General features: G+C 37.3%; 48 protein-coding genes and 1 pseudogene (2 of these 49 running past the window's edge). 32 read left to right on the forward strand and 17 right to left on the reverse strand.

The window, feature by feature from the left end; genetic code table 11:
- Positions 1–1,985 carry the 3' portion of a preprotein translocase subunit SecA gene (gene secA, locus ANA_RS03930; RefSeq protein ID WP_015078760.1) on the forward strand. The gene continues 796 nt to the left of window position 1, outside the view, so 1,985 of the gene's 2,781 nt are visible here — the last part of the coding sequence; the start codon falls outside the window, past its left edge; it ends in the stop codon at positions 1,983–1,985.
- Positions 1,986–2,106: 121 nt separating this feature from the next.
- Here secA and ANA_RS03935 read toward each other — a convergent pair whose 3' ends face one another.
- Positions 2,107–2,304 (reverse strand): type II toxin-antitoxin system PemK/MazF family toxin, encoded by a 198-nt coding sequence (locus tag ANA_RS03935; RefSeq protein WP_083881423.1) that lies wholly within the window; start codon positions 2,302–2,304, stop codon positions 2,107–2,109.
- Between the two features lie 40 nt (positions 2,305–2,344).
- Here ANA_RS03935 and ANA_RS03940 point away from each other — a divergent pair, with 40 nt between their 5' ends.
- The 3 genes from ANA_RS03940 (at position 2,345) to ANA_RS03950 (ending at position 4,572) form a co-directional block, all read left to right on the forward strand.
- Positions 2,345–3,469: an AAA family ATPase gene (locus tag ANA_RS03940; RefSeq protein WP_015078761.1), complete on the forward strand. Its 1,125-nt coding sequence runs from the start codon at positions 2,345–2,347 to the stop codon at positions 3,467–3,469.
- 11 nt (positions 3,470–3,480) lie between these two features.
- A complete protein-coding gene (locus ANA_RS03945; RefSeq protein WP_015078762.1) occupies positions 3,481–4,116 on the forward strand; it encodes a DUF3226 domain-containing protein in 636 nt (211 codons plus the stop codon).
- A 138-nt stretch (positions 4,117–4,254) separates the two neighbouring features.
- Positions 4,255–4,572: a helix-turn-helix domain-containing protein gene (locus ANA_RS03950; protein ID WP_015078763.1), complete on the forward strand. Its 318-nt coding sequence runs from the start codon at positions 4,255–4,257 to the stop codon at positions 4,570–4,572.
- A 124-nt stretch (positions 4,573–4,696) separates the two neighbouring features.
- Here ANA_RS03950 and ANA_RS03955 read toward each other — a convergent pair whose 3' ends face one another.
- The 4 genes from ANA_RS03955 to ANA_RS03970 form a co-directional block, all read right to left on the reverse strand.
- Positions 4,697–5,785 carry a hypothetical protein gene (locus ANA_RS03955; RefSeq protein WP_015078764.1) on the reverse strand — a complete coding sequence of 363 codons (1,089 nt, stop codon included), beginning with the start codon at positions 5,783–5,785 and terminating at the stop codon, positions 4,697–4,699.
- Positions 5,786–5,852: 67 nt separating this feature from the next.
- Positions 5,853–9,266 (reverse strand): virulence factor SrfB, encoded by a 3,414-nt coding sequence (locus ANA_RS03960; protein ID WP_015078765.1) that lies wholly within the window; start codon positions 9,264–9,266, stop codon positions 5,853–5,855.
- A gap of 183 nt (positions 9,267–9,449) precedes the next feature.
- Positions 9,450–12,008, reverse strand: a complete 2,559-nt coding sequence (locus ANA_RS03965) for a dynamin family protein (protein WP_015078766.1) — start codon at positions 12,006–12,008, stop codon at positions 9,450–9,452.
- 257 nt (positions 12,009–12,265) lie between these two features.
- The gene (locus tag ANA_RS03970) at positions 12,266–13,198 is read right to left on the reverse strand and encodes an NAD-dependent epimerase/dehydratase family protein (protein WP_015078767.1); all 933 of its coding nucleotides are present in this window, start codon (positions 13,196–13,198) and stop codon (positions 12,266–12,268) included.
- Positions 13,199–13,390: 192 nt separating this feature from the next.
- On the opposite strand from ANA_RS03970, the gene ANA_RS03975 reads away from it, so the two are divergent.
- The 5 genes from ANA_RS03975 to ANA_RS03995 all read left to right on the forward strand — a co-directional run bounded on the left by ANA_RS03975 (position 13,391) and on the right by ANA_RS03995 (position 18,495).
- Entirely contained in the window at positions 13,391–14,533 is a 1,143-nt protein-coding gene (locus ANA_RS03975; protein WP_015078768.1) for a glycosyltransferase, read from the forward strand.
- A gap of 112 nt (positions 14,534–14,645) precedes the next feature.
- Entirely contained in the window at positions 14,646–15,404 is a 759-nt protein-coding gene (locus ANA_RS03980; protein ID WP_015078769.1) for a sugar transferase, read from the forward strand.
- Positions 15,405–15,735: 331 nt separating this feature from the next.
- Entirely contained in the window at positions 15,736–16,815 is a 1,080-nt protein-coding gene (gene gmd, locus ANA_RS03985) for a GDP-mannose 4,6-dehydratase (RefSeq protein WP_015078770.1), read from the forward strand.
- A gap of 19 nt (positions 16,816–16,834) precedes the next feature.
- A complete protein-coding gene (locus tag ANA_RS03990) occupies positions 16,835–17,779 on the forward strand; it encodes a GDP-L-fucose synthase family protein (RefSeq protein WP_015078771.1) in 945 nt (314 codons plus the stop codon).
- Between the two features lie 146 nt (positions 17,780–17,925).
- The gene (locus ANA_RS03995; RefSeq protein ID WP_015078772.1) at positions 17,926–18,495 is read left to right on the forward strand and encodes a 5-formyltetrahydrofolate cyclo-ligase; all 570 of its coding nucleotides are present in this window, start codon (positions 17,926–17,928) and stop codon (positions 18,493–18,495) included.
- 274 nt (positions 18,496–18,769) lie between these two features.
- Here the strand turns inward: ANA_RS03995 and ANA_RS04000 are convergent, their stop codons facing one another.
- Positions 18,770–18,958 (reverse strand): hypothetical protein, encoded by a 189-nt coding sequence (locus ANA_RS04000; RefSeq protein WP_041457659.1) that lies wholly within the window; start codon positions 18,956–18,958, stop codon positions 18,770–18,772.
- Here ANA_RS04000 and ANA_RS04005 point away from each other — a divergent pair.
- The 7 genes from ANA_RS04005 (at position 18,941) to ANA_RS04035 (ending at position 27,682) form a co-directional block, all read left to right on the forward strand.
- Positions 18,941–19,879 carry a hypothetical protein gene (locus ANA_RS04005; protein WP_015078773.1) on the forward strand — a complete coding sequence of 313 codons (939 nt, stop codon included), beginning with the start codon at positions 18,941–18,943 and terminating at the stop codon, positions 19,877–19,879. The two genes, ANA_RS04000 and ANA_RS04005, sit on opposite strands and share 18 nt — an antisense overlap.
- A 101-nt stretch (positions 19,880–19,980) precedes the next feature.
- Positions 19,981–22,728: a DNA methyltransferase gene (locus ANA_RS04010; protein WP_015078774.1), complete on the forward strand. Its 2,748-nt coding sequence runs from the start codon at positions 19,981–19,983 to the stop codon at positions 22,726–22,728.
- Positions 22,729–23,107: 379 nt separating this feature from the next.
- Positions 23,108–23,842 (forward strand): carbonic anhydrase, encoded by a 735-nt coding sequence (locus ANA_RS04015; protein WP_015078775.1) that lies wholly within the window; start codon positions 23,108–23,110, stop codon positions 23,840–23,842.
- Positions 23,843–23,884: 42 nt separating this feature from the next.
- Positions 23,885–24,355, forward strand: coding sequence for a Mov34/MPN/PAD-1 family protein (locus ANA_RS04020; RefSeq protein ID WP_015078776.1), 471 nt, complete (start codon positions 23,885–23,887; stop codon positions 24,353–24,355).
- 33 nt (positions 24,356–24,388) lie between these two features.
- Positions 24,389–25,561 carry a molybdopterin-synthase adenylyltransferase MoeB gene (gene moeB, locus ANA_RS04025; protein ID WP_015078777.1) on the forward strand — a complete coding sequence of 391 codons (1,173 nt, stop codon included), beginning with the start codon at positions 24,389–24,391 and terminating at the stop codon, positions 25,559–25,561.
- A gap of 376 nt (positions 25,562–25,937) precedes the next feature.
- Positions 25,938–26,654 (forward strand): response regulator transcription factor, encoded by a 717-nt coding sequence (locus ANA_RS04030; protein ID WP_015078778.1) that lies wholly within the window; start codon positions 25,938–25,940, stop codon positions 26,652–26,654.
- Positions 26,655–26,806: 152 nt separating this feature from the next.
- Positions 26,807–27,682 (forward strand): endonuclease/exonuclease/phosphatase family protein, encoded by an 876-nt coding sequence (locus ANA_RS04035; RefSeq protein ID WP_015078779.1) that lies wholly within the window; start codon positions 26,807–26,809, stop codon positions 27,680–27,682.
- A gap of 10 nt (positions 27,683–27,692) precedes the next feature.
- On the opposite strand, the gene ANA_RS04040 is transcribed toward ANA_RS04035, so the two are convergent.
- Both ANA_RS04040 and pdxA read right to left on the reverse strand, forming a co-directional pair.
- Entirely contained in the window at positions 27,693–27,989 is a 297-nt protein-coding gene (locus ANA_RS04040) for a helix-turn-helix domain-containing transcriptional regulator (protein ID WP_015078780.1), read from the reverse strand.
- Positions 27,990–27,997: 8 nt separating this feature from the next.
- Positions 27,998–29,041: a 4-hydroxythreonine-4-phosphate dehydrogenase PdxA gene (gene pdxA, locus ANA_RS04045; protein ID WP_015078781.1), complete on the reverse strand. Its 1,044-nt coding sequence runs from the start codon at positions 29,039–29,041 to the stop codon at positions 27,998–28,000.
- A 210-nt stretch (positions 29,042–29,251) separates the two neighbouring features.
- Between pdxA and ANA_RS24085 the strand changes: the two genes are divergently transcribed.
- The 4 genes from ANA_RS24085 to ANA_RS04060 all read left to right on the forward strand — a co-directional run bounded on the left by ANA_RS24085 (position 29,252) and on the right by ANA_RS04060 (position 31,840).
- Positions 29,252–29,356, forward strand: a complete 105-nt coding sequence (locus ANA_RS24085; RefSeq protein ID WP_015078782.1) for a cytochrome b6-f complex subunit PetM — start codon at positions 29,252–29,254, stop codon at positions 29,354–29,356.
- Positions 29,316–29,627, forward strand: coding sequence for a hypothetical protein (locus ANA_RS04050; protein WP_051155167.1), 312 nt, complete (start codon positions 29,316–29,318; stop codon positions 29,625–29,627). Before ANA_RS24085 ends, ANA_RS04050 begins: the two co-directional genes overlap by 41 nt.
- A 210-nt stretch (positions 29,628–29,837) precedes the next feature.
- On the forward strand, positions 29,838–30,839 hold the full coding sequence (locus ANA_RS04055; protein ID WP_015078783.1) for an SDR family oxidoreductase: 1,002 nt from the start codon (positions 29,838–29,840) through the stop codon (positions 30,837–30,839).
- Between the two features lie 83 nt (positions 30,840–30,922).
- A complete protein-coding gene (locus ANA_RS04060) occupies positions 30,923–31,840 on the forward strand; it encodes an NAD(+) kinase (RefSeq protein ID WP_015078784.1) in 918 nt (305 codons plus the stop codon).
- A 952-nt stretch (positions 31,841–32,792) separates the two neighbouring features.
- On the opposite strand, the gene ANA_RS04065 is transcribed toward ANA_RS04060, so the two are convergent.
- A complete protein-coding gene (locus ANA_RS04065; protein WP_015078786.1) occupies positions 32,793–35,999 on the reverse strand; it encodes a glycoside hydrolase family 15 protein in 3,207 nt (1,068 codons plus the stop codon).
- Positions 36,000–36,136: 137 nt separating this feature from the next.
- On the opposite strand from ANA_RS04065, the gene ANA_RS04070 reads away from it, so the two are divergent.
- The 3 genes from ANA_RS04070 (at position 36,137) to ANA_RS27340 (ending at position 39,562) form a co-directional block, all read left to right on the forward strand.
- Positions 36,137–36,922: a DUF2887 domain-containing protein gene (locus tag ANA_RS04070; protein ID WP_015078787.1), complete on the forward strand. Its 786-nt coding sequence runs from the start codon at positions 36,137–36,139 to the stop codon at positions 36,920–36,922.
- A 407-nt stretch (positions 36,923–37,329) separates the two neighbouring features.
- Positions 37,330–38,280, forward strand: coding sequence for a S1 family peptidase (locus ANA_RS04075; protein WP_015078788.1), 951 nt, complete (start codon positions 37,330–37,332; stop codon positions 38,278–38,280).
- 247 nt (positions 38,281–38,527) lie between these two features.
- A complete protein-coding gene (locus tag ANA_RS27340; protein WP_015078789.1) occupies positions 38,528–39,562 on the forward strand; it encodes a trypsin-like peptidase domain-containing protein in 1,035 nt (344 codons plus the stop codon).
- A gap of 170 nt (positions 39,563–39,732) precedes the next feature.
- Here ANA_RS27340 and ANA_RS23420 read toward each other — a convergent pair whose 3' ends face one another.
- On the reverse strand, positions 39,733–41,514 hold the full coding sequence (locus ANA_RS23420) for a serine/threonine-protein kinase (RefSeq protein ID WP_015078790.1): 1,782 nt from the start codon (positions 41,512–41,514) through the stop codon (positions 39,733–39,735).
- 607 nt (positions 41,515–42,121) lie between these two features.
- Between ANA_RS23420 and ppc the strand changes: the two genes are divergently transcribed.
- Both ppc and ANA_RS04095 read left to right on the forward strand, forming a co-directional pair.
- Positions 42,122–45,163 (forward strand): phosphoenolpyruvate carboxylase, encoded by a 3,042-nt coding sequence (gene ppc / locus ANA_RS04090; RefSeq protein WP_015078791.1) that lies wholly within the window; start codon positions 42,122–42,124, stop codon positions 45,161–45,163.
- A 76-nt stretch (positions 45,164–45,239) separates the two neighbouring features.
- Positions 45,240–45,497 carry a hypothetical protein gene (locus tag ANA_RS04095; protein ID WP_015078792.1) on the forward strand — a complete coding sequence of 86 codons (258 nt, stop codon included), beginning with the start codon at positions 45,240–45,242 and terminating at the stop codon, positions 45,495–45,497.
- An 18-nt stretch (positions 45,498–45,515) separates the two neighbouring features.
- On the opposite strand, the gene ANA_RS04100 is transcribed toward ANA_RS04095, so the two are convergent.
- Positions 45,516–46,259: a Uma2 family endonuclease gene (locus ANA_RS04100; protein ID WP_015078793.1), complete on the reverse strand. Its 744-nt coding sequence runs from the start codon at positions 46,257–46,259 to the stop codon at positions 45,516–45,518.
- Positions 46,260–46,482: 223 nt separating this feature from the next.
- Between ANA_RS04100 and ANA_RS04105 the strand changes: the two genes are divergently transcribed.
- Both ANA_RS04105 and ANA_RS04110 read left to right on the forward strand, forming a co-directional pair.
- Positions 46,483–47,274 carry a hypothetical protein gene (locus ANA_RS04105; RefSeq protein WP_015078794.1) on the forward strand — a complete coding sequence of 264 codons (792 nt, stop codon included), beginning with the start codon at positions 46,483–46,485 and terminating at the stop codon, positions 47,272–47,274.
- A 159-nt stretch (positions 47,275–47,433) separates the two neighbouring features.
- Positions 47,434–48,498, forward strand: a complete 1,065-nt coding sequence (locus ANA_RS04110) for a DUF1350 family protein (protein ID WP_015078795.1) — start codon at positions 47,434–47,436, stop codon at positions 48,496–48,498.
- A 19-nt stretch (positions 48,499–48,517) separates the two neighbouring features.
- Here ANA_RS04110 and ANA_RS04115 read toward each other — a convergent pair whose 3' ends face one another.
- Positions 48,518–49,846 carry an AAA-like domain-containing protein gene (locus tag ANA_RS04115; RefSeq protein ID WP_015078796.1) on the reverse strand — a complete coding sequence of 443 codons (1,329 nt, stop codon included), beginning with the start codon at positions 49,844–49,846 and terminating at the stop codon, positions 48,518–48,520.
- Between the two features lie 576 nt (positions 49,847–50,422).
- Here ANA_RS04115 and ANA_RS04120 point away from each other — a divergent pair.
- Positions 50,423–50,839 (forward strand): XisH family protein, encoded by a 417-nt coding sequence (locus ANA_RS04120; protein ID WP_015078797.1) that lies wholly within the window; start codon positions 50,423–50,425, stop codon positions 50,837–50,839.
- Positions 50,827–51,156, forward strand: a complete 330-nt coding sequence (locus ANA_RS04125; RefSeq protein WP_015078798.1) for a XisI protein — start codon at positions 50,827–50,829, stop codon at positions 51,154–51,156. The genes ANA_RS04120 and ANA_RS04125 overlap by 13 nt, the downstream gene beginning before the upstream one ends.
- A gap of 251 nt (positions 51,157–51,407) precedes the next feature.
- Here the strand turns inward: ANA_RS04125 and ANA_RS04130 are convergent, their stop codons facing one another.
- The gene (locus ANA_RS04130) at positions 51,408–51,620 is read right to left on the reverse strand and encodes a hypothetical protein (RefSeq protein ID WP_015078799.1); all 213 of its coding nucleotides are present in this window, start codon (positions 51,618–51,620) and stop codon (positions 51,408–51,410) included.
- Positions 51,621–51,841: 221 nt separating this feature from the next.
- Here ANA_RS04130 and ANA_RS04135 point away from each other — a divergent pair, with 221 nt between their 5' ends.
- The gene (locus tag ANA_RS04135) at positions 51,842–54,001 is read left to right on the forward strand and encodes a Tex family protein (protein ID WP_015078800.1); all 2,160 of its coding nucleotides are present in this window, start codon (positions 51,842–51,844) and stop codon (positions 53,999–54,001) included.
- A gap of 463 nt (positions 54,002–54,464) precedes the next feature.
- On the opposite strand, the pseudogene ANA_RS04140 reads toward ANA_RS04135, so the two are convergent.
- The 3 genes and pseudogenes from ANA_RS04140 to ANA_RS26415 all read right to left on the reverse strand — a co-directional run.
- A pseudogene (locus ANA_RS04140) lies at positions 54,465–54,764 on the reverse strand (Rpn family recombination-promoting nuclease/putative transposase); the annotation flags it as partial.
- The gene (locus tag ANA_RS04145; protein ID WP_015078803.1) at positions 54,703–55,554 is read right to left on the reverse strand and encodes a UvrD-helicase domain-containing protein; all 852 of its coding nucleotides are present in this window, start codon (positions 55,552–55,554) and stop codon (positions 54,703–54,705) included. The gene ANA_RS04145 and the pseudogene ANA_RS04140, both read right to left, overlap by 62 nt.
- A gap of 207 nt (positions 55,555–55,761) precedes the next feature.
- On the reverse strand, positions 55,762–55,929 hold the full coding sequence (locus tag ANA_RS26415; RefSeq protein ID WP_015078804.1) for a hypothetical protein: 168 nt from the start codon (positions 55,927–55,929) through the stop codon (positions 55,762–55,764).
- 586 nt (positions 55,930–56,515) lie between these two features.
- Here ANA_RS26415 and ANA_RS04150 point away from each other — a divergent pair.
- Positions 56,516–56,884 (forward strand): phage holin family protein, encoded by a 369-nt coding sequence (locus tag ANA_RS04150; protein ID WP_015078805.1) that lies wholly within the window; start codon positions 56,516–56,518, stop codon positions 56,882–56,884.
- A 31-nt stretch (positions 56,885–56,915) separates the two neighbouring features.
- Positions 56,916–57,107 carry a YqaE/Pmp3 family membrane protein gene (locus tag ANA_RS04155; protein WP_015078806.1) on the forward strand — a complete coding sequence of 64 codons (192 nt, stop codon included), beginning with the start codon at positions 56,916–56,918 and terminating at the stop codon, positions 57,105–57,107.
- A 65-nt stretch (positions 57,108–57,172) separates the two neighbouring features.
- Here the strand turns inward: ANA_RS04155 and ANA_RS04160 are convergent, their stop codons facing one another.
- Positions 57,173–57,671 carry the 3' portion of a hypothetical protein gene (locus ANA_RS04160; RefSeq protein WP_041458236.1) on the reverse strand. 278 nt of this gene lie beyond the right edge of the window, so 499 of the gene's 777 nt are visible here — the last part of the coding sequence; its start codon lies off the right edge, out of view; the stop codon is at positions 57,173–57,175.

Raw genomic sequence — 57,671 nt, forward strand, 5'->3', positions numbered from 1 at the left:
AATCGGAAAATCAGTTGGGTGTGACAGATTTGTTTGACCCAGAAGACCCTTGGGCGCATTTTATGTTTAATGCGATTAAGGCTAAGGAATTATTTCTCAAAGATGTGAATTATATTGTCCGCAATGACGAAATTGTGATTGTAGATGAATTTACAGGTCGGGTACTGCCGGGACGGCGTTGGAGTGATGGTTTACACCAAGCTATTGAAGCCAAGGAACACGTAGAAATTCAGCCAGAAACCCAAACTTTGGCGACAATTACCTATCAAAATCTGTTTTTGCTCTATCCCAAGTTGGGGGGAATGACGGGAACGGCAAAAACTGAGGAAGTGGAATTTGAAAAGATATACAAACGGGAAGTGACGATTATTCCCACCAATCGGATTAGAAGACGGGAAGACCTGTCTGATATGGTGTTTAAGACTGAACCAGGGAAGTGGGGAGCGATCGCTAAAGAATGTGCCGAAATGCACGAAAATGGTAGACCTGTGTTAGTGGGGACAACCAGCGTCGAAAAGTCCGAACTTCTCAGCCGACTCCTCAAGGAAATGGAAATTCCCCACGAGTTACTTAACGCTAGACCAGAAAACGTGGAACGAGAAGCGGAAATTATTGCCCAAGCTGGACGCAGTGGGGCTGTAACTATCGCTACCAACATGGCAGGACGGGGTACAGACATTATCCTGGGTGGTAACTCTGAGTATATGGCGCGGTTGAAACTGCGGGAATACTTTATGCCTCGCATTGTTAGCCCTGAAGATGATGAATTTGGCGTACAAAGGGCTTCGGGTCTACCTATGGGTGGTAGCGGTGGTGGACAAGGCTTTGTTCCTGGTAAAAAGGTGAAAACTTGGCGGGCTTCTCCAGAAATTTTCCCCACCCAATTAAGAAAAGAAACAGAACAGCTTTTAAAAGCGGCTGTAGAGGTGGCTGTGAAGGCTTATGGTGAGCGCAGTTTACCGGAATTGGAAGCAGAAGAGAAGGTAGCTGTGGCGGCGGAAAAAGCCCCGACAGATGACCTGGTAATTCAGAAATTGCGGGAAGCTTACCAGCAGATTAAGCATGAGTATGAAGAATTTACTGTCCGCGAACATGATGACGTTGTCAACAGAGGTGGTTTGCACGTAATTGGAACGGAACGTCATGAGTCACGACGAATTGATAACCAGTTACGCGGACGAGCGGGAAGACAAGGCGACCCTGGAACGACAAGATTTTTCCTCAGTTTAGAGGATAACCTATTGCGCATCTTTGGGGGCGATCGCGTTGCCGGCTTGATGAATGCTTTCCAAGTGGAAGAAGATATGCCGATAGAATCAGGTATGTTAACTCGCAGCTTAGAAGGCGCACAGAAAAAGGTGGAAACCTATTACTACGACATCCGCAAACAGGTGTTTGAGTATGACGAGGTAATGAATAACCAAAGGCGGGCTATCTATGCGGAACGTCGCCGGGTGTTGGAAGGTCAGGATTTGAAGGAACAGGTGATAAAATACGCAGAAAAAACGATGGACGACATCGTTGATTATTACATCAACCCTGATTTACCTTCGGAAGAATGGGAGTTAGAAAAGTTAGTAGATAAGGTGAAGGAGTTTGTTTACCTGTTGGCTGATATGCAGTCTGGACAGTTGGAGGATATGGGGATGATGGAAATTAAAGCTTTTCTCCATGAACAAGCGCGGATTGCCTATGATATGAAGGAAGCGCAAATTGACCAAATTCAACCGGGTTTAATGCGCCAAGCAGAACGGTTCTTTATTCTCCAACGCATAGATACTTTGTGGCGGGAGCATCTGCAACAAATGGATGCTTTGCGTGAGTCTGTTGGTTTGCGTGGTTATGGGCAAAAAGACCCGCTCATTGAGTATAAGAGTGAGGGTTATGAGTTGTTCTTGGATATGATGGTGAATATCCGCCGTGATGTGGTTTATTCTCTGTTTATGTTCCAGCCTCAAGCGCAACAAACTGCTGAGATGGTTTAAGGGTTTTTTTCTCGCAACAGACGCACAAGGCACGGAGGGTGTTTTCTGCGTCTTTGTTTTATTTTTGTTTCGCGCAAAGTCGCTAAGGAGCAAAGGCGCAAAGGAAGAGGAGGAAGAAGAGTTATTCGGCGAACATTTCAGCTAGGATATCCAGAACTGTTTTTTGTTCTTCTGTAGTAATTTGACCCAGAAGTTTGACTAATCGAGTTTTATCTATTGTGCGAATTTGGTCTAGGACAATTTGTCCATTTTGTCCTTGAAATTGACAGGTTACTCTTGTGGGGTATGTTTGCCCTTTTAAGGATGCTGTATGCTCCAATTTCTTGTAAACTAATGAAAAAGGATTAGGTCAATTTTCTATGCTGAAGTCTTTTGAAATACGCAACTTCAGAATCTTTGATCAAATAGAGGTTAAAAAATTAAGTAATATTAACCTTATTGTCGGTATGAATAATGCTGGTAAGAGTACATTTCTCGAAGCAGTAGAACTCTATGCCAGTAATGCTTCCCCTATGACTATACTTGAGCTTGTAGAATCAAGGCAAGGATCTTGGATTAGTGAAGCACAACAGCATCCTCCAAATTTTCTTAGTAATCCCATACGTCATCTATTTTTTAGTCATAAATTACCCGATATAGGAGAACAAGGTATCATTATTGGAGAAATTTCTTCAACCTCAAAAATTCACATCGGCATTGCTGTATATCAGATTAAATCTGATGATGAAGGGACAATGAAAAGAATTCGCATTTCTGGTGAGCAACTATATGAAGACTTATCAAATATTGAAGTTATTCTAGTAGCAGAAGAAGGCGAAAAAACTCGAAGAATCTTGAGATTAGATAAGGATTTTAGAGAAATTAGACGTGGTTCTAGAGTTGTTTATGAACGACAAGATTCTGAATTAAAATACAAATGGCAATTTGTCTCGACAGAGAATATGCCCAACCGAAAATTAGCTGCTCTATGGGATTTGACAAGTTTAACCAGTTTGGAATCAGAGGTGATTTCTGCTCTTAAACTTATTGAACCTAAGATATCAGGAGTTGCTTTTGTAGAAGACATTAGTAAAGGCCGTAGTAGCGACAATCGTATTCCTCTAGTAAAAGTTGAAGGTATAGATGAACCATTAGCTCTTAAAAGTATGGGTGATGGTTTAAATCGTTTATTTCATATCATGGTAGCTCTGGTGAATGCGAAAGATGGAATTTTGTTAATTGATGAATTTGAAAATGGCTTGCATTGGACAGTACAACCTAAAGTTTGGGAGATTCTTTTTCATTTTTCCGAAAAGCTCAATGTTCAAGTATTTGCAACCACACATAGTCGTGATTGTGTAAATGGTTTTGATAGTGCATGGAATAAGTATCCTTTACTTGGTGCTTTCTTTAGACTAGAAGTTAAAAATAATCTGATTAAAGTAAAAGAATATTCTGCTGAAACATTGGCAGATTCTATTGAAATGGACGTTGAAACAAGATAAAGAGAAATAGTATGAAAGATATTTGTAAACAAGATACCGATAAAGTGTTACTTTTGGAAGGTAAAAATGATTGTCATGTTGTTATGGCTTTGTGTGCTGCTCACCAAGTTCCTGAAACTTTTGGAATATATGAATGCGGTGCAGATACAGAAGTTTTGAAGCGTCTGAATGCTTTGATATCCCGTTCTAATGCTCCTCAAGTAATCGGAGTAATGCTTGATGCTGATAGCCCTTCTCTAGAAGGAAGATGGGCAAGCATTAAAGGCAAATTAACTCATTATAGCTATAACTTACCTAAGATTCCTGATAAGCATGGAACAATAATTAAGGGTATTGAAGATGAACCTAAACTTGGATTTTGGTTGATGCCGAATAATCAAGATTCGGGTAAATTAGAGGATTTTTGTGCAGAATTAGCAAAACCTAAATCTTTAGAATTTGCGAAAGAATGTATTACTAAAGCACAAATTAATAAATTAACAACTTTTAAATCATTGGATCTTAGTAAAGCAATTATTCACACATATCTAGCTTGGCAAGATGAACCAGGATATCCTATGGGACAGGCAATTACTAAACAATCTCTTCGTCCTCATACAGATATTGCTATAAAGTTTACTGACTGGTTAACACGGTTATTTAATTAAAAATTTTTCCTCATCTTCCTGAACAATAGTATATGGTATCGCTACACCTAAGCAAGACATTGACTTAATTGAAGCAAGACTTGAAAGGGCAAAACAGCATTATAACCAAGTTTATCGGTAAGAGAAAAATAAATAATCATGACAGAAAATATTGAAATAACAACTAGTAGCGGTAATGTATTTGCTGATTTAGGTTTACCCAACCCAGATGAAATGCTAGTAAAAGCAGAACTAGCACGCAAAATCAGTAATGCTATCACCGCACGTCATATCACCCAAGCTGAAGCGGCTGAATTATTAGGAATTGATCAACCAAAAGTTTCTGCTTTAATGAGAGGAAGACTCACAGGTTTTTCTCTAGAAAGAATGTTTAGATTTCTCAATGCTTTTGAAATTGATGTAGAAATTAGAGTAAAACCTAAATCTAGCCATAATGCCCGAATAACTGTAGTTTAATTCGAGCTATTTCCAAGTCAAAATTCATAGCAAAATTACAAGATAGAAAATAACACACTTTGGAAAAACACATTAGAACTGAATGAATTACGAAGGAGGGTTGTCATGATTTTCAATTATTCTCTTACCTTAAAGTCCGAAATATCACCCTTCCCGGATACTCTTGCTGATTAATTTTGGTATAGACTCGCAAACAAGTTAATACTTCACCTGGATTACCACCACAGTCTAATTGCAAGTCATCTTTAGAAAATTCACAAACATCACCATACAGTCCTGATAACTGTTTGAGTCGGACTTCATTACCTGCTTTCATAGCTTTATCAACGGCTTTTCTGAGAAGACGACGAGATTCTTTTTGTAATTTTCCCCACCAAGAATAACGTTCAGCCGGGGGAATAAATACTAAGGAATGAATGGCTTCATCCATGTCAATCCAGGCACATAAATTTAAAATAGTATCAGTATTTTCCTCGGATTTTTGCAGGCGGTGAAAGCGATCGCTTAATGTGTCAATATATTGATGACGTTGTTCTAATTTAGAATGTAAAGAAACTACGTCAAAGCTAAAAACACTTTTTAAAGCATGATGTAAGTCTGGATCTATTTCAATAAACTTAATATATAAAAGTAAAAATCCGGCGATTAAATATAAATTTTCAGAAAGATGAGTTTGGGCAATTCCTGAATTTACCAAAGCTGTTTGAGATAAACATAATCCTTTGGCCTTAACTGTACCACTTAACCCTGGATAAATAATTTCATCACGGACAAATGGTAATTCCTCCAGATTTATATGATCTACAACTGCACCTACTTCTTGCGCTAATTCTAAGGCCTTATGTCGCCAAAATGTAGCTACATCTTCAGGAACTCGCAACAGTTTTCTATGAATTTCGTTCCATATTTCCGCATCAATTTGGCTTTGAATACAAGAATTACCAAGATAAGATTTTAATTCTGAATCATCATTAAAAGCATCTTTTAATTTTATTAACTGAGGTTGTTTTAGATCCCCAACTTCTTGAAGAAGTCGGGGATCTAATAATTGATGAAGTTCTTGGAGAATTTCTTCTGATAGCTGAAATCCGGTATCAAGCGGATATTCTTGATTTGCTTTTGTTAAAGTTGCGGCTAATCCATATAAATTAAACCGTAATATTTTGGCTAATTCTGAGTTTTTTGTATTTAGTAGTTTATGTAAATTCTGCATAATTTTGTTAGGATGAAAATAGAAGATTTTATATCCCCGACTTCTTAAAGAAGTCGGGGATATAAGATTAATGAATACCGCAAAAAGGATCACGTTCTTTATCAACTTCGTTAGGTTGTAATTCCAATTCTGCGCGATAAACACATCCTTCTTGTTCCAGACATTCTTGATTATTAGATGTCCAATAAGGAACTGCCCCAGCGTGCATTCTTAATATGCCTGTATTATCAATAGTTACATGATATTGACAAGGATAATCTGTGATAATATCTGGTCTGCTGAGTGTGCCAATCCGTAGCCATTTCTTAGTATTTGTATCACTATCAGTCTGATAAATATAGAAGGTGTGTTGACCACTTTGGGGAAATGATGGCAAAGGTTTACTGATTAATCCTGTTCCTGGTTGTTTGACACCATCTTGTAAATAATGAAATGTTTCCATTGATTTACTTTCATTATTATCAACTGCAAATACTAAATGATAAGCATGAGGTTGATCAACTGTGGCAGATTCTAAAACATTAACAGCAATATCACCATCATTTAAGTTGTGTTGATGGTTTTCTATGGCGATATTCCATTTTAAATTACCATCAGTAAATAAGGTATTTTCAGTAGATTTAGATATGACTGAATTAATATCAATGCCAACCACATCTATTAAATAATGAGGATTACCTCGGCATAGTAAAACGCTAAATTGTAAAGCTTGGTCAATCTCAAATTGGATTTTAATTTTTTTGAGAAATTCCTGTTCTTCCATACCCAATTTATCCATCAATATTTTACCGTCGAAACTACCCCACAGGCGAAAAGTGCCATTTTCATAATCTTGACGATGGATAATATTTGTTAATTGGATGCCCTGCCAAGGTGTCCGCACTTTAGCAACAGTGTCCCAAGGTGCAAGTTGATATAGTTCTTGTCCAGCATTAAAAATGGCTAATGGTTCGTTACTTTGGGTTTTGCGTTTGAAGTTACAAGGAAGATAATAAAACAGGTTTTTGACATCAATTTCTAGTTGATTTGCACCTTTACGTAACAGATTTTTAGATTCTTCTGGATCAAATCGAAAGCGACGCAATTTTTCGGCATAACAAGCACCTGCGGAAGTGGCAATTTTGGTAAATTCTAAAACAAAAGTAATTCGTTCGGGATTCCAAACAAAATAAGGCGATTTACTAAATTCTTCGTAAATTTGTTGTTGAACAAGATTAAAATTGCAAGTTTTTCCAGACAGAATTAACCAATCTACTTTTTGATTTGTTTCTGAATTAAGACGGCTTTCCATTAAGCCTTTTGCAATACCAATGGCTTCTTTAATTGAAGAAGTTGCTGCCCGTTCAAATTGCTGATGATCTAAAGTTAGAGAAATAGATTCAGAACTTCTAACTTGAAATTTAATCGCACTTTGGGCAAGAAGTTCACCAATTTGTTGTTCATTTAAAGTGAAGGTTAATAAAGAACCATCTGCGGGTGGTTTTTGCCCTAATTTGAGTTTAGCAGCTTCAGCATGATCCCACAATGTGTAAAAGGTTTGTAGGCGTTGGGTTGCTTGTTGCCAACGAGTTGGTAAGACTTTTTCCGCTGTATCTAGGGCATCTTTAAAAGCAACGTCACCTTCGGGATTTTCTTTATCTATACATTTTAATAAACTACCAGTTTTAAATTTTCCATCTTCTAAAAAACGGTCATTTAATTCAGAGTTAATTAAGTCTTCTAATTTATCGCTTTCAATGTCACCTGTGGTAACTGCGGTCAGCAGAAAATCAGAAATTGCAACTTTTAACAAACGGAAAATTCGTAAAGTAATTAATTCACCACCTAATTGTAAATGTCCCGAAGAACCTAATAATTTGGGAGTAAGTTTATAGTAACGTCCTCCTAAACCTCTATCTTCATGATCTGCAAAGAAGGGAGTTTTATCTTCTAGAGTAAGTTCAATTAAAGCTAAGTCTGTTGTACCCCCACCAATATCTAAAACCAGGACATTTTGTGACCATTTATTCCCATTTTGACGACAACGAGTTTTAAAAGATTCAATCCCAATATTCAGATTTCCGCCAAATTCTCGCCACAGGAAAAAGATAGCTACAGAAACAGCTTCGTCATAGGCTGTTTGCACATCATCAATGCCTAATTCCTGGACTAATTGCTTAATTTCTTTGCGAACTACGGGAGGGGCAACGGTGGGATAGGTAACAACTGCTGTTAAAAAATCGCCTTCTGAAAATCTCCGTCTAGCCCGTTGCCGATAATCTTCTGTTAGTTCAATTAATTGCGCCCAAGCTGCTTGAATGAGGCGATTAACTTGAATGTTTTCTTCATCTTCTTCTAAGATAATTGGGAAAGATCGATCTTGTCCAAAATAGCGTTTGGGTGAATGATGAAATCTGCTAATAATTTCTTTAACTGAAACAGTTGTTCCTTGGGCTATGGCTTTTTTTCTATTATCTCTTGCGTCTCTACCCATGCGTAGTTTTAAGGGAATTAATTGCGATACTTCCATTTCACTGGGAATTTCTGTACTGCGTCTATCAATATCTAAAATTACGGGAATTAAATTTTGTGATTCTAATGTGGGAACGCGGAAAACTTCGTGATATATAGCATAAAGTTTCTTGCTAACAGCCCGCCGAAATCTATCACTTGTTCCTAAACATAATTCAATTTGGCGAATTGCTTCTAAAAATAATTCTTTGTTATCACTTTCAAAAATTTCACTTAATTGATCTGATTCTATTGCTAAGTTTTTGCTAATATCAACTAGAAATTTTTCCCACTCACTACTACTAACATCTGGTAAGGCTAAATCTGGGGAGGAATTGAACCATTCCGCCATCCGTTCTCTTAATCTCAGTTCTTGTTCTCTGGGTAAAACTTCGGCAATGGGGACTTCTATGGGGTCAAAAAGTGTCACTGTGGAGTTGGAAGTACCAAAATCTAACGCTAACCAACCAGGAAATCTTTTTCTTTGTTTTTCGTTGAGTTTTTCACTGAGTTGTTGACTTAAATTATTCAAATAGTGATCAAATTGTGAAGTATTCATGGGTAGATGATTTTTTGTAGATGAACTTGATGATTTTTGTAAATTGGGTATAAACCAAAGATCACATTCAGCACATACATGATTAGATATGGACAAATTTGGTTTTCCCCCAGCGTCAGAATCAAAATATTCGACAATCACCTTTAAGGTACAATCAACTATTGTGATTAAAGGTGCATCTAACTGACAGGGATCTTGTCCTAATTGAGAAATATTATAAATTTGTTTGGGTGTGGCTGTGTGAAGTTGTCTATAACTTTTTTGAATTTGTGCTGCTAATTCATTTGGTGTACCTCTAACTATGCAGGTAATTCGAGAAATGTACGGTATGTTGCTTTTAATAGGGACAATTTGGATGGTGGGTAGATGCAACTGTGTGTTTTCTTTCACACCTAATTTAAAGCTAGGTAGAAGCTGAATTTCCACAGGCATTTTTGATGTTCCTTTTTTGTTTGTTAATATTTCATTGATAGTGCATTTCCCTAAATTTATTTGATAACTAAAGGTTTACTCTTTTCTTAATAAAAGAATATGGATTAAATGAACCACGAAGGGACGAAGAACACGAAGGAAGAAGGAAGAAGGAAGAAGAATGAAGAATAAAAGTAGTACCAATTAAATGCAGGTAAATAATTCTTCTTCATTAATTGTGGCAATATCGGTTAAGATTTCTAACCAAGCTGGAATGGCTAATTCGGTTTGTGAATCTCTTGCAGCAATATATCTTAGTAGTGCTTCTTTTTTGGCCAGGTTTTGCAAGCTGGGAATAATTTGATCTAAAATTCCGTTGATTTCTATATTTACTTGCTGATTACTTTCACTCACATATTGCACGAGGTGAAGACTAGCACTAGCGGTAATTTCATCTCGCAGTCGTAAAACGAAAAGTTGATGATTTGCGCTTCTTGATGTGTTTTGATTTCTCTCTGGTGACCAATCAAAAATTTGTCCTACACTGTGTTTTTCATCTTGTCTGGCTAGGGGAAAAATACTTTCTGGTTTGATACTTTGATCATGGTTATTGATTTCGGTAATAATGGCTTCTTTCCATTGACGAGGATCAGATCCTAGTAAGAGTTTATAAAATAAATCTGCTTCTTCAAGTCCAAATTTTGATTCAATTTCTTGTTCCATTTCTGGGATAAGAATGGTTTGCAGTTTTTCCCGTTCTAAGGTAATTTGATGTGCCAATGAGCTTAATAAGTCTACCACAGCTTGATGAATGCGATCGCTCGCAAAGTTCTCCAGTTCTTTAACGGTTTTCTCGAAAGCCGGATAAAAGTCATCACTCTTGGTTGCTATGGAGGTATTGACTCGATTTCCTCTATCAAATAATTTCCCCGCTGCACCTTTAAATTCCGCTAAGGTAATTGTGCCATTTTGAATTTTATTAAATAATAATGTCCACTGACTCCAATTCAAAATTTTCAAAGTTAGTTCATCTTTAATGACATCACTAACTACAATTCCTCTTCTATCTTTCAGTTGTTCTTTACCTAAATCTTTCTGAAAGTTTCTGTAGGTTCTATCTAAACTTTCTATGGCTGATCTTAATTCTAGTAAAGCTGGAGTATCAACTGTGGGTATGCCTTGTTCATGGATTTCGGCAATAATTTCTTTGAGATATTCTTGTTGTTGACGAATCACATCAGCAGCCCGACGAGTATCTTCATACAATTGCTTTAAGCCATGATTAGCAACATGAGTTTGAATCAATTCTCTTAATTTACTAATCCCACCATCTTGAGCAAAATAACCTAATTGTCTTCCTAATTGATTCCTCCCATCTGCTGCTAATAAAGCTTCACTTAAATCACCCCATTTCTGTTGTAATTTTTTCGGTCTTTCCAGATAATCAGGATAATCTAAATTGGCAAGAAATTCCTCAGAACCTGCTTTAATTTGACTAGAACGTTTGGCAAATTCAGACAATCCTAACAGTGGCGATAATAAAACAATTCTATCTTTTTGAGAAGTAAATGCTTCCGCCCCATCAATAATGGTTTTGAGAACTTTCAATTTTTGAAAAACTGCATTTGTTTGTAACGGTTGAGAATCAGATTGATTATTAATTAATAAATCTAGTTCCCTTTCTCCTCCTTCACTTTCTAAAGGCAGTTGATCAAAACGTCCCACACCGACAAGAATTAAATCCTTGAGGTCTTGTCCTGGACGCTGTTGCTGCATCATTGTGAAGATTTTATTGGCGCGATCGCTCCCCGGTGATTTACCATTAAGTAAGACTAAAATTGTCTGTACCTGTGCCAATTCTCGCAAGGATAAAAATGTATCTCTAGTTCCAGAATTAGCTGCACCCAAGCCGGGAAAATCTAAAAGGACAAATTCTTCTGCACCTGTAACATCCCAAATTTCTCGTGATATTTTCACATCAATATCAACACGACGAATTAAGGGAAAACTGGTTTGTAATAATTGCGTTCCTAACCTTTGTGGCGCATTTGGTAAGCGAACATTCGCTGCTGGTAAATCCTCAAATTTGAGAGATTGAATCGCCATAGGCATTTCTGCCAGTTGTAAACCTTCACGGGCTGTAATCCCATCAATTGGGTAAAGACGACCGCATAAAGCCTCACCATAAGCCTGATAAGCCCGCAAAAATAACACTAACTCCCGCACCAAATAACGCAACTCTAAATTATTGGAACTTTTCCAAACTTCCTCACACCAAATACTGATATCCTTACCGGTTTTAATTTTAGCTACCTGTAAAGGTGTCACCCCAGCGGACGCAGCGCGACGGTTTGCTTCTTTGAGCATGAAGTGTAAGCACTCATTTACCCCTTCATGGGATAAATATTCTACCGTATAATTATTTGCTTGGGTAGTTGCAAAACCATCCTGGGGTTTAATATGAATAGCTGTGACATTACCGGTTGTCGGATTTTCGCTCACGGGTAAAGCGTCTGCGTAACCAATGAGACTTCCTAGCAGCAAACTTTTACCGCTGCTAAATTCCCCCATGATGCCAATTTTTACCGGTGAGTTGGCCAGTTCCACAGTTTTCTCTGCTGCCTCTCGCAGCCGCAGCAGACAATCATCAAGGCTAGTGGGAACCCAATCTTCCTCCTGGGAAGGGCGCTGGGGAACTGAGTCAATTTTGCGGAGGATAAATTCACCGTACTCTTTCAATCGTGCCAGCTTATCTGGTTCCATAGAGTAGTCTTTCGTTTGAGTTCATTTTCACAACTGGGTTATAACACAAAACCTTAAAACTATTCCTATGTGGTGCCACGAAAACAGGCAAGACGCAAGACGGAAGCGGGAATTTCTTTGTTCTTTGTTTTTCTAATCTTCATCTAAGTAGGTGAACACAATAAAACCAATCTGTGTAAAGAAAAGTAAAATCGCCCAAACCCTCTTGCCTCTTGCCTCACCAATGAGCAATGCTAAACCCCGGCAATTGCCAGAAATTACCCAGCTTTCAAAATCTCATCATCTACAGAAAAATCAACTTCTAATTTATCTTGTCCATTGATTAAATAATCATTTACTAAAGAATTTTGCAAACCAGAAATCAAATCATATTTAGGTTGCCAATTTAATTCTATTTGTGCTTTATTCACTGATGCAAAGAAATGCTGTACCCGCATCGGAAAAGCTTTCCGTTTACCGAAATCAAACTTTTTCGGATCATAATGGACGATTTTCACATCATCGGCAGATTTACCAGCAGCTACAGCACAAGCACGCGCTAACCCATCGAAAGTGACAAAGCGATCGCCCGAAATATTATAAATCTGCCCAATTGCTTGATCATTCCCAATTATCTGGGTCATCGCTTGAGCTAAATCCCAGACATGGCCAAGTTGAGTGATGTGCATACCATTTCCGGGAATACAAATCGGGCGATCGCGTACAATTCTATCAAAAAACCAACTTTCCAAAGGATTATAATTTTGCGGCCCGTAGATATAAGTAGGACGAATAGAAGTAAAGGGGATTCCCAACTGCTTGAGGTAAGCTTCCGTTTCATGTTTACCCTGGTGACGACTCTTAGGATCAACAGCATCCCCTTCTAAATGGGGCATTTGGTCAGATTTGAGGTAAACACCCGCAGAACTCATATAAACAAAATGTTTGACCCGTCCTTGAAAAATTTCTGCCAGAGGTTGTGTATCCGTGAGTTCCCTACCATTATTGTCAAAAACGACATCAAAACTTTCTGGTGCTAACTTTTCTTGAAGTTGAGTTGAGTTAGTGCGATCGCCTATAATTTGTCCTACCCCCGCAGGTGCAGCATGATTACCACGATTGAACAAAACCACCTCATGTCCATCCTTAATCAGCAGTTGAGTCAAATACACCCCAATAAACCGAGTTCCACCGATAACCAGAATCCGCATAACTTTCTAATTCCTGAATAAAAATTACCGCTATCTGTAGAGGTTATCAGGTTGTAGTATCACTAGAGGAACATCTTTTGGTAGGATTATATCTTCTATTCAATCTAGAGAGATCAAACTCTTTCCCCCTGCCTTCTCCGAACGACAATTTTTAATGCTCACCTACTTACCTTCCACCCATTCAACTTAAACGTGTCCTTAGAATATGCCTTAGTTCATGAGTGGTTAACCCCTCAAGCCACAGGAGGTTCAGAACTCGTAGTCCAGGAAATATTAAATCACATTGACGCTGATTTATACGCCCTGATTGATTTTGAATCCAGCAATCCAGAAAGTTACCTGTATAAACGTCAAATTGGCACAACGTTTTTACAGAAATTTCCCCAAGCCCGTCAAGGAGTCCAAAAATATTTACCCCTATTACCCTTGGCCATTGAGCAATTGGATTTGCGACAATATGAAGTTATTTTATCTTCATCTCATGCTGTAGCTAAAGGAGTCTTAACCACCCCTAATCAATTGCATATCTGCTATAGCCATAGCCCCATGCGCTACGCGTGGGATTTAACCTTTGATTATCTCAACCAAAGCAAACTAGGGCAAGGAGCAATCGGCTGGATCACCCGCCAAATCCTCCATAATTTGCGGCAATGGGACGTAATTAGTGCCAACCGGGTGGATTACTTCATTGCCAATTCACAACACACAGCCAGACGGATTTGGCGTTGCTATCGTCGGGAAGCAACCGTTATCTATCCACCGGTTAACCTAGATGAATGTTTATTTTCTCCAGAAAAAGAAGATTTTTACTTGATAGTTTCCCGATTAGTAAGTTATAAACAAGTTTCCTTAATTGTTCAGGCTTTTAATAGCCTCAAAAAACCCTTGGTTATTATTGGCACTGGTCCTCAAATGAACAAATTACGGGAAATAGCTCAACCACATATTCAAATCTTAGGATGGCAACCCGATCGTATCGTCAAAAATTATATGTCCCGTGCCAAAGCCTTTGTTTATGCAGCTTGCGAAGACTTTGGCATTGCCCTAGTTGAAGCCCAAGCTTGTGGAACTCCCGTAATTGCATACCGTGCAGGTGGTGCATTAGAAACAGTGAGAGATATTCAGACACATCCTGATACAGGAACTGGTATATTATTTAAAATCCAAACAGTAGGAGCTATAGTAGATGCCGTAGAAAAATTTGTAGATCATGAGCATTTATACAATTACGAGTATATACAAACACACGCTAATCAATTTTCTCGCCAGGTTTTTGCAGAACGTTATCTAGGTTTTGTGAATGAATGTCGTGAAAAAGGAGTTTACCAAAAGTAAACATCGGCCTTTTGTATTTATTTTCTCAGAAGAGTGCAAATTTTTCCTCAAAATTACTGCCTTTTAGCTTTAAGATTGGGACTATGTGTGGTGTGGATTATAAAGGAGTATGATGACTGCCCAGAGTTCACTCCTCTCCGGCAAGCGATACCCGCGGAAGGATAACAGTACATCTGTGACTGTTTTATCAAAACGTGGTCAAAAAGTTAAACAGCCAAAGGTGAAATCCAGAAGTTTATCTTTTCAGGGTTTATACGGAGAGTTTTTTAAACGACTGTTTGATATAGTTTTTTCATTGTCGGTCTTGATTTTGTTTTCTCCCATTTACATGATATTGGCTTTATTGATAGCCATAAGCTCAAAGGGTCCGATCTTTTATGTTCAAGAACGGGTGGGCAAAAACTACCGCAGCTTCAATTGCATTAAGTTTCGCACCATGGTCAACAATGCTGACGAAATTCTTGTCGAAATGATGGCTACATCACCTAACCTCCGAGCAGAATTTGAAGACAATTTTAAGCTGAAAACAGACCCAAGAATCACTAAAATTGGTCACTTTTTGCGAATTACCAGCTTAGATGAATTTCCCCAATTTTGGAATGTTCTCAAAGGAGATATGAGTGTAGTTGGTCCAAGACCTTTAGTCGCGGAAGAATTAATCAAATATGGTGATTATATCAATCATGTTTTAACGATTCGTCCTGGAATTACTGGTTTGTGGCAAGTATCCGGGCGTAATGATATTCCATATCCTCGCCGGGTGCAAATAGACCTCCATTATGTCAATTTTAGGAATTTTTGGCTTGATTTGTGGATCATCCTGAAAACAGTTAATGTTGTCATTATGCCCAAAAATAAAGGAGCTTACTAAGTAAGTACGCAAATTCCATCTTATGGGGCAACATTATGCCCCAAAAACTATTTTCGATAGCAAAGGTATAAAATTTATTCTTACGCATATATACGGCTCAAGGAATTTCTAGTGCTGACAATAATTGATACACTTGAAATCAAGAATATTAATTGAACTAAACCTATAATTATTTGTTAAAGTGTTTTTTAGCAAAAATATTTGTTGACCTTTAACTTGTAATAGCAACTAATATTTGTAGCCTAACTATTGGGCAGTTATATCAATTAACTGCTAGTTTATATCAGAATGTTTGTAATCTTCAACTAAAAACAACAAGGCATCACCAACCATGACACAAAGAAAACGGGCTTTAATTACTGGTATTACTGGTCAAGATGGTTCTTATTTAACTGAACTTTTACTAGAACAAGGTTATGAAGTCCACGGGATTATTCGCCGTACTTCCACCTTTAACACAGACAGAATTGATCATATGTATGAAGATCCTCATAACGAGGGCGCAAGGCTGTTTCTTCACTATGGTGATTTGACAGACGGAACAACACTGCGGCGGATTTTAGAAGAAGTTAAACCTACAGAAATTTATAATTTAGGCGCTCAATCCCACGTCCGGGTGAGCTTTGATTCACCTGAATATACAGTAGATGCTGTAGGTATGGGGACATTACGTTTATTGGAAGCAATCCGCGATTATCAACACCGCACTGGGATTGAAGTCCGTTTCTATCAAGCTGGTTCTTCGGAAATGTATGGTTTGGTGCAAGCAGTTCCCCAAAGTGAAACCACACCTTTTTATCCCCGCAGTCCCTACGCTTGTGCTAAGGTGTACGCTCACTGGCAAACCATAAATTACCGCGAATCTTACAATTTATTTGCTTGTAACGGTATTCTTTTTAATCATGAATCTCCCAGAAGGGGCGAAACATTTGTTACCCGCAAAATTACTAGAGCCATAGCCCGCATAGTTGCTGGTAAACAAAAAAATATCTTCATGGGTAATTTGGATTCCAAGAGAGATTGGGGTTATGCCAAAGATTACGTAAAAGCAATGTGGTTGATGTTGCAACAAGAGCAGCCAGATGATTATGTGGTGGCAACTGGTGAAACCCATTCAGTGAAGGAGTTTCTGGAGTTAGCATTTAGTTATGTTAATCTCGATTGGCAGAAATACGTAGAGTTTGATCAACGTTATCTGCGTCCTGCAGAAGTAGATTTATTAATTGGTGATCCGACTAAGGCACAGCAAAAATTAGGCTGGAAACCATCAGTAACATTTAAAGAACTGGTTGCGCTCATGGTAGAAGCTGATTTACAAGCTGTGGGTTGTACTTCCCCTAATGGTAATGGTGCAAAATACCCTCAAGATATTGCTACTACCCGTCAAGAATTAGGATCTCTGCACTTTTAATCAGATCAAGGATAATAATATGACAGCCTTAGATTTAGCAAATAAACGGATTCTTGTCACTGGTGGGGCGGGTTTTCTCGGCCGTCAGGTGATAGATCAATTATGTCAGCATGGCGCTAACAGTGAGAAAATTACTGTAACGCGATCGCACGACTGTGATCTACGAGTATGGGAAAATTGCCAACGGGCAGCAGACCAACAGGATATTATCATTCACTTAGCCGCTCATGTTGGTGGCATTGGTCTAAATCGAGAAAAACCCGGCGAGTTATTTTACGATAACTTGATCATGGGAACTCAGTTAATCCATGCAGCTTATCAACAAGGGATAGAAAAGTTTGTCTGTGTAGGAACTATTTGCGCCTATCCTAAGTTTACCCCTGTACCATTTAAAGAAGATGACATCTGGAATGGTTATCCAGAAGAGACTAACGCCCCCTATGGAGTGGCAAAAAAAGCTCTCTTAGTCCAACTGCAATCTTATCGTCAGCAGTATGGGTTTAATGGTATTTACCTGTTACCAGTGAATTTGTATGGACCTGAAGACAACTTCAACCCTAGCAGTTCTCATGTAATTCCCGCTTTAATTCGCAAAGTGGAAGAAGCCCAAACCAGGGGAGAAAAACAACTTCCTGTGTGGGGTGATGGTTCTCCTACCCGTGAATTTTTGTATTCTACAGACGCAGCACGGGGAATAGTCATGGGAACTCAGTTTTATAATGATGCTGAACCCGTGAATTTAGGAACTGGTTACGAAATCTCTATCAAAGATCTAATTACTTTAATTTGCGAATTGATGGAGTATGAGGGTGAACTTGTGTGGGAAACCGACAAACCCAATGGCCAACCCCGACGTTGTTTGGACACGGAAAGGGCAAAACAGGCTTTTGGCTTCACTGCTGAAGTAGAATTTAGACAAGGTTTGAAAAATACTATTGATTGGTGGCGTAAAAACGCTGCATAGATGATCTCCTCATCTCGTTCCCAGTCTCCGACTGGGAATGCCTTCATAGAGTTTCTGACTCTAGCATACACACAAGGCAGAGCCTTCTTAATTCATTCCCATACAGAGTATGGGAACGAGGGAAATCTAAAATCTAAAATCCAAAATTGTCACAACTAACTAAAAAGGAATTGCGACGGGTTTTACTCCAAAAACGTCAGTCTATGACATTATTAGAATGGCGGGGGAAAAGCGATCGCCTCACCACCAATATCCAAAACTCGGTTATATTTAATCAAGCAAATACAATTCTGGCTTTTTTTAGCTTTCGTCAAGAACCTGATATTAGCTCGCTATATACTAACACTAATAAACGTTGGGGTTTTCCCCGTTGTGTTGATAAATCTCTAGTTTGGCATTCTTGGCAACCTGATGACATCATTAATACTGGTGCTTATGGGATTACAGAACCTCACCACGAAGCACCGATAATTGAGATTGAAGAAGTAGATTTAATTATTGTTCCCTGTGTGGGTTGTGATGTCCAAGGATACCGCTTAGGTTATGGTGGGGGATATTATGACCGTTTGTTAAATTCTCCTGGTTGGCAGACAAAAGCGACTATAGGAGTGGTGTTTGATTTTGCTTATTTATCTCAATTACCGGTTGATAGTTGGGACAAACCTTTAGAAAGGGTAATTACAGAAAACTTGATGACAACCACCAGTTTACAGTAGAAAAAATTGAAGTTAACTAAGATCCAAGAATAAGATTTTCTAAAAAACCTATTTCTAATTCTGATGCAGGTTTACCACCGCCACCTTCTATTAATTTTAAATATTTTCGCAACAGTTGCTGCATATTAGAAGTCCGATATTGGGGACTAATTTGTAATAACGCATTTTCCCAATGAATCTTTGTTGGTAAGTGTCCATATTCAGCTAAATAAATAGCTTCTCTGACTAATTTATCTAATTCTGCACCTGAATAACCGGCGGTTTTCTCTACTCATTAAAAATCAGCTTTATTAGTATCAGTCCGAATATCTGTAACTGGTTTTTGTATTTTTTCTGTGTTATTATTAGGAGAATTTTCAACTTTATTGGTAGAGATATTTGCAGTTTTTATTTCGGAAGTTGGAGTTACTGCTGGACGGAGAGGTTTTTTAGCAATGGATTTTGTATGACGAGAGAAGCCCATGACCAATTTGCGAAAGAATATCTAGAGGAATTATTAAAACCTTTAGGTCAAGTAGATATTGGTAAAGACGTAAAAAGCGAAGTTAGGGAAATAGATATTTGGTTTGTTCCCAATCAATCAAAATCTGTAACTTCCGATTTAGGATTATTAGCAAAAATGGCAGTTACAAGCTGTCTATTTGAACCTTTTCGTAATCCTCCCAATGAAATGACAATTAGAAGTTGTATGTCAAAATTATCCAGCCTTCATGAAGAATTGTTTCGACAAGCAAAAAGAGAAAATCGGCGGCTAATGGAAACCGAGTTCCCTGTTTTATGGATTTTAACACCAACCTGCTCAAAAAATAAACTAGATGGATTTAGAGCTACACTCGAAGATGATTGGGAAACAGGAGTTTATTTTCTAGGAGAATCGCATAAAACCGCAATTGTAGCAATTAACCAATTACCCAAAAATCAGGATACACTATGGTTAAGGGTGTTAGGTAATGGGGAAACCCAAAAACAAGCAGTACAAGAACTGATCACAGTTTCCACAGAAAACCAGTGTAATTATCTACTGGAAATTTTAGCATCTTGGCGTAAAAATATAGAGATTAACACTAATATCAACGATGAAGATAGGGAGTTGATTATGACTTTATCACCAGCATATCTCAAACAACGCGAGGAATGGCGACAAGAGGGACTGCAAACGGGACTGCAAACGGGACTACAAACGGGATTGCAAACGGGAAGACAAGAAGAATTGCGGTTAATAGTAGGAAGTTTACTAACAGCACGTTTTGGTAATTTAGATGAGAAATTATCTGCTGTTGTTACTCCTATTATGGAACTTTCTCTCACAGAAAGAACTGATTTATTACTCAATTTATCTCAGTTGTCTCGTGAGGAATTATTAGCTAAATTCCCCATTAAATAACCCATTTTTGTAGGTTGTTCACATCCTTCAGATCCCCGACTTTTCTAAGAAGTCGGGGTGATTATTTAAAACCACTGTTTCTTATCCAAAAATTATCAGCTATGCCTTTAAGTTGGAACGAAATCAAAAGTCGAGCGATCGCATTTTCTCAAGAATGGGAACATGAAACCTCAGAAGATGCAGAAGCTAAATCATTTTGGGATGGGTTTTTTCATGTTTTTGGTATTTCTCGTCGTCGGGTGGCAACATTTGAACAATCTGTCAAAAAAGCCGATAATAAACAAGGTTTTATTGATTTACTCTGGAAAGGTGTAATTTTAGTAGAACATAAATCTAGGGGGAAAAGTCTAGATAAAGCTATGCAGCAAGCCAAAGATTATTTCCCTGGTTTAAAAGAACATGAATTACCAAAATATATTTTAGTTTCTGATTTTCAAAAGTTTAAACTCTACGATTTAGATACTAATATTACCACAGAATTTGTCCTCAAAGATTTTATTAATCAGGTTCATTTATTCGGTTTTATTGCTGGTTATGAAAAACGCACCTATAAAGATGAAGATCCGGTCAATATCCAAGCCGCTGAATTAATGGGTAAACTACATGATAAACTAGAAGCAGTTGGTTATCGAGGTCATGATTTAGAAGTCTATTTAGTCCGGTTACTCTTCTGTTTATTTGCTGATGATACAGGCATTTTTGATAAAGGTATTTTTTGGGAATATATTGATTTACATACTAAATCAGATGGTAGTGATTTAGCAATGCACATTGCTTCTATTTTTCATACATTAAATACACCACCAGAAAAAAGATTAACAAATTTAGATACTAATTTGGCTCAGTTTCCCTATGTGAATGGTAAGTTATTTGAGGAGGTTTTACAACCCGCTGCTTTTGATAGCAAAATGCGGGAAATGTTTTTAGAAGCTTGTGGTTTTGACTGGGGTAAAATCTCACCGGCTATTTTTGGTTCGATGTTTCAAGCGGTCATGAATCCCACAGAAAGACGAAATTTAGGCGCTCATTATACCTCAGAAAAAAATATTCAAAAGTTGATTAAACCTCTATTTTTAGATGATTTATATTTAGAGTTAGAAAAAGTCAAAAGTAATCGAGGTAAACTCCAAGAATTACATCAAAAAATCGCTAATCTTTATTTTCTTGATCCTGCTTGTGGTTGTGGTAATTTCCTAATTATCACCTATCGGGAATTGCGAAATCTAGAAATTAAAATTTTGCAAGCATTGAATAAAAATGGACAGCAATTTATTAATATTCAAGATATTATTAAGGTTAATGTAGATCAATTTACGGGTATTGAATATGATGAATTTGCGGTGCGTGTTGCGGAGGTGGCAATGTGGTTAATTGATCATCAAATGAATATTCAGGTTAGTCATGAATTTGGTCAATATTTTTTTAGAGTTCCTTTAACTAAATCTGCGAAAATTGTTCATGGTAATTCATTAAGAATTGATTGGGAAACCGTTGTCGACAAGGAAAAGTTAAGTTTCATCTTAGGAAATCCCCCATTTGTTGGGGCAATGATTATGAATGCTCAACAAAGAAATGATATTGATCATGTTTTTCATGGAGAGAAAGGAATAGGTGTTTTAGATTATGTTTGTGCTTGGTATATAAAAGCAGCAAAAATTATCGAAAATAGCCAAATAAAAGTAGGCTTTGTTTCCACAAATTCTATATCACAAGGTGAACAAGTCGCTATACTTTGGAATATATTATTTAATAAATATAAGATTAAAATTCATTTTGCTCATCGTACTTTTAAATGGAGTAATGAAGCTAAAGGAAATGCTGCTGTCCATTGTGTAATTATTGGTTTTGCCAACTTCAATATTACCGAAAAATATATTTCTGATTATGAGGATATTCAGAGTGAACCACTGACAATAAAAGCTAAAAATATCAATCCTTATCTGGTAGATGGAAGTGACACAATTATCACTAATAAAAGTTTTCCCATTGCTAATATTCCCTTAATGCGTTTTGGAAGTATGCCACGAGATGGTGGTAATCTTATTTTTACTGAAACTGAAAAAGAAGAATTTATTAAGATTGAACCTCAAGCTGAAAAATGGATCAGACCCTATACAGGAGCGCAGGAGTTTATTAATGGATATAGTCGCTATTGTCTTTGGCTTGTTGATATTTCTCCAAAAGAACTCAAAGCTTTACCAGAGGTATTAAAACGAGTAAATAAAGTTAAACAATTCCGGTTAGAAAGTAAAGCTGCTTCTACTCGTAAATTTGCAACTACACCTACTCTATTTTGTCAGATAGCACAACCTGATACAGATTATTTACTTGTACCAAGTGCGTCTTCTGAAAGGAGGAAATATATTCCTATAGGTTTTATGCCTTCAGAAATTATTACTAGCAATCTCTGTTTTTTAATTCCTAATGCCACTCTCTATTTATTTGGTATTCTCACTTCAGAAATGCACATTACATGGGTAAAATATGTATGTGGAAGATTAGAAAGTCGTTTTCGCTATTCCAATACCATTGTTTACAATAATTATCCCTTTCCTGAAAACGTCAATGAGAAACAAAAACAGAAAGTAGAAACAGCCGCGCAAGCAGTATTAGACACCAGAGCAAAATATCCTGATAGTAGTTTAGCCGATTTGTATGACCCCTTGACAATGCCACCAGACTTAGTAAAGGCACATCAAATATTAGATAAAGCCGTAGACTTATGTTATCGTCCCCAACCATTTGTAAATGAATTGAATAGGATTGAGTTTTTATTTAATTTATATGAAGCTTTAAATGCTCCCTTACTCAAACCAGAGAAAAAGAAAAGAGCGAAAAAAAGTAATTAATTGTTAATATCAATTAGGTAGGGGTAAAGCAAAAGCTCATTGGTGTCAACTTAGGCTACAGATAGCTTATTTGTTTGGCTTCCACACCCGCCTGGAACTTAAGTTCCAGGCTAATAGCTAAAGTTTACTAAAGTAAACTGAAGATTTAGAAAATTATTAGTCATCTTTAGATGACTTTTGCCATTAGATTGGGAATTCATTCCCAGTCGGACTTAGTAGCAAAGATGCAGAAGGCAAATATAGTCCATACTGCCAATATATTGTTTGGTATTTAAACAAAAGATTAAATAACCCTTAAACCGTGTAATAAGCTACTCTCACATCATGATCAAATCTGATATCTTCTGTAAAAATTATGTAGAAGTTATCAGGTGGAGTCATGAGTAAAATTAACGGATTTGTAGGTCGTCGTAACTTCTTAAAATTCGTAGGTTTAAGTACCTTGAGTATGGGTACTTTGACTGCTTGCAATGAAATCATTACTAACCGTTCAGAAATTACAATTCCTGAAAATAATCCTAATCCTAATCCAGTTAGTGCAGAGGAAGCAAAAAGAAGATTAATAGCAGGAAACAGAAGATTTGTTAATCAAAATCGTCAATATCCTAATCAATCGAAAAAACGTTTACTATCAGTATCTAAAAAACAATATCCTTATGCAGCAATATTAGGATGTGCAGATTCTCGCGTACCACCAGAAATAATTTTTGATCAAGGATTAGGAGATTTATTTGTTGTGCGGATAGCTGGTAATATTGCCAGTAATGAAACCATTGGAAGTTTAGAATATGCTACCGCTAATTTAGGAACACAACTAATAGTTGTTTTAGGTCATAAAGGATGTGGTGCAGTATCAGCAGCAATTGACAATCAACCAGATAATGGTAAAATTAACTCTGTGATTGATGACATTAAGCCAGGTTTATCGGCAACTCCCAGAACAGGAAGTAATATTAATGATGATAACAATCCAGTGATTAATAATATTGAATACCAAGCTAAAAAATTGCAGAATAATTCACAAATTATAGATAAATTAATCCGTGATGACAGATTAAAAATTATCAGTGCTTACTATGATATTAATACTGGTAAAGTTAGATTCTTAACTTGATATTTATCCTTCTTTTTTCTTTATCTGCGTTTGCAAGCTATCATGAATCTTCAACTAAAAACAAATCATCTAGAAATTATCAAAAATCATGCTCAAACAACCTACCCAGATGAATGCTGTGGGCTAATTTTAGGTTATAAAAATAATGAATATAAAATTGTAGTAGAAATCATCCCCACAGAGAACGTCTGGAATACAGAAAAGAGTAACTTTACAGAAGACCAAGAAAATAGTACCAGAAGACGATATGCAATATCGCCTCAAGTCATGTTACAAACGCAAAAAGCAGCGAGAAACCGTAACTTAAATATTATTGGTATCTATCATTCCCATCCTGACTATCCAGCTATTCCTTCAGAATGGGATAGAATATACGCTTGGCCAGAATACTCTTATGTGATATCATCCGTACAAAATGCTCAAGCTGGTGAACTGCAAAGCTGGACTCTTGATGACAACCACCAATTTCAAGCCGAGACAATTAAACTGATAAAATTAGCAAATTTAAGTTAACATTAATACTCCGCGCTGATTCCTACAACTGCTATGCTAAATCCCAATCTGGATGAAATCCAGTTGACGAAAGACGACTACGAACGCTATTCCCGCCACTTAATTTTGCCAGAAGTGGGCATGGAAGGGCAAAAACGCCTAAAAGCCGCCAGTGTACTCTGTATCGGTACAGGTGGACTAGGTTCACCATTACTGTTATATCTTGCAGCAGCAGGTATAGGCAGAATTGGTATTGTTGATTTTGATGTTGTGGATACCTCTAACCTCCAACGTCAAGTTATTCACGGGACATCCTGGGTAGGTAAACCCAAAATCGAATCAGCAAAAAACCGGATTCACGAAATTAACCCCCATTGTCAGGTTGATTTGTATGAAACCCGTCTGAGTGCAGAAAACGCTTTAGATATTATCCGTCCTTACGATATCGTTGTTGATGGCACTGATAATTTCCCGACGCGGTATTTAGTCAACGACGCTTGCGTATTGTTAGATAAACCCAACGTTTACGGTTCTATCTTCCGGTTTGAAGGACAAGCAACCGTCTTTAACTATGAAGGTGGACCCAACTATCGTGACTTATATCCCGAACCACCACCACCAGGAATGGTTCCTTCCTGTGCAGAAGGTGGAGTTCTGGGAATTTTACCGGGAATGATTGGGATTATTCAAGCCACAGAGACAGTGAAAATTATTCTGGGGAATGGTACTACCTTGAGTGGTAGACTAGTGCTTTACAACGCCTTGGATATGAAATTCCGGGAGTTGAAACTGCGTCCTAACCCCATCCGTCCAGTTATTGACAAGCTGATAGATTACGAACAATTCTGTGGGATTCCCCAAGCCCAAGCCGAAGAAGCGAAACAGCAGATGGAAATTCAAGAAATGACTGTGAAGGAATTGAAGGCGTTATTAGATAGTGGTGCAAAGGACTTTGTGCTGCTAGATGTGCGTAATCCTCACGAGTATCAAATTGCTAAAATTCCTGGTTCAGTATTAGTCCCTTTACCAGATATTGAAAATGGTGATGGTGTGGCTAAGGTGAAGGACTTACTCAATGGACACCGTTTAATTGCTCATTGTAAACTGGGTGGACGTTCGGCGAAAGCCTTGGCTATCCTCAAGGAAGCGGGAATTACTGGCACAAATGTGAAAGGGGGAATTAATGCTTGGAGTCAAGAAGTAGACGCTTCTGTTCCTCAGTATTAATAATTTTGGGCGGGATTGTTGATAATGTTTGGGAAAAACCTCTAACTATCCCCAATCTGATCTCAACAACAAGATACCCGATTTATTGGATGATTCGGGTATCTTTTTATAGTTAATACATGGAAATATAATTTGATTTATGTATCTAATTTATACAGAAAAATCTTTAAAAAATACCAAAATTGTCTATTACTTATACTTTTTTTAAAGAGTAAGATGTCTAAAGTTTGCATAAACTTCATGGAAAATTTAGCTATAGCAGTTTCCGGGTAGGTGAGGTTAATTAACAGAATTGAGGGTAAATTTACTTTCAAAAATACTACTTTTGTAGCATCTATTATCACAGCAAATTGCCAAAACAATCATAAATTCCATTATGGATACGCTTTCCACAAATAATTCCAAGATTCTGATTGTAGATGACGATTCTAGTGTCCGTAACCTGATTCAGCGTTTTTTGAGTCGGAAATATCAAATAGAATCAGCAGCAGATGGTAAAACGGCTCTTGTCTTATTTGAGCAATTTAATCCCGCTTTAGTGATTCTCGACTGGAATTTACCAGATGTAAATGGCTATAAACTTTGCCAGGAAATGCAAAGTCGTACCAATGTGTTAGTCATGATGCTTACCAGTCGCAATGATGAAGCTGATAAAATTAAAGTCTTGGCTGCTGGTGCTGATGATTTTTTAACCAAACCATTTAGTCTAGCTGAGGTAGAAGTTAGGGTAGAAGCCCTATTAAGACGTGTTCGCTATATCCAGTCCAGTGTGTCACAACGCCTCACTTTCAATCAGTTAGCTATTAACTCAGAAGCGCGAGAGGTAACACTCAATAATAAAGCTTTAGCTTTAACTGCTTTGGAGTTTAATATCTTACATTTTCTAGCTACCCACCCTGGACAAGCATGGAGTCGTACCCAACTGATCCAAAAGATTTGGGGTTGTGATTATGTGGGAGATGGACGGGTTGTTGATGTGCATATTGGACAACTTAGGAAGAAAATGGAAGTTGATTCTAGTATGCCGGAGTATATTAAAACGGTACGGGGTTATGGTTATAAGTTTGATCCACCAGACAACACCGCAAGTTAAATTTTGAAAAAAGGGTTGTTGGATAACTGAACAATTTGGTCAAATCTACTAATTAGTTCGGTGATGATATTGAGGCTTGATTAGATGATTAAGGTGATTAATTGGTAGATATTGGAGCTAAAGTCAGTCAGGGAATTGTATCTACTTAGGGCTTGGATAAAATCTTTAGTTTTTCTCTTTTACAGGATATTCTCAGAGTATTTCTCATCTTCTCTGGTTTTGTCCAAACTATCAGTTTAAAAATATCTATGCAAATTACTGTGATGACTTTTAATCTCCGCTATGACAAACCAGATCCTGGGGTGCGTCAGTGGAAAAAGCGTGTAGGGGCAATTGCTTCTTTAATTCAACACTACAAACCGGATTTATTGGGTACACAGGAGGGTAAATCTGATCAACTGGCAGATTTACAAGCACTCTTACCGGAATATAACATTATTGGGGGCGATCGCACTGGTACAGGAAGCGGTGAACATTGTGCAATTTTTTATAATCCCCAATCCTTTAAACTTCAAGAAACACAAGATTTTTACCTCAGTGATACTCCAGAAATTCCTGGTAGTATTACTTGGGGAACTCGTTTACCACGGATGGCCACTTGGGCTAATTTTGAAGTTACTAATCCTGGTCTATCTTTAACTATATTAAATACCCATCTAGATCACGAAAATGCCAAATCTAGAGAGTTAAGTGCAGCTTTAATTAGTCAACGGTTGGCGGAATTTCCTCCAGAAAACTACTTACTTCTCACAGGGGATTTTAACGCCAATCCTGATACTCCAGAACGGCAAATTTTTCTATCACCTTTAGCTAATGGCAAAAAATTACAAGATCCTTTAGCTACTCTTCCTCTAGAAAAACAGAAAACTTTTCACGATTTTACAGGGGAAGCTGGGGATGCTATTGATACTATATATTGCGATAGCTGCGCTTTTCAGACAGAACAAGTTATTATTGATCGTGAACAGTGGGAAGGGGTATGGCCTTCTGACCATTTTCCAGTGATTGTGAAATTAACAGTTTTCTAATTTGCATAATTCAAGCTGACTTCACGGTTACGGCTAACTGCAATCCTAAAGCATCAAGTACATTAGTCAAAGAATAAAATTCAATTTCTCCTTTTTCAGCAAGAATTTGGGCAAATTTATCGTAGGATTGCTGTACTGCTACGGAAAAATTATCAATTCCACCCTGAGCCTCAATCACATTTTTGAGTGCTTTATTTAACATAATAGGATCACCTTCTTCTATAACTACCTCAATATAAGCTGCTGCTTCTAGAGGATCTTGTAAGTTTTTAATTAGTTTGGCATGATAACTTGTACTTCTAGGCATTGTTTCGACTAGACTCTATACCTCTGCTTCACCAAATCCACCGCCAAATTAATCGCTGCTTTCATACTTGTCGCATCAGCAATCCCTTTTCCCGCAATATCAAACGCCGTTCCATGATCCGGTGAAGTCCGCACAAACGGTAAACCAATGGTAGTATTGACAGCCCGATCAAAAGCCATCAACTTCACCGGAATTAAACCCTGGTCGTGATAAAGTGCTAAGTAAGCATCAGCAGGATTTTTGATCACAGAATTACCATACCAAGCAATACCCGGTTTTACCCACATTGTATCTGGGGGAATGGGTCCTTCTAGCTGTAAATGCGGGCGTTTTTGGCGTTCTGATTCCAACCAGGGAATTAACCAATCTATTTCCTCTGTTCCCAGTTGTCCCATTTCTCCACTGTGGGGATTTAACCCAGCGATCGCAATTCTGCCATGTTTAATCCCAAAATCATTTTCTAAACACTCCACCAATAAATCTAATTTCTTTGTCAACAACTGCGGTGTTAAAGTCGCAGCTACTTGAGATAAAGGAATATGGGTGGTAGCAAGTAGAGCGCGGAGTGTCCAACCGGTAAAAGGCGATCGCCCCACAAACAACATCCCAAACCGCTCAACACCAGCTTTTTCGGCTAAAAGTTCCGTTTGTCCCGGATAGTTGTAACCAGCGGCTTTCCAAGCAGATTTAGCGATAGGTCCGGTGACAATTCCATCAAACTCACCTGCCAAAGTTTGAGATATGGCATATTCCATATAAGCAAAACTCGCTGCCCCACTAGCTGCATTTCCCACACCTGTGATAATTTCACCAGCAATAGGGACATCAACTATAGACAAATCAACCGGATTAGCCAAAGCTAGAGAATTATCAATATTTTTACTGATATTTTCATAACTTTTAGTTAATAAAGTTCTATTCCCTACCACCATCACATCACAATTTTGAGTAACTTGAGGATCTGCCAAAGCCTTCAAAATCACCTCAGAACCAATACCCGCAGGATCTCCCAGGGTCAGCACCAAACGCGGACGGTTATTTTGATTACTCATGATTTTGTAGGGGCGGGGTTTCTCCGCCTATCTCCACTCATTCCCGATGACATCCCTAAATTGGTTTAGAATTATTGATAGGTCTAATCCAAATAGTTCTGATAGACCTATTGTACCTGAGTTGTTAGAGTTAAAAATGAGATCTTAGCCTTCAAATCAAATTCAGCAGTCTCAGATAAATCAACAATCCACAAAGGAGCATTACAGCAAATGGGCGGCGAAATGTTAAATGCAGCGATGCTATCTTTCGGTCTAATCTTCGTAGGTTGGGCAATTGGCGCTTTGTTACTCAAAATTCAAGGCGCAGAAGAGTAGAGGGGAAGTAGGGGGAGTAGGGGGAGTAGGGGGAGTAGGGGAAGTAGGGGGAGTAGGGGGAGTAGGGGGAGTAGGGGGAGTAGGGGGAGTAGGGGGAGTAGGGGAAGTAGGGGAAGTAGGGGAAGTAGGGGAAGTAGGGGAAGTAGGGGAAGTAGGGGAAGTAGGGGAAGTAGGGGAAGCAGGGGAAGTAGGGGAAGTAGGGGAAGTAGGGGAAGCAGGGGAAGTAGGGGAAGTAGGGGAAGAAAAATTAATTCTTCATCCTGACTCCTGACTCCTGACTCCTAACTCCTAACTCCTGACTCCTAACTCCTAACTCGGTGACTCCTAACTCGGTGACTCCTGACTCCTGACTCCTGACTTGACACTGAGGGAAGTCGAAGTGCTGACTCCTATCTTTTATTAAAAAGATGTAAAGTTTTATTTAGATAACTAAATTCTGTTAAGATTCTTTTCATAAACATTAAGATATATAACCAACCCCATGACATTATTAATAGTTGGTGCAACTGGCACTTTGGGAAGACAAGTAGCTCGTCGCGCAATTGATGAAGGGTATAAAGTCCGCTGTCTGGTTCGGAGTCCTAAAAAAGCTGCTTTTCTCAAAGAATGGGGTGCAGAACTGGTACGGGGAAACTTGTGTAATCCACAAACCCTGACAGAAGCATTAACAGGTGTAACCGCAGTTATTGATGCTGCTACATCTCGTGCCACAGATTCACTAACTATTAAAGAAGTGGATTGGGATGGCAAAGTAGCATTAATTCAAGCCGCTAAAGCTGCTGGTGTAGAAAGATTTATCTTCTTTTCAATTTTAGATGCTGATAAATACCCCAATGTACCGCTGATGGAAATTAAGCGATGTACAGAAGCATATTTAGCAGAGTCAGGTTTAAACTACACAGTTTTACGTTTAGCTGGATTTATGCAAGGGTTAATTGGTCAGTACGGCATACCTATTTTAGAAAAACAACCAGTATGGGTAACAGGAACATCCTCACCTATTGGCTATATGGATACGCAGGATATTGCTAAATTCGCGGTGCGGGCTTTGACTGTGACAGAAACAGAAAAGCAAGCTTTCCCAGTCGTGGGAACTCGTGCTTGGAGTGCTGAGGAAATTATTAATCTTTGTGAACGCTTATCTGATAGAGACGCAAAAGTTACACGAATGCCTATCAGTTTATTACGGGCTGTCCAAAATTTACTGCGCTGCTTTCAATGGGGATGGAATGTTGCTGATAGATTAGCTTTTACAGAAGTTTTAGCTGGTGGTAAAGCTCTAAACTCAGAAAATATGGACGAAGTATATACTGTTTTTGGTTTAGACAAACAAGAAACTACCACCTTAGAAGCATATCTACAAGAATACTTCAGTCGGATTATGAATAAGCTGAAACAGTTAGATTACGAAAAAGCCAAAAGTAAAAAGCTTAAAAGTAAAAAGACTCCCTTTAAACAATCCTCCAAAGCCAATAGTCAATAAATGTCAGCCGAATGGTGACATTAGGCTAAAATGTGTAACTATTAGATACAGAAAAATCATCCCTTAAACTTGGATATTTGAGTGTGCCGAAAGCAGGCATTATCTACAACGATGTTAAGCCGATAGCGAGTAGTGTCGCTATCGAACTAAAAGACAAGCTCACCGCTGCTGGTTGGGATGTATACATCACAGCGAGTATCGGTGGGATATTGGGCTATTCTCAACCAGATAGTCCAGTCTTGCACACCCCCATTGAAGGTCTTACGCCCCCTGGCTTTGACTCAGACATGAAATTTGCAGTGGTGTTAGGGGGGGATGGAACTGTGTTAGCAGCATCGCGCCTAGTCGCCCCCTGTGGTATCCCCATGCTGACGGTAAATACTGGTCACATGGGATTTTTGACTGAAGCTTATCTTAACCAATTGCCCCAAGCCTTAGAACAGTGTATGGCGGGTGCATATCAGGTTGAAGATAGAGCTATGCTCACCGTTAAAGTTATGCGGGGAGATACGGTAAAATGGGAAGCCCTCTGTTTAAATGAAATGGTGCTACATCGAGAACCTTTAACTTGTATGTGCCATTTTGAAATCGCAGTGGGGCGACATTCACCTGTGGATATTGCGGCTGATGGAATTATTGTTTCTACCCCAACGGGTTCTACAGCTTATTCTTTAAGCGCAGGTGGTCCAGTAATTACTCCTGGTGTCCCTGTATTGCAGTTAGTCCCAATTTGTCCCCATTCTCTGGCTTCTAGGGCTTTGGTGTTTCCTGATAGTGAACCAGTTAATATCTATCCTGTTAATATTCCCCGGTTGGTAATGGTGGTGGATGGTAATGGTGGATGTTATGTTTTACCGGAAGATCGGGTATATTTAGAGCGATCGCCCTACAGAGCCCGGTTTATTCGTCTCCAGTCACCGGAATTTTTCCGTGTTCTGCGGGAAAAACTCGGTTGGGGTTTACCACATATTGCTAAACCCAATTCCGTAGAATTGCCTTAGAGGGTGTTTGAAAAGTTTCCGGCGATTATAAATCGCTACTACACAAACAAAGTCCACACTTCGACCCTTCGACAAGCTCAGGGCATCGCAGGCTCAGTGACCACCTGCATGGACTAATAAAAATAGAGGGTTTAGAACCCACGTAGGTGGGTTTCGTCTGTGTAGCCGCGACTTCTAGTCGCCAGATTTATTAATAAGTAATCAATACCTTGTCCATTTTTTGTAGGTCGGGTTAAGCGACAGCGCAACCCGAGGCTCATGTTGGGTTATGGCTGATGCCTCCGGCGAGCGCAGGGATACACCACACTTCGTGAACGTACCTCAACCCAACCTTGTATCTTAGAGGTATTTGTATTCAACAGCAAATTTGAAGGCATTGACATCATCAAAGACTTCCAGTGGACACAGAATGATAAAATCCAGGTTAGCAAAATTGGATTTGGTGCTACCTCCTTGAGTCAGTTCAACTATAACAACCTCAATGGTAATTTGTCCTTCCTGGGGACTACATTTGCCACAATTGAGAACAAGCCATCAGGCTTTGCGGTTTCCTTAGATGTTGTATTAGTCTAGATATCTTCTTCGGAGAAGATGGTAATCATATTCTCAATGGTGGCAATGGCAATGCTATTTTTATAATTGCACTTAGATCCCCCACTTCTTGAAGAAGTCGGGGGTCTTTGATTTAGATGGGTTTCTTCTAAATAGGGTTTGCTGAAAAAGTTATCTGTGAGGGCTAGAAGTTCAGGAGGATTTAGAAGAAGTTAGAAGAAGTTAGAAGTAATATCAAGTCTGGAAAACTGAACAATTTTTGATGCTATGATCATATTTTTCTTGCACCTCATTTACCTTTTATACAGATAAAAATCTTGATGCGTCTGGGTTGTAGGTTGATTCAGCAAACCCTAAATAGGACTTACGCTGCTAAAGAAAAGGGTGACTTGATTTACAGCTAAACATCTTGAACAAACTCCGTTAAGAACCTAAACGCCTTTAGAATATAATTAGCACAATCTTGAGGAGAACTATTATAAAATGATGGCCATGCAGTAGCTTTATCTTCATCATAATAATCGCGGCGATGGGGATGATTTTCTAACCACGCTAACCGCACTGCATGACCGATTAACACATCTAAAACCATATATTCTTCAATTTGCAACTTAGGGTTATTAGCCACGATTGTAGCCAATTCCATCAAAGCTTCTACATTGACTTGGCGATATTCTGGGGCTTCAATTTTATTCAGCAAATGTTCAACTAATAAAGCAAAATTTCTTTCTCCTGCGGTCATTTCTGAAAGCATGACTTCACTTTCTAAGCGATTCCGTCGTTCTAATTTATCACCAATGACTAAACCTTTGCAATGCTGCATTAATAGCCAAACTTGTTTAAAAAAGTCTTTGGGTACACGATTTAATGCACCTTCTCTTTGACGAAATCTGCGCCAACCATCAAGAGGAACTTCTGTTTCTTCACTAATTACAGGTAGCACAACCCAAGCAATATCACTTTCTTTTTGTTTGACGTGCAATGATTCCTGTTGACGTAATAAATTGCTTACGCCACTATATCCAGTTAACACTTGACGTAAACGCATTTTCACTTCAAAAGGTGAAAGCTGCATTAATTTTTCATAAGCTTCATCTTGGGTGAGGATGAATTCTCTGGCTATATCGCTAGTAATTAAAAGAATTAAATAACCAACTCTTAGTGTTAAAAATCCGCGAAATAATTCTGGTTCTGATTTGATTAAGACACCGAGATAAATTAATATTTCTTGCGTTAAAACCCGATCTCGAATATCCTCACGACAGAAGTTATTAATTTTCTCAGTAATCTCACTTCCAGAGATAGGAACAACTATCAAAGAAGCCTGACTATAAGCCCTCCCCACTGCAATTTGCTTACCTTGAACCAAAATACTCGTTATCGCATCTGATAAGCCAATATCGAGCATTTGGCGTAAACCCGCAGCCCGTCGCACCACCGCCCACAGCCCTAAATCTCCGGCTTTGGTATAGACTTCATCGAGTAAATCCGCTACAGTGACAGCATTAGTTGGCCCAGCATATCCTGTATCAAATTCTAAACCCTGTAACCGCGTTAAAGTTTGCAGTAATTCAATTTGCTCATAAATGTTTTCTGATGAGCGTAAATATTCTAATAATAAATCTAAGTTAGTTTCACATTCCATTTGGAATTCTTGGGTATGTCCCAAAGACCAACTTTTTTCTAAATGAGAAGTCAGGTAATAACAACGGATTCCCCGATTTGCAACTGAGGATTGCGATAATTCTGTATCTGATAAAAAATCAATTCTTTGAATTGCGGCTGTCAGCATTAATTGATTCAATTTTCCTAATTTTACCTGGACTCCATGACAAATACCATCCTTGAGTTCCTGCATTAATTCTAATAATGCTTCTGACCCAGTTTCTAGCATTGTCCGAGTAATCATTAAGGTTAAAGTCGGACGACCTAAATCACTCCAGTATTTTTGGATATAAGCCAATTCACCTCTAATTTCATCTACTAAAAAGTGATAATCAAGAGTTAAATAAAATTGCTGTGAATCTAGGAATGATGGTAAAAAGACAACTGTTTGATCTCTAATCCGAAAGAATCTTGATATCGTCAAACTTCTCAGTCGTCGCAAGGGACGGCCTGTTAAACCCAGTTGATCATTTCTGCCAATTTGTGTATAAATTCGGGAAAGTTCTTCAGATTTCCTAATTTGAATTGGTGCAATTTGGCTAGGTGTTTGGGTTTCAATTCCATATACTTCTAATTGTGTTTGTAGGGCTTCATCTTCTGCTATTAAAGCAATTTGAACTAAGGAATTGCGGTTTTTACCGACATTCAAATGTCTACCTAAAGGATCAATATCTCCTAGTGATATTAAACCTTCACTTAACATTTCTCCCAGATAATATAAGCTTTGCGCCCAAACTAAAGGAATATTTTCATTGGGTAATCTTAACTGAGACTGAGGATCTAATTTCTCAGCTTCTATATTTTCTTCAGGAACATAATAAATTTCTGGTAATAGCTGTAACCCATTTTGTTCTACCAACAATAATTGTAGAAGTTGCTGATATTTCTCAACTTGTGCTTGTTCACCGCGAAATAAACCATCAAGAACTAAATAAGTAAAAAACAATGGCCATTCACATTCAATATGTTCAAATTGTTTAAGTTCACCAGGTTCATAGTGGAGGCGTTCGGTGTCTTCTAAAACTGTTTGATGTCCATCTCTTAAAAAGCGCTTACAACCATATTTTCCTGCGAGTTTACTAATAATTTCTTTAAAGGTGCGTTCTCGCAATGCTTCATCTTTCACCGCAAAAGCGGGATAACTAATAATACTTAATAACGCCGCATCAACTTCTTTAGAACCTGATTCTCTGGGTAATAATGATTCTAAAGTAATTCTGGCTCTAGCGATTTCATCTGGTAAAACATGAATTACTGATGCTTGACTACCATGAACACCAAATAAGTTTAATCCATTTATAGATTCTAAAGCTGCTTTAGCCATTCCCAAGGAACTAGCATTTAATTCTGCACTACCATGATTAATTTTATTTCCCCGTTCCCAAATGCCAAAATCTGGTGTGCGGTAAGCTCGACCAATATAATAAACTAGGTTTTGGACAAAGTTAACTTCATCCAATGTAAAAATAATTGATAATCCGCTGGCGGTCATTTGTGCCAACATTAATAAAAAGATAGATGTCGCGTCAAGTTGTAAATGTCCCCATTCATCATCACCGACAACAATATCACCCGTGGCTGTATTGTATTTGGCGTGAAGTCCATCTAATAAAGATTGTGTATGTTTAAATTTTTCAACTTTATGAGATTGTCGCATCATGGCAAACAATAGACCACGCATTAGTTTAACAACACTATGTTCAAGTTCATAAGTGCGACCATGATCATGATCTAATTTGCGATAGGCTAGGGCTAAACCCCAAACTGCTAAAATACTATACACATTATCTCGCACCCAGGCATCTGTATAATCGCCATGAGCAGTAATAGCGGTACTCGCTGGTAATAAACCAGTAATCGGGTTTTGACGCGCTAAAATAATTGTCTTAATTTGCTTGTAGTAAAAATCTAAGCGTGTTAATGGTGTGGTTGATGTGTTCATTATGGTGATGAGAAAATTTAACTTTGTTGCTGTGAGGTTGATAAATAAAAAAGTTGTATAATTCCCTCTTTTGCTGTATATAACAATCATCCAGAGGAGAATTTTTTTGAGTAGGTAGGATAGATTACAATTATAATATGCGACGTGACTCTATTTCCTATTATTTATTTCAAACATATCCAACCATACTGTTTGAGTTATTGCCAAATCCTCCCGCAAATGCGGCTAATTATCGCTTCGATTCGGTAGCGGTAAAAGAACCAAAGTTTGAAATTGACGGGGTGTTTTTACCACCAGAAACCGAAACTCCTGGTGTTGTTTATTTTTGTGAGGTGCAATTTCAAAAAGATGAACGACTGTATGAGCGGTTATTTGGGGAATTATTTCTCTATTTTTACAGAAATAGGGAGCGTTTTCAAGATTGGCAAGCGGTGTTAATTACTCTAAAACAAAACAAAGCCCCAGCAGCAGCGCGATATTTAATCAATCGTTGTCAGCAGGAGTTACCAGAACCAACAGCTAGACGTGGCATAATGGAAATAATTACCACGATTATTTCTTATCGGTTTACTCGTTTAAGTCGTGTGGAGATAGAAGCAATGTTAGGCATAAGTTTTCAGCAAACTCGCTTGTATGAAGAACTCAGAGAAGAAGCTACCGAATTAGGTATGCAGCAGGGTATGCAGCAGGGTATGCAGCAAGGTATGCAGCAAGGTAAACAACAAGGTAAACAGGAGGGAGAAATAAATCTGATCCTACGGTTGTTATCTAAAAGATTTGGGGAAGTTCCTAGTCAGCTAAAAATGCAGATTGAGAAGTTATCTCTGGAACAATTGGAAGCTTTAACTGAGGTGTTTTTAGATTTTGCAAGTTTAGATAATTTGGTTGTTTGGTTGCCACATTTAGAAATTTCCCAGAAGTAAAAGCCAGAGATTACTAGCGGAATCTGTAACAGTTGAATAATTTGTAATTTGTAGGGGTTTAGCAATGCTAAACCCTTACGTTTTGGTGATTGCAAAATTTTTCTTACCCATAGATTCTTAATTTGGATTCCCAATTTAACACCAGCATATTTATTGACAAATTTATCAAATCATGTATAATTAACGATATTTATTCCAAAGTATATTTTTTGCCGACAGGGGACTTATGAAACTTAAACCAATTTCCCAAATACTTTTACAGAAATGGTGCATCTAAATCAAGACCTGTATATTTGAGTGAAAGTAAATCTTTATTCTATGAAGATGGTGATTTGTATATTGACCTGAATGGAATCTTAACAGAAGAATAAAATAGTAGTTCATGAATAATTATTTGAAAATTCTCAATGATTTGTAAATGTCTACTAACTGGAGTTCATTCTGCACTCTTATTATTAACCTGTTTGGGAGGAATAGCTATTTCCCTCCCAGCAGAGTCTCCTGTTTTTTCAACATCATCTGTGAATGATCTAGCAATTAAAAATAATCAAAAAATAGCAAAATCAATTACTGTAAAAATTCTTTCTCAAGAGTTTTTAGGAACAGGAATTATTATCAATAAACAAGTTAATAAACAAAATCAAATTTATACTATTATCACCAATAATCATGTATTAATGGCTGTTGATAAACCAGGTTATCAAATTCAAACACCAGATGGTAAAATTTATCCTGCTAAAATTCCTCAAGCTGTGAAATTTGGTAAGAATGATTTAGGGATATTACAATTCACATCAAATCAAAATTATCAAGTTACGAAAATAGGAAACCCATTAACATTAACGGTGGGAGAACAATTATTTGCTAATGGTTTTAGTAATGAAGATACAATAAATGAAACATCTCCAGAAAAAATGCCAGAAAAGAGAATATTTACTCAAGGGTATCTTACTTTAATCTTAGATAAACCCTTAGAAGGAGGCTATCAAATCGGTTATACTAATGATATTTATAAAGGTATGAGTGGGGGACCATTATTAAATATGCAAGGGGAATTAGTGGGGATTAATGGTGTACATAAAAATCCCCTTTGGGAAGTGACAGAATTATATGCTGATGGTTCAGAACCTTGTCAACCTATACAGGATATTATACCTCGCAATAGTTGGGCTATACCTATTACAACAGTTGAGAAGATAGCACCTCAATTAGTGAAAATTCCAGCTTCTAATTCTGGAAAGAAACCATTAGCAGCAGGGGAACTAAATAATAGTACAATATTGCAAATGCGAGAAAAAGCAGAAAGTGTGAAAAAATGTATTTTACCAAAAAAATATCAGCAGAAAATGAAAAAATGAACTTTCTTAATTGTAGGTTGGCTGACAGACCCGCCTGGAACTCAAGTTCCAGGCTAATAGCTAAAGTTTACTAAAGTAAACTAAATAATTTAAAAAATTTTCTAGTTATTTTAGTCATTTTCAGATGACTTTTGCTATGAGACTGGGAATAAATTCCCAGTTGGGCTATGGATTTTACGTTAAGTTGACAGTTGTATAGAGAAACCAAACCCAACGCACTAAATTTACTAATAACAGGAATTAAAAAATGAGGTTGATTAATGTACTAGCTGCGACGTTAATAGGTGTAACTGTAATACTAGTACAACCACAAAATACAGCAGCTTTAGACGGTGGAGAAATTAATAATATTGCTAAACAAATAACCGTTAAAATTGAGGGTAAAAATAAAGGAACTGGAGTAATTGTTAAAAAAGAAGGTAATACATATACAGTATTAACAAATCATCATGTTGTGCGAGAACAGGGTAAATATATTTTAATTACACCTAATGGAAAAACTTATAATTTTAATTCTAGTAATATTAGACAATTACCTAATTTGGATTTAGCAGTTGTTCAATTTACAAGCAATGATAATTACACTGTTGCTACATTAGGTGATTCCAATGAATTAAAACAGTCTACAGAGATTTATAATTTTGGTTGGGCTGTTAATGATACTATTTGTTTCAAGGGGTGTGATCGTTTTTATAATGGTATAATTAACGGTATAGCTCCTAATCCTGATGAGGGTTATGCGTTAATTATAAGCAATAATACTTTGCCAGGAATGAGTGGCGGTCCTATACTTAATTCACAGGGAACATTAGTTGGAATTAATGGACTTTCTGTTAAAAACGTTCTCAGTGGTGCTGTAGAGTTTAAAGGTATTCCTATTAATAAATATAAGCCATATCAGAATTTAGTTATAGTATCTCAACCAACTCCTACATTTAAGCCACAGCCCCCTAAATCTCAACCAAGAACCAGCCCAACAGCAACACCTCAACCTACTTCTAATAAGAATAATTCACCGACTGATTTTTATTTAGCTAATACTTTCAAAGGTCATTCTTCCTATGTTTATTCTGTAGCCATAAGTGCAGACGGAAGGACTTTAGCTAGTGGTAGTTACGACAAAAATATCAAAATCTGGAATCTAGCCACAGGTAAACTAATTCGCACTTTATCTGGTCATTCTCACGCGGTTTTGTCTGTAGCCATAAGTCCAGACGGGAGGACTTTAGCTAGTGGTGGTGGGGACAAAACTATCAAAATCTGGCGGGTATCTGGGCGTTAATTTGTCTGATAACGTAGCGTGGCGCAAGCCATATCAGGATGTCCAGGATTTAAGGATGTACAGGATAATGAAATAAAAGCAATTTTGGGATAATGTCATTTTCACCCATAATCAACTTACTATTAACATCCTGTAAATCCTTAAATCCTGGACATCCTGATTCAGACAAATTAATTACTCTCTTGAATATGAAAAGAATCAATCATTTTTTCCACTACAGGCCAGAATTTATCATTTTCACCCACAGGTGCTTGATAAGTAATATAATAAGCCTTTTTAAAAGCCATAGTTCCCCGTTCTAATATTTTAAATGTACATCCATTTTCTTGACGAGTCCATCTAATTTGATAAGCATCAGTTTTATCTAAAATAACTTTTTCATCTGCTCTTTCTAAACTATTCAAATCATCTTTCTGGATATTGGTTAAAATTTCTTTTTTACGTTCTTCTAGAAGTAAAGCTTTACCTAAATCATCAACACTAACCAGAATTTCTACAGGACAATTATCTGTTTGTAATTTATCCTTGCGAATGAATTTAATTTTTTCACTGCCTCCTGGCGTTTCTTCTCTAGCTATCCATTGATCTGAATATTTGATAGTAAAATTCTTATCTGGTTCTTGAGGATTGTAAGTTTTAGTTAATTCTTCTTTTGATATGTCAGGTTGTATTTCAGATATTTTAGTTTCTTGAGAGTCAGGTTTTTTCTGAGCAGTTTTTAATGAAGATACACCTTGAAAACCCAGAAATGCAAAAGCCAATGCAGTAGCTATACTAGCAATAATGACAACTTTACCTGATAGCAGACTTCGCTCTATAACTTTATTATTTTCATCTGGTTTAGGAGTAATATCTATTGTATACACCGATGGAATTGTTAATATTGTATTTTTGAAGTTATTTAATCTTTTTTCACCTTCTTGAGGAATCAATTCCAAGAAAAGTTTTCTAAAGAGTTGAATATTGGTTTCTGGATTGCTAATTACTAGATTAGAAATACTACCACTGGAACTATTAGGAATTTTCTCAGTAGAGTTTATCAGTTCTATAGATTTTAATGCTTTTAACGCATCTGCGGCTGTGTTATAGCGAGTTTTTTGATAATCATTATGTACCATTTTATCAATGATACCAATTAGTTTCTGGGTAAATTGTTCGTTTAATTGAGATTCTGATAGTAAATGTCGCCATGTAATTTGACCATTATCTTCAAACTTAATGCTATTATCATCATATCGCCTTGGATCTGGACGAACACCTGTTAAAGCTTGAATACCAATCATACCTACATAAAAGACATCAGTGTTATAAGTAGAGATACCATCTATACGTTCGTGTGGCATATATTCATAAGTACCAATAACTCGACTTAGGGGATGATTTTCGATATCAGTCATCTCTTTAACTGTACCAAAATCAATTAAAACGAGTTTTTGATCACTATTTCTTCTGATTAAATTTGCTGGTGTGACATCACGGTGAACTAAATTTTTCTCCTCCTGGAGAAATTCCAAAATTTCTAAAATGTCATAGAGTATTTGCCAAACTTTACTACTGTCGAGTTTCTTGGTCGGTGGGAGTTCTTTAGTCAGTTGTTCACCCTCTATATATTCTTCGACTAAATAAAAATCTTGTTTGACTATTAATAATAATCTGTAATTAATGACAAAATAATCTTTTAATTCGGGAATTTGGGAATGATCTAGTTTATTGAGATGTTCTGCTTCGCGTCTAAATAATCTTTTTCTTTCTTCAAAATCCTCTCTATTTGAGTTTTGCTTAGGCTTGAGGAGTTTGACAACACATTTCTGGTTTTGATTAGAAATATCTTCGGCTAAATATATCTCACCAAAGCCACCTTCGTTTAATTTGTCGAGGATTTTATAGTCCCCATTTTGACCTTTAAGAATTTCACCTATTAAGTTTTTATTAGTAAAGGTTGATATCATCATATAATTCCCAGTTGAAAATGTAATATCTACTGATTATGGTTATTTATTACTTTACCTGTCAGTATGTATTTAGACAAGCTTTATTATTGACTATATGATTAAATTTACTTATGGGTTGCCATTAGCCTTGCTGGTGGGTATCTGAGCGTTAATTTGTCAGAATCAGGATATCCAGGATTAAAGGATTTACAGGATGTTATTGTTGATGGGAAATAGCAATTTTTCAATAATAGAAAAAAACATCCCCTAAACATTCACAAACAATTCACAAATCACAATCCTGTACATCCTCAAATCCTGGATATCCTGATTCTGACCAAAAAAATACCTAAAAACCCATACACCAAAAGACTTTTAACTCCGTTCCCATTCCCTGCGCTCGCTTTTCTCCTGTTTGTTCTTGAGTGAAGGCGAACTTTATCCTAAAATGGCCAGTAGGCATTTGGTGAAGTGGTTGATTTTAATTGCCTCTTCCTCCTAAAAACGAATCAAAAGCAGTTAAAAGTAAGATAAGTCACCTGTGAGTAGCTCCTAAACAAAAGCTAACAGCTTGATATTGGATGCTCAAAAAGGTAGGTTAGATGTTTTGAGTATCTTAGAGAGTATGATGAAAACTATGAAAGCTGAACATATTGATTTTCCAGTGCTACACTCGGAATTATTCTTACGTCATCGTCTACAGGTAGTAGAGGAATTGTGGGAGTCGGTGCTGCGTCAAGAATGCGGTCAAGAAATGGTGGATCTTTTGCGTCAACTGCGGGATTTATGTTCCCCAGAAGGACAAGCCACAAATGACCTAGCTGCCTCTGCTGTAGAATTGATTGAACAATTGAATATCAATGAAGCAATTCGTGCGGCGCGTGCCTTTGCGTTGTACTTTCAGTTGATTAATATTATTGAGCAGGAATACGAGCAAAAGCAGCAATTAAATCGCTATACTGGGGAAACTGACGAGGACGTTTTCCCCAGTATAATTTATTCCACTAATCAACGAGATGAAGAATTACCTGTTACGAAAGAAATAGGTAGCGACTTAATGACAGCAGAAACTCCCCAAAAAGGAACTTTTGCGGCTTTATTTCCCCTGTTATTTAAGTTGAATGTCCCACCCCAACAAATTCAACGCCTGATTTCCCAACTGGATATCCGCTTAGTTTTCACTGCACACCCGACGGAAATTGTCCGTCATACTATCCGGGATAAACAGCGTCAGGTGGTTCATCTTTTGCAAAAACTAGATGAAGCCCAAAATCGTGCTAGTAGCTATCCTTGGGAAACCTTGGAGGTGAAGGAAAGATTACTGGAAGAAATTCGCCTCTGGTGGCGCACTGACGAATTACATCAGTTTAAACCAACGGTTTTGGATGAAGTAGATTATGCTCTTCACTACTTTCAGGAAGTGTTGTTTGATGGTATTACGCAACTATACAAACGCTTCAAATATTCTTTGGGGGAAACTTTTCCCTGGTTACAACCACCGACGACAAATTTTTGCTCTTTTGGTTCTTGGGTAGGTTCAGACCGAGATGGTAATCCTTCGGTGACACCGGAGGTAACGTGGAAAACCGCTTGTTATCAACGAAAAATGGTCTTAGAGCGGTATATTAAGTCAGTTAAAGAGTTAGTGTCTTTATTGAGTGTATCTATGCACTGGAGTGATGTACTACCAGATTTGCTAGAGTCTTTGGAGTTGGATCAATCACAGTTAAGTGGGGTGTATGATGATTTAGCATTGCGTTTCCGCCAAGAACCTTATCGTCTGAAGTTATCTTACATTCTCAAGCGGTTAGAAAATACCCGCGATCGCAATTTGGCTTTATATAATCGGGAAACGCCAAACAATGAAGATGCACCTATGTACAGAACGGGTGCGGAATTTTTAACAGAATTGTTGTTAATTCAACGCAATTTAACGGAAACAGGTTTAAGTTGTCGAGAATTGGAAAATCTGATTTGTCAAGTGGAAATATTTGACTTTAATCTGACCCAATTAGATATTCGTCAAGAATCATCTCGTCATGCTGATGCTATCAATGAGATTCTCGAATATTTGCAACTTTTACCCCAGTCCTACAACGAATTATCAGAAGCACAAAGAATCGCTTGGTTAACTTCAGAATTGCAAACTCGGCGGCCCTTGATTCCCGCTGAATTACCATTTTCAGAAAAAACCAATGATGTAATTGAAACTTTCCGAATTTTGCGATCGCTACAACAAGAATTTGGCATTAAAATCTGTCAAACTTATATTATTAGTATGTGCCGCGAAGTTAGCGACGTACTAGAAGTTTTACTCTTAGCCAAAGAATCCAGTTTATTTGATCCTGTAGTTGCAGTGGGGACAATTCGCATCGTTCCTCTGTTTGAAACAGTAGAAGATTTACAACGTTCTAGAGGCGTAATGCGGGAACTGTTTGAATTGCCTTTATATCGGGCAATGCTGGCTGGTGGCTACGCCGCAATTAACACTTCGACTTCGCTCAGTGCAAAAGCTTCGACTTCGCTCAGTGCAGAAGCACCCCCATCTATTTCTGCTCTAAATCCTAACTTACAAGAAGTAATGTTGGGCTATTCCGATAGTAATAAAGATTCTGGTTTTTTAAGCAGTAACTGGGAAATTCATAAAGCTCAAAAATCACTTCAGAAAATCGCCGAAAGTTACGGTGTAAATCTGCGGATTTTCCACGGACGAGGCGGTTCTGTGGGACGTGGTGGCGGTCCTGCTCATGAAGCGATTTTAGCCCAACCAGGTCATAGTATTAGTGGCCGGATTAAAATTACCGAACAAGGGGAAGTCTTAGCTTCTAAATATTCCTTGTTAGATTTGGCTTTGTATCACCTAGAAACTATCACCACAGCCGTAATTCAAGCCAGTTTACTAGGAACAGGGTTTGATGACATCGAACCTTGGAATGAGATCATGGAAGAGTTATCTCATGCGTCGCGTCAACACTATCGTAACCTAATTTATGAACAACCTGATTTCATTGACTTCTTCCACCAAGTCACCCCCATTGAAGAAATCAGCCAATTGCAAATTAGTTCTCGTCCAGCCCGTCGTCCATCTGGTAAAAAAGATTTAAGTAGTCTGCGAGCGATTCCTTGGGTATTTAGTTGGACACAAACCCGGTTTTTATTACCTTCTTGGTATGGAATTGGCACAGCCTTACAAGAATTTTTAGACGCAGAACCAGAACAACATTTGAAATTACTTCGCTATTTCTACCTTAAATGGCCATTCTTTAAAATGGTGATTTCTAAAGCCGAAATGACCTTAGCAAAAGTAGACATGGAAATGGCACGTCACTATGTTGATGAATTGTCTAACCCTGAAGACAAACCTCGATTTGAGACAGTTTTTGCCCAAATTTCTAGCGAATTCTTTCTGACCAGAGATTTAGTTTTAAAAATCACCGGACACCAAAAACTATTAGATGGTGATCCAGTATTGCAACGTTCTGTACAATTAAGAAATGGAACAATTGTGCCTTTAGGATTTATCCAAGTTTCCCTATTAAAACGCCTTCGTCAATCAAAAAATGCCCCCACAACCGGAGTAATTCACTCTCGTTACAGCAAAGGAGAATTACTCCGAGGAGCATTATTAACCATCAACGGAATTGCTGCCGGCATGAGAAATACGGGTTGATAAAAAGCAAAAGGCAAAAGGCGTAATTTCTTCCTTTGCGCCTTTGCTCCTTTGCGCCTTTGCGCGAAACAAAAATATGATTAAAAAACGCATTCTTATTTGTACCTTTTTGGCACTTTCTTCCGGTTTTTTTACTGCTTTAATAGCTGGACAAATCACCGTCATGCAACATAGCCAAAAGTGTCAAAACCAGGCTTGGGGATTTAAACAAATGTGTAGTGCTTTAGTGACTCCGGGTGCAAGTTGGCAAGGTAGCACTGCGGGACTGTGGACAGGGACAATTTTAGGGGCATTTGTGGGTGGGTTGATTACTCGTAAATCTAGTGATTGGTAATTGGAGATATGGTTTTTTCTACACTTCTGGTTCTACTCCTAAAGCGCGTAATTGGGCAATTAGGCGATCGCTTTTTTCTTTTTCACTTTCAGCCCGTTGGCGTTCATTTTCGGCTGTTTCATGACCATCAAGTAACAAATTACCATCTAAATCCCACCAACGTAGCCAAGGTAACTCCATATTTTGATATGTCCCTTGCCAAATACCTAATTCTACTCCCATAGGTGTAATCGGATAATGACCTCGTTGATTTGGTGGCAATAAATGATATTGTCCTTCCATGAGATGATATACTTCCACGCTGGCTTTACTAACTTCGTAAATGCCATAAAAAGCAGGTTTGATCACTTGTTCATAAATCCAAAGTTTCCCCTGCCAAGGTGTTTTATCTCTTTCTTCTATGCCATTTCCTGATACAAATTCTAAAGCAATTAATGGGGCAATAAATTCTTGCCAAAGCACATAAGAACGTCGGACTTTACCATCTAATAATGGTGGCACATGAGGAATATAAAACCAATCGGGAGCTTCTGCACCTCGTTCTGGTGGTTCAGTTATCCGCCAATAAATACCGCTATCTTGACCTATAGCATATTGTCCATCAGCATGGAGTTTTTGTAATACTGGAATGATAGATTGAGTTAGTAGAATACTTTGAGGATGTTCCTGAAAATTCTTCACAAATAGTCCGTTAGATTCTGGTAGTTGAGTATGATCTGGAAGGCTGGTTTGTGTATAGGGAGGATCTGCGGTAAAGGTCATGATGTCCTCGTGTTTTATAAGGTTTATTGTAGGATGACAATGAACAAATTATAACAATAATTTAGAGGGTGTTTGAATTTACCTGAATTTACCTGAATTATCAGCGATAAAAGTCCTGAATTTACCTGAATTTTTGAATTACCAAAGTAGGTATCATCCAAGGGTGTGGGAAAAACCACTTCCAGGAAAGAACTTCAGAAACAGATAACATTTTGGGTAATTTATGAGAAAGTTAACTTCCTTTTTGGCTGCTATCCTTAGCTTTGTTGTGTGTCTAGGTGGAGTAAGTCCTGCTTTAGCTCAACAAGCTCCTCAGCCCGCATCTCGTGGGATAACCACCCTTTACGTCACTCCAGAACAACAGGTCGAAGGGGTGAAGGTATATGGGAATATATTGAAATATGATGTAGCTATTCCCAATCCAGACCTAAGTGCTGATCTTCCTGACAATGTAAAAGATTTTCCAGCGGCTTATCAACCAATGCTCGAACAGGGTCGGCAGAACAACGGAATTAATGGCTCATTTACTGAAGGTTGGTTTGATTTCCAAGCTGCAAGTGCTGTAACTCCTGGAACTAACACACTTTTCACTATTGACGCTCCCTTGAACGGCAGAATATACACTGTAGTAGCTGGAAAACCTTCAAGTCAATGCCCTCTGAAGATTGAAGAAACTGCAATTGCTTTTTTTGATAATGTAGGAGCAGCAGAATCAAAGGCTAATGAATTAGATGCAAACGGATACTTGGTCTATGTTTCTCCTTCAGATAATTTGACCATCAAGGCATTTTCACAACTTTTCTATGACCAAGATACTGGCAAGAAAAAAACCAACTCAGCTTGTTTCTTAGTTTCAGGCGCTACTGAAAAAGTTACAACTGATTTCCAACAAATCTTCCCTTTACTTCCACGTCAATTACAACAGCCAGCACGTGAAGCACCATTTCAATACTTTCCTAGAACTGGCAATTTCATCTATCTTGTCAATGCAAGAAAGACTCTCACTCCTGGTTAGTGTGAAGTAAAACAATTTATTATCTAGCAAATTTTAATTAAGGAGGGGTTCAGTCCCCTTCTTATAACCATCTTTGTGACTGCTATGGCTGCAAAATAGCACATTTTAAGTTAAGACGGATTTAATTTCTTACAAAAAATAAACGGTACAAGTTTAACTATGAAATTCCAACCTGTTTCCCATAGCTGGGTAGCTCTACACCCAAAACCTCAAGGAGTAATTCAATTTATCGGTGGAGCTTTATTTGGTACATTTTTTCCAATGTTCTTCTACCGTTCTCTACTTCAGCGTTTATTTAATGATGGTTATACAATTGTAATTTTACCATTCAATTTTACGTTTGACCATTATGCTGAGGCTGGCTTTTTAATCAGAGAACAGTATGAAATTATGCCGGAACTTGTCAGAAGAGCAATATTTGCTGGCTATGAATATGAACCCTATTTGAGTGACCAAAACTTTTCCTGGCTAGGTCATAGTATTGGTTGTAAATATATTGCGCTTTTGGAAGCATTTAGTGCCTTACCTGTTGTTGGTGAACCTAGTGATCCTCAATATCCTCATAATGTTGAAAAATTGAGGAAATTTATTGATTCAACAGTTAGATCAGCGAATACAAAAGGTTCTCAAGAAAATATTAATGGTAAGGTCGAAAGTATATTTACAGACCTCTTAATTCTGATTAATGATTTAGAAATAAAGCGTAAAGAGGCTGAACGATTAATTAAATATTACATTAAGCGAGAAGCCAATTTCGACCAATTGCAAGATAACATTAAAATCACTAGCATCTTTATTAAGAATCAACCCTCTTTACTATTAGCTCCTGTAAATACAGGTCTTGAGAGTGCTATCCCCCAACCTTTAGCAGGTATAGTTATTGGCTTAGGTGTGAATGTCAAACCAACCCCAGATGAAACCTATGCCTTAATTAAAGAAGGTGATTTATTTAATCTCATGGGGTTAACTGCGTTCAAAAAGGATAAACTTGCTGCAACAACTTGTGAATGGTTTGAAGATAAGTTTAAAAAACCACCTGAAGGTTTTAGAGAAGATTTAAAAGGTGGACATTTAAGACCATTGGGTATGCAATTGGGCAATTTTGTGATCAATTTTCCAATTCCCACTATTGGGTCTATGAAAAAACGAAATATAGAGTTTGAATCTCCTGTAAGTCAATTATTCCAACGTTTAGAAGATAAGCAAGCTAATCATCAAAAATAGCAAATAAGAGTTTATTTGCCTAACTCCTCATTACATCCCCAAAATAATTCCGATATAGTTGACAACGCGGCTCGACTTCATTACCCGTAAGCTTTACCAAACCCATATTTTTCAAATGATAAGCTGATATTATTTCCAATCGCACTGGTTGAGGAGAATTAATCACTGTTTGAAATGCTGTGATCAGTTTTGGTTGCTGTTGCAACTTCAACCAGTGTTCGCGTAAATAATGACGATAAATACCTGCATTCGTAGAGGCTTCTGATAACAACTTGTGTAGGGTGATATCTGGATAATTTTTGAGGTGAGAAAATGCCAATTTTAACAAATGAGGATGACCACCTACTAATTGTATTAAGGGGTCTACTAAAAATGAATCTTGTACTAATCCATATTGTTGGGCAAATATCTGAACCTCCTCTTTAGTTAATTCTGGTAATTCTATGATTAATCCTATACTTAAAGGCAATTGATTAGTATTTGCGTGCATATAAATGTCCGTAGAATAGGCGATCGCTAACCGGAGTTTTTTCCAGTGGGAACGGTTTCTAGCTTTCTCATACCAAGAACGCAACAATCCAAAAAATTCTTCATAAAGTTCAGGATAGGAAAAAAGCACATCTACATCATCTATATATAAAACTAAAGGACTATCATTTGCTGCTAATAAATATGTTTCTAAATAAGTTGTACAACTTATTTTAGCACCCATCCCTTCTTCATCCCAATAGTCATCTAAGCGATTGGGTAGGTTGAGTTCTCGACTGAGATTCAGACAAAACCAGCGTAGAAATTTATTCAAGTTTCCAAAGTGAGTTTTCTTATCTGCCATATCTAAACTTAAACTAACTATGCGATAGTCTTCCTTGGATAACTTCAGTAATACCCGCTCCATTAAGGAAGTTTTGCCCATTAATCTAGGTGCTTTTAACCAAATTAAAGAACCAGGTTGCAAGAGATTTTCATAGCAAATAAATTCGAGAAAATAGCGATCTATATATAATTTTGTATTTAGTAAGCTGTGTTTAGCTTGGCTGAGTAAGTAATATTCATCTGTAAATTGCTTGTGCCAAAATTGCTTTTCCCAATATCGTTTTAGGGCTTCTTTAAAATTACTTTTTTTAACTTTCTCTCCTATAGCTTCTGTCAATAATTTCCAAAGTTTGGGTGCAATATCTTGACTAAGATAACTGGTTGTGTAATTGTGTTTGCTCGCTATTTGACTATATTCTTGTCGTTCCCAAGCCCCCTTAATGACAATTATTTCTACATCAGTTAATGATCTATAAAATTTTGTCAAAACAGCTTGGTTAGCAATTTCAGTTGCCTGATATAATTTTAAATCCATGTTAAGTAAGTTGGCGTTAAAAATTGTCTTTATGACAAGGGAATAGGGAATAGGTTTTGATAATTTTTACTTTTTGTTACATATTTTGTTTTTTTGTGCTTTTCTACTTATTTTATTAATTAGCACCCCTTTGAAAAGCTTGGTTGTGGATTAAGTAGGTAAACAAAATAAAAATGAGGGGTATTGCGTTTTGTAAAATGGCTGAAACTCAATCAGAATATTGCATTGAGACAACTTTACATACCGTTACATACCTTTAAATTTTCCTGTTTACCTACTTACTTCAATTTTAATAGTATCATATAGTGCGATCGCCTGATCCTGTAGGGTTCGTTACATTTCATTAACGCACGACTCTTATGATTAAATTCGGTGCGTTACGCTGTCGCTAACGCACCCTACGTTTTTGTCGTGGTTGATAGCCTTTCCCTTGTTTCCTCACCAATCAATCAACTTAATTTGGTATAAACTGGGTTTTGTTACTATAATTTATGTTTCTAAATCTTTAATTGCCTTTTGAACCTTTCATCTGAGATATTATGCTATTAACAGTGGTTAAATAAGTTTAATTTATGTATGCCAGCTAAAGATTTATTTCATAATACAGTTAAAACAGCCCTGACAAAAGATGGATGGACAATTACTGACGAGCATCTATTTATTCAAGTTGAGGATATTGATTTTTACATAGACTTAACAGCAGAGAGAATTTTAGCTGCTGAAAAAACTGGTAAAAAAATAGCAGTAGAGATAAAATCTTTTTTAGGAGCCTCAGACGTAACTGAATTTCACTTAGCACTTGGTCAATGTCTTAACTACCGTTCAGCGCTGAGGTTAACCCAACCTGATCGGATTTTGTATTTAGCCGTTCCGGTAGATGTTTATGATGAGTTTTTTAGTCGGAAGTTTATTCAAAGAATAATTGGCGAATATGACCTAAAATTACTAATTTTTAACCCAGATCAAGAGGAGATTGTGATATGGAGAGACTAAATTACAAAGAAATAGTCCAAACAATTCTGGAAGGTCACGCAAGAAATCGCCCAAATAATCAAACAGAAGTAAAATTGATATTTGATCCGGAGCGCGATCATTATCAAGTTATTAATATTGGTTGGCAAGAACTAACGCGAATATTTGGTTGTATTATTTACGTAGAAATTAAAGATGGCAAAATTTGGATTGAACGCGATGGCACAGAAATCGGAGTAGCTAATGAATTAGTAGAAGCTGGAGTTCCTAAACAAGATATAGTTTTGGGTTTTAAAGCTCCATACAAACGGAAATTTACCGAGTTTGCTGCTAGTTGAAAATGTGATTGAAGTCAAAAAACGTTCCCATTACAAACCAATCACTTTCCCTATCTTCGAGGCTATTCTTACCTACCTCCAATTCCTCCTGATAGCGAAGCGTGGCGTTAGCCATACTCCTACCTCTCACGAAAAGACTTTTTCAGCAAACCCTATTTATGATTACGGGCTTATGTTTTTTACTCATATTACACCATAATTGGGCAAAGGGCAAATATCCCCGCTTTTACCTGTAATACCCGCAATAATATTTAAAACCAATTTTTATTCAGCAGTTTGTTACTGACAATGACCACAAACATTAACAAACCAAACTGAATTGGCCAAGGTGCTAATACTAAACTTACAATAAAAATGACGGCTGTGAACACACCTGCAATATTGGTGATTTCATCATCATTTCTTTGGAAGAGATAGCCAGTCATTACACCTGTAACTAATGTTATTAAGAAAAATAAAGGCATTTTCACTAATCTCCAAACTACGAGCTACTGTTTAATACCAGTAGATTTTAACCTTCTTCAAGAACGTTATTAACATTATACTTAAGTAAGACAAAATGGCAACAAATTTATTCTCAAGTGATGAAATTAGCTATTTTAAAATGATGCCATTATTTGCTAAATTAAGTTAACACTATCTATTCGTGCTGGAATCAATTTAACACTTTCAATTTAAATATCCAATGTTGAACATTTCCCAACTCCTCGCAACTGAACTAAAACTTAAACCCCACCAAGTACAAAATGCGCTAGAACTCTTAGCAGAAGGGGCGACAATTCCCTTTATTGCGCGTTACCGTAAAGAACGCACTGATGAAATGGATGAAGTGCAATTACGGGATTTACAAGATAGGCATAATTACTTAACGGAGTTAGAAGAAAGAAAGAAAGTAATTGTGAATGCGATCGCTCAACAAGATAAACTTACTCCAGAACTACAAGCAAAAATAGCATCCTGTCTCCAAAAAACCGAACTGGAAGATTTATATTTACCCTATCGTCCTAAACGTCGGACACGCGCTACCATTGCCAGAGAAAAAGGGCTAGAAGCACTGGCTACATTTATTAAATCCCTAAATGTTAAAAATGGTATTTCCGCATCTTTAGAGGCAGAATCAGCAAAGTATATTTCGGAAACCTTGGGAGTAAAAAGCGCAGATGAAGCTTTAAAAGGTGCGTCTGATATTTTAGCTGAAGAAGTAGCAGAAAAAGCAGAATTACGCGCTCATGTACGCGATTATCTGTTAGAGAATGGGGTGTTTATTTCTCGGATTAAAGACGAACATCCTCAAGGGACAACTAAATTTGAAATGTACCGAAATTATCAGATTAGAGTCAAAAATATTGCCCCTCATAATCTGTTGGCTTTATGTCGAGGAGAAGATGAAAAAATTCTCAGTTTTGAAGTTGCGTTTGATGAAGATTTTGTGCTGAGTTATTTAGAATCTCAAGAAATAAAAACTCAAGTTCGCAATATTCGAGATTTTTATCAAGTCATGTTAAAAGATAGTTTTAACCGCTTGATGAAAACTTCCTTAATTAGCGAAGTAACAAACGAGAAAAAAACCTTTGCTGACATAGAATCAATCAAAACTTTTGAAACCAATTTACGAGAATTGCTATTATCCGCACCAGCAGGAATGAAACCGACAATGGCTATAGATCCAGGTTTTAGAACCGGGTGTAAAGTCGCTATATTAGATGAAACTGGGCAATTTTTAGAATATCAAGCTGTCTTTCCCCACCAAGCAGCAGAACAACGCCAAAAAGCCGCCCAAACTATTAAAAAATTACTTGAAAAATACCAAGTTCAATTAATCGCTATTGGTAACGGTACAGCGTCACGAGAAACAGAAGAATTTGTGGCCGAAATATTACCAAATATAGCCCATAAACCAGTTAAAGTTATGGTAAATGAATCTGGTGCATCTATATATTCTGCCAGCGACGTAGCTAGAGAAGAATTTCCCGATTTAGATATTACCGTGCGGGGTGCAATTAGTATTGGGAGAAGATTACAAGATCCTTTAGCCGAATTAGTCAAAATAGATCCTAAATCAATTGGTGTCGGACAATATCAACATGACGTTGATCAAAAATTACTGAAAAAGAAATTAGATGAAACCGTCGAAAGTTGCGTTAACTATGTGGGTGTAGACTTAAATACTGCTTCCAAAGAACTGCTGACATTTGTTTCGGGAATTACCCCCACCATAGCTAATAATATTATTGCCTATCGTAACCAAAATGGCGCATTTAAAAATCGTCGTCAACTTTTGAAAGTAGCGAAATTAGGACCTAAAGCCTTTGAACAAGCAGCAGGGTTTTTAAGAATTCGTGGTGGTGAAAACCCCTTAGATAATACCGCAGTTCATCCAGAAAGTTACTCTTTGGTACAATCTATCGCGGCTGATTTAGGAGTATCCTTAAATCAAGTGACACAAGTTGCAGAAAACCTCAAAAAAGCCAACATCAAAAAATACGTTACCGAAACCATTGGAGAACCAACCCTGCGCGACATTCTCAGCGAATTAGAAAAACCAGGCAGAGATCCTCGTGCGGAATTCAAATATGCTACCTTTAAAGAAGGAATCAAAGAAATTAAAGATCTAACCGTCGGAATGCAACTAGAAGGAATCATTACCAACGTTGCTAACTTCGGTGCTTTCGTTGATATTGGAGTTCATCAAGATGGTTTAGTGCATATTTCCCAACTTGCTGATAGATTTGTAGATGATCCGAAAAAAATTGTGAAAGTTGGACAAGTCGTTAAAGTGCAAGTTTTAGAAATCAACGAAAAACTCAAACGCATAAGCTTATCAATGAAAGGAATCAAACAATAATTACCTCTCCCTGACTTGTTATACTCAAAACGGCTAGAAGCTGGACTTTTTTATCATACAAAGAACAAGGTTTAAAGCCTCTCCCCGCACCTCTCCCTATAGGAGAGGGAAAAGGAATAACATTTAATACTGGAGAGGTTTACCAGAGGGGTTTCATATTTGGTTAAACTATGAACCGTTTGCAGTATAGTTAGGTAAATTGTCAGAAGTGGCTAACACCTCCCGTAAGAGGGTGTTTGAAAAGTTATGGTTGATGTATCAAATATTTTTTACCCCTCCCTAACCCTCCCCTTGTAAAGGGCAGGGAACTGGATTTTTATTGTTTCCCCCCTTTCCCCTTGTAAAGGGGGTAGCAATATGATGAAAATTACGGAATACCACTTTTAAAACATCCTCTAAGGGATACAGGATATGCAGGATTAAAGGATGAAAATCAGAGATTTGATCACAAATCACCAAATGTTTACCTGTCCTTTGTATTCTGTTGTTGAATAATCTCGCTAATTTCTGCCAAACTTAAGTTTAAAACTTGTGCGATTTGTTCTCCAGTTAAACCCAATCCTATCAATCCAGGAACTGCGTCTAATTTGGCTTTGCGTTCACCTACTTCTATTCCTTCTTCCTTTCCCTCTTCTTTTGCTTCTTGATAAAATCGGGTTTGTTTTAACTCACTTAATCCAAACATAGCTTCTATTTCCTCCCTATTCATTCTTGGAAACTTGTAAATTAAAATTGTCTCGATGATTTGTAATACTTGTTGCTTGGAAAGTCATTGCATGGGGAACAGAATTTTGTGATTGTAAAGGTAAACTTAGACCTTCTCGCATTTTCTTTCCCATTTGGTTTGCTGCGTCGCGATTGAAGGCTAAAAGTAACATTTCTCCTGGTGCAATACCACAATGTTTCTGTAAAAATATTGCTCGGTTGACTAATGTTGATGTTTTACCACTTCCTGCTCTAGCTATTACTTGTACATGATTTGCAAGAGTACCAATTGCTTCTGCTTGTTGAGGATCAGGAGAGAATTTTAAATCTGGTTTTGTTTTTATCCAATTTTGTATGTACTTCGATTTTTCGGATCGGTACTCTTCCGATGATACGTATTCAGTACAATGAAGTTGATAAAAGTTGTCGGCATTAAGAAAGTTATTTTCAAATTCGTCTTTTATGTTTTGTAGTAGAGATAATTTTTTACCTATCTTGGTTTCTTCCCACCTTACTCCAGGTGTAAGTTTTAGAACTTCATCCCATATTATAGAAGGTACAATCTGATTGAATTTTCGAATAAATTGTTTTTTGCTATATTTAAAAATAAAGCCAGAACCATAATCTACTCTTAGTAAGAATTTAGACGTTCTCAAATATTTTATTTCAATAACTTTTCCTTGTTGGTAAAATGTTACACCTTGTATATCTTTTCTGGAATGTTCATATTCAAGTTTGTTGTCAAAGCGACTAACTTCTCTTCCAACCAGAAGATTCCAGAGGTCATCATGATCACCAATAACCTCTGCAAACTTTTGAACAGTATCAATCTGTGAACTGCTATCCATAAGCGACCCTAAATCAAAATAAGCTCTATTGCTAAAAAATAGCGTTGAATATTACCTGTGACATTTAAAATTAGATTTTTCAGTTAATTAATTTTGTTGTTTCTTGGAAAGATTATATAAAAGTATTATCTCATCAACTATTTCTTCAAGTGTATCCTGATCGGTCGCTGGATCTAACTTGTTTAAAAGTTGTGCAACTTTTTCAAATTATTCTCTTATATCTTCTGGAGTAGATTCTCTGATTCTTGGATTATTTAAATCATCGCCTAAACGCTCTATACTCTTAGACGCAACCATTAATCGTTCATAAAGAGAACCTTCTTCCTTCGTTAAACTATCAAGAGTATTTATTGCTTCTTGCAATGCACCAGACATATACTCACCTATTAAATATACATATCAATCCATGTTACACACTCATTAAGTCTAAGTCAACTTTTTGGCAAAATTTTTCCTGATTGATGGAAGGTGTTTGAAATAAAACAGTTGCACTAGAGAAATACACGATGCAATTTAGTTACAATGGGATAATGTAGAAACACAGTCATCGTCAATCTGACATTTCCACAGAAACAATGATAAAATAGTTTGTGAATAAAGTCTTTGTTTGTGCCTATTCTTAATGCGATTTACAGAGAATATCAATAATTATACTATCAGTTAAAGAATTAATTCAAGAAGCCTTGTCTTTACCCAGTTCTACAAGAGTATTTTTAGTAGAAAAACATTAAGCTGTTGTGTTTTAAATTTGGATAAGGGATGCGAGCAAGATGCTTGCACTACTTAATATTAGATTTTTTGTTATACAATAATTTCTTAGAGAAGTCGGGTATCTTACTGAAAATTTATTATTTAATCTAACCTAAGATAGATCAAGATTATATCTAAGAAAAGATGTGAAATATTAGTCTATCTTTGAAAATAGTAATTAGCACTGATATTGCTGTTACTGAGGTAAAAAATGTTGTCATATTTTTTCATCGCACTCGCTACAGCTTTAAGTTTGCTGATTGTTGATTTAGTTGTTCCTGGTGTAGATATTGCTAATTTCCCCGCAGCTTTAATTGCTGCGGTTGTGATTGGTTTAATTAATAGTGGAATTAAACCAACTATTAATATCTTGTCTTTACCTTTGACATATCTGACATTGGGGGGTTTTTCCCTCATTGTTAACGGAATTTGCTTTTGGTTAGCATCAGTTTTAGTTCCAGGTTTTCAAGTTCAAGGATTAATCGCTTTTATTCTCGGTCCTGTAGTTCTTTCTTTAGCTAATACCTTTCTCAGTAAATACTTCGCAGAAAAAGGTTTTGAATTACAAGATAATCAATAGGTAAACCCAATTTAAAAACTAGGAAATATCCATGAACTTATTACGGATACTTATCGGGTTATTTTTACCCCCCTTGGGAGTTTTTCTCACAGTTGGATTCGGTCCAACTTTGTTAATTAACATTTTGCTGACTTTGCTTGGTTGGCTTCCTGGTAGCATTCATGCAGTTTGGGTAATTGTCAAGCATGAAGAAAATATGAATAGAGAGGAAGGTACTTATTAAGTATGTAACAATAACAAGATCCCCGACTTCTCTAAGAAGTCGGGGATCTAAAGGATAGTTAGTCTTTAAGCACGAATATCTTTATCTTTGAATAAATCAGCCGTTGCTAAAAGTAACTCGCGTAAAGTTTGTTTTAATTGACGTTCTTTCTTTGCTATAACTGCACCTGCGTCTGTCAATTTTTTTTCTAGAGCTGAGTAACTTTCTTTTACTTGTGCTGTGATAGATTCGGCTTTGGGATGGGATTTATCACACCATTGTTTTGCTTCATTTAAATAATCCTGTACCTCTTGATCACTTCCACTATAACGTGCAGATAAATTTGCTCTGACAATTGCTGATTGTGCTTGTAATTGTGCATAGCGTTTCTTTAATAATCCGATTTCTTCACTATCTTTGATAGAATCAATTGCTGAATCAATCGCAATTTTTGTATCTGCTGATTTATCTTGACTCGTTTCGACTATCTTGGTTAAAATTCCTTCAATTTCTGCTTGTAGTTCTTCTTCTTCCCGATCTAATTGAGCTTGTAGCTGCTTAATTTCAGTTTGGGTTTTGACAATA

The sequence above is a fragment of the Anabaena sp. 90 genome, from assembly GCF_000312705.1.
In the GTDB taxonomy this organism is placed as follows: Bacteria; Cyanobacteriota; Cyanobacteriia; order Cyanobacteriales; family Nostocaceae; genus Dolichospermum; species Dolichospermum lemmermannii.

What these genes read in the sequence shown, in the direction of transcription:
- ppc (WP_015078791.1), top strand. Translation starts at nt 42,122, where the DNA reads ATGAAAACTATGAAAGCTGAACATATTGATTTTCCAGTGCTACACTCG.
- ANA_RS04105 (WP_015078794.1), top strand. Translation starts at nt 46,483, where the DNA reads ATGAGAAAGTTAACTTCCTTTTTGGCTGCTATCCTTAGCTTTGTTGTG.
- ANA_RS04030 (WP_015078778.1), top strand. Translation starts at nt 25,938, where the DNA reads ATGGATACGCTTTCCACAAATAATTCCAAGATTCTGATTGTAGATGAC.
- ANA_RS03980 (WP_015078769.1), top strand. Translation starts at nt 14,646, where the DNA reads ATGACTGCCCAGAGTTCACTCCTCTCCGGCAAGCGATACCCGCGGAAG.
- ANA_RS03955 (WP_015078764.1), bottom strand. Translation starts at nt 5,785, where the DNA reads ATGCAGAATTTACATAAACTACTAAATACAAAAAACTCAGAATTAGCC.
- gmd (WP_015078770.1), top strand. Translation starts at nt 15,736, where the DNA reads ATGACACAAAGAAAACGGGCTTTAATTACTGGTATTACTGGTCAAGAT.
- ANA_RS04055 (WP_015078783.1), top strand. Translation starts at nt 29,838, where the DNA reads ATGACATTATTAATAGTTGGTGCAACTGGCACTTTGGGAAGACAAGTA.
- ANA_RS04155 (WP_015078806.1), top strand. Translation starts at nt 56,916, where the DNA reads ATGAACTTATTACGGATACTTATCGGGTTATTTTTACCCCCCTTGGGA.
- ANA_RS04130 (WP_015078799.1), bottom strand. Translation starts at nt 51,620, where the DNA reads ATGCCTTTATTTTTCTTAATAACATTAGTTACAGGTGTAATGACTGGC.
- ANA_RS26415 (WP_015078804.1), bottom strand. Translation starts at nt 55,929, where the DNA reads ATGTCTGGTGCATTGCAAGAAGCAATAAATACTCTTGATAGTTTAACG.
- ANA_RS04150 (WP_015078805.1), top strand. Translation starts at nt 56,516, where the DNA reads ATGTTGTCATATTTTTTCATCGCACTCGCTACAGCTTTAAGTTTGCTG.
- ANA_RS04070 (WP_015078787.1), top strand. Translation starts at nt 36,137, where the DNA reads ATGCGACGTGACTCTATTTCCTATTATTTATTTCAAACATATCCAACC.
- ANA_RS03960 (WP_015078765.1), bottom strand. Translation starts at nt 9,266, where the DNA reads ATGCCTGTGGAAATTCAGCTTCTACCTAGCTTTAAATTAGGTGTGAAA.
- ANA_RS03965 (WP_015078766.1), bottom strand. Translation starts at nt 12,008, where the DNA reads ATGGAACCAGATAAGCTGGCACGATTGAAAGAGTACGGTGAATTTATC.
- ANA_RS03945 (WP_015078762.1), top strand. Translation starts at nt 3,481, where the DNA reads ATGAAAGATATTTGTAAACAAGATACCGATAAAGTGTTACTTTTGGAA.
- ANA_RS04040 (WP_015078780.1), bottom strand. Translation starts at nt 27,989, where the DNA reads ATGCCTAGAAGTACAAGTTATCATGCCAAACTAATTAAAAACTTACAA.
- ANA_RS04145 (WP_015078803.1), bottom strand. Translation starts at nt 55,554, where the DNA reads ATGGATAGCAGTTCACAGATTGATACTGTTCAAAAGTTTGCAGAGGTT.
- pdxA (WP_015078781.1), bottom strand. Translation starts at nt 29,041, where the DNA reads ATGAGTAATCAAAATAACCGTCCGCGTTTGGTGCTGACCCTGGGAGAT.
- ANA_RS03990 (WP_015078771.1), top strand. Translation starts at nt 16,835, where the DNA reads ATGACAGCCTTAGATTTAGCAAATAAACGGATTCTTGTCACTGGTGGG.
- ANA_RS04005 (WP_015078773.1), top strand. Translation starts at nt 18,941, where the DNA reads ATGACGAGAGAAGCCCATGACCAATTTGCGAAAGAATATCTAGAGGAA.
- ANA_RS04125 (WP_015078798.1), top strand. Translation starts at nt 50,827, where the DNA reads ATGGAGAGACTAAATTACAAAGAAATAGTCCAAACAATTCTGGAAGGT.
- ANA_RS04020 (WP_015078776.1), top strand. Translation starts at nt 23,885, where the DNA reads ATGAATCTTCAACTAAAAACAAATCATCTAGAAATTATCAAAAATCAT.
- ANA_RS04015 (WP_015078775.1), top strand. Translation starts at nt 23,108, where the DNA reads ATGAGTAAAATTAACGGATTTGTAGGTCGTCGTAACTTCTTAAAATTC.
- ANA_RS04010 (WP_015078774.1), top strand. Translation starts at nt 19,981, where the DNA reads ATGCCTTTAAGTTGGAACGAAATCAAAAGTCGAGCGATCGCATTTTCT.
- ANA_RS04095 (WP_015078792.1), top strand. Translation starts at nt 45,240, where the DNA reads ATGATTAAAAAACGCATTCTTATTTGTACCTTTTTGGCACTTTCTTCC.
- ANA_RS03970 (WP_015078767.1), bottom strand. Translation starts at nt 13,198, where the DNA reads ATGCGGATTCTGGTTATCGGTGGAACTCGGTTTATTGGGGTGTATTTG.
- ANA_RS04075 (WP_015078788.1), top strand. Translation starts at nt 37,330, where the DNA reads ATGATTTGTAAATGTCTACTAACTGGAGTTCATTCTGCACTCTTATTA.
- ANA_RS04000 (WP_041457659.1), bottom strand. Translation starts at nt 18,958, where the DNA reads ATGGGCTTCTCTCGTCATACAAAATCCATTGCTAAAAAACCTCTCCGT.
- ANA_RS23420 (WP_015078790.1), bottom strand. Translation starts at nt 41,514, where the DNA reads ATGATGATATCAACCTTTACTAATAAAAACTTAATAGGTGAAATTCTT.
- ANA_RS03950 (WP_015078763.1), top strand. Translation starts at nt 4,255, where the DNA reads ATGACAGAAAATATTGAAATAACAACTAGTAGCGGTAATGTATTTGCT.
- ANA_RS04065 (WP_015078786.1), bottom strand. Translation starts at nt 35,999, where the DNA reads ATGAACACATCAACCACACCATTAACACGCTTAGATTTTTACTACAAG.
- ANA_RS27340 (WP_015078789.1), top strand. Translation starts at nt 38,528, where the DNA reads ATGAGGTTGATTAATGTACTAGCTGCGACGTTAATAGGTGTAACTGTA.
- ANA_RS24085 (WP_015078782.1), top strand. Translation starts at nt 29,252, where the DNA reads ATGGGCGGCGAAATGTTAAATGCAGCGATGCTATCTTTCGGTCTAATC.
- ANA_RS03940 (WP_015078761.1), top strand. Translation starts at nt 2,345, where the DNA reads ATGCTGAAGTCTTTTGAAATACGCAACTTCAGAATCTTTGATCAAATA.
- ANA_RS04110 (WP_015078795.1), top strand. Translation starts at nt 47,434, where the DNA reads ATGAAATTCCAACCTGTTTCCCATAGCTGGGTAGCTCTACACCCAAAA.
- moeB (WP_015078777.1), top strand. Translation starts at nt 24,389, where the DNA reads ATGCTAAATCCCAATCTGGATGAAATCCAGTTGACGAAAGACGACTAC.
- ANA_RS04135 (WP_015078800.1), top strand. Translation starts at nt 51,842, where the DNA reads ATGTTGAACATTTCCCAACTCCTCGCAACTGAACTAAAACTTAAACCC.
- ANA_RS04115 (WP_015078796.1), bottom strand. Translation starts at nt 49,846, where the DNA reads ATGGATTTAAAATTATATCAGGCAACTGAAATTGCTAACCAAGCTGTT.
- ANA_RS04120 (WP_015078797.1), top strand. Translation starts at nt 50,423, where the DNA reads ATGCCAGCTAAAGATTTATTTCATAATACAGTTAAAACAGCCCTGACA.
- ANA_RS04100 (WP_015078793.1), bottom strand. Translation starts at nt 46,259, where the DNA reads ATGACCTTTACCGCAGATCCTCCCTATACACAAACCAGCCTTCCAGAT.